This window comes from Arthrobacter sp. ZBG10 (genome assembly GCF_001238605.1).
Classification (GTDB): domain Bacteria; phylum Actinomycetota; class Actinomycetes; order Actinomycetales; family Micrococcaceae; genus Arthrobacter.
Window position 1 is genome coordinate 1 of record NZ_LFQH01000033.1, and the last position, 54854, is coordinate 54854.

The following is a 54854-nucleotide window of genomic DNA, read 5'->3' on the forward strand; positions in this document are numbered from 1 at the left end:
TGTTCCTGCGTGTACTTTCTTTTCCCCGACGCTTTCCTGATTAAAGACGGCACGGTCGTTGCAACTCCCAAAATCTAGGGGTGTTGCAACGACCGCTAGAACCCAAGGAGGTGCCGGCGTCGTCCGCTTCAGTTGCGTGGCAACCGGGTCCGTTGTGGCTGCTTAGACGGAGGCGAGGACCTTGGCGTCGTGGCGGAGGCTCAGCGTGAAGGTGTTGGGGCCGCTGCAGGTCACGGCGATGCCGCAGGTGGTGGTGTTGTGCAGGGCGGACATGTCGCTGACCGCGGAATCAATGGTGTGGTGCAGGGCAGCCTTGTCCCAGATTTTCAGGGTCACGGAGTTAGTGGCATCGAACGTCATTATTCAACTTCCATTTCTTGCTGGTGGACGGCTCGGCGCAGGGCCGGGGCCGTGTCCTCGACGGTGAGGACAAAAGTGTGGGAAAGCGCGTTCCCGATACTTCAATGGTGCCTGCCCAACTTGCCGATGGCAACCGTTTTGGGGCCGATGTGACCAAACACACCGGCAGTCCCGGGTTGCCGCGGACAGGCTGGAGCGTTACGCACTGTTCTTCAATAGTGCATAACCGGGAATTGACGGCTCAACCTAAAAGGGGTTTGTTGCGGGTGAGACTGATCACGTTGGGCGGCCCCGAGATCAGCCGACGGTGTGGTGCCCGGTGCCAAGGCATATGCTTCAGGCATGGGAATTATCATCACACTGCTTATTATCTGGCTGGTTCTTTCAGTCCTCGGGTTCGTCGTCAAGGGCTTGCTGTGGCTGGCCATCATCGGCCTGGTCCTCTTTGTCGCCACTGGCGTCTGGGGCTGGCTGAAGCGTAAAACCCGGGCTTAGTACCCGCACCATCAACAGGACGCAGCAGCCGGTTTCGTCTTCGAAGCCGGCTGCTTCTCCATGTGTGGCCGCAGTTCCGCGTGCCGCGGTTGCCGGGACGCGCCCACTCGTCGAAGTGGGTGTTGAATTCAGGATGAGCACCTCTTCTGCATCCCCGTTGAGGTCCAGCGGGGCGGCCAGGATGGAAGGGGGGGCCCCGGTGGCGGCTGCGGCCAGGAAATAAGGTTCCCAGCGGCGCTCCCCGGAGGTCAGGCACCAGCTCTGTGGACCGGGTGCGCAGGGCCTGCCCGGGTTGGGGATACGGGCCGGTCCCGTGACGCCAACCAGGGCACCAGGTCCGCTGCCCTGGTTCCGCCGTCCTGTGGGCGGGGCGACAGTAGGATGGCTCTATGTCGAGTTCCATTGATAGCCAGACCGCAGCGCAATTGCAGGAGATCCTGGTGGGTGCCGACGATGCTGTCGAATTCCTCTCCGGCCTGGCCGGCATGGCTGCGGCGGCTGTCTCGGAGGCGGCCGGGGACACCATCGAGTGCGCCATCACCCTGAAGTTGCACCGCCGTCCCGTCACGGCTGCCGGCAGCAGCGCCCGCGCCATCGAGCTGGACCATGTGGAGCAGGCCTTGGGCGATGGCCCCTGCATCATGGCGCTGCGGGAAATGTCCACCGTCCTGGTGGCTGACGTGTCCCTGGATGCCCGCTGGCCCTTGTATATGCAGAAACTCCTGGACGTCAACATCCATAGCACCCTTGGTGTCCCGCTGGAGATCAGTGGGGGTGCCGGTGCAGCGCTGAACTTCTTCGCCACAAGGCCAGACGCCTTCAGTCCCGACGTGTACGAAAAAGCAGAGGCCTTCGCGGCTGCAGCCAGCAACACCCTGCAGCTGTCGGTGCGGCTCCGGACAGTGCAGGGCAGGGCCGATGACCTGGAGGCCGCCCTGGAAAGCAGGACCGCCATCAACCTGGCCTGCGGCGTGATCATGGCGCAGAACCGGTGTTCCCAGGAGGAAGCCATGGCCATCCTCACCAAAGTGTCCGGCAACCGCAACCGGAAGCTCCGCGATGTTGCCAAGGAACTGATCGAGCAGCTTTCCGGCAGTCCCGTCCGGACCCACTTCGACACTTAGTCGTCAGTAGATCCCGGCAGCACTGGGTTGTGCTGGGATCATATTTCGGTATCGGCGGCTACTGCTGTCAGGTATCTTGCCGGCCATGTGGAGGCTGACGACGGCGGCCGCGCCCCGTGCTGCTGTTAGGTGCCGTGCCCGGCCACGCGGAGGCTGACGACGGCGGCCGCCCCCGGTGCGGGCAGCCCGCCCGCCACGTCCTCCCGCCGGAAGTCCCAGCACCGTCCGGTGCCGAGTACCTCGTAATCCGCGTTTTCGGTTGTTGCCAGCACCAGTGCCGTACCCTCGTCGATGGCCACCATCCGGTCCACCAGTCCGGCGGCAACGGCGCCGGCCGCCCGGCTCACGGTACCTGCCTGGGCGGCGTGCACGTCCACAGTGAACGGTGCCAGTCCCAAGCCGGCGCGGACTTCGACGTTGTCCAGGCCCTCGGAACATCCCGCATCGCAGACCTCGACGCCGTCGATGCGGTAGCCGCCGATGAGCGCGGCACCCGGCGCCACCATCGCCCCCGCGGAAAAGCCCAGATAGGACGCACCGCCGGCCACCAATCGCGAAATTTCTGCACCGGACCCGCTGAGCCCGGCCAGATAGGCGGGTGTCTGTCCGCCGCCCACCATCACGGCGTCCACGTTGTGGAAGGAAGTGGGGCTGGCTGGGCGAACGGCCCCGGCCGTCCCGTCCTGCCGCAGCAGGACGGGAACCACCTCGCAGGCAATCCGCGCCTCCAGCGGGTCAACATAGGCGGGTAGGGCTCCGGCCGGATCCCTGCCCGCTGCGTGGAGCACCAAAGCGATCCGGGCTGGCCGGTGGTGCGGAAGTGCGCGGACAAAGTGGTCAAACACGGCGGGAAAGCTGCCCGGATCCGGAGTGGATCCCGCTAGGTAGATGCCCATGGCCCTCAACGTACCGGACGCCGGCACGCCTTGGTGGAAAAAACCATTGACATGGGGTGGGAGAAGGAATATCGTACAACCAAATGGTTGTAGATCAGCTCCGAGAAACCGAATTGGACCGCCTCTTCCAGGCGTTCGCCGATTCCACCCGCCGCGACATTGTGCGGCGGGTAACCGTCACCGAATATTCGGTTTCCGGCCTGGCTGCCCTCTACGCCATGAGTTTCGCCGCAGTCCAGAAGCATGTGGCGGTGCTGGAGCGGGCTTCCCTGGTGACCAAGGAGAAGCGCGGAAGGGAGCAGATTGTGCGGGGCAACCATGAAGGCCTGCAGAAAGCCCGGTGGCTGCTCGATGAATATGAACAGGTCTGGCGGCAACGGGCCGCCCGGATCGCGGACATCCTCGCAGAAGAGTAGGAAGGCAATGCCATGTCAGTCATCAGTTCCACCAGAAATCCGGAAGCCCTAAGCTTCACGCTGGTAGCCGAGTTTGAGGCCGGTGTGGAGCGCGTCTGGGAGCTTTGGGCCGACCCCCGCCAGCTGGAGCGCTGGTGGGGACCGCCCACCTGGCCCGCCACCTTCGAAAAGCTTGATCTGGTTCCCGGCGGCAAGGCTAACTACTATATGACCGGGCCGGACGGCACCAAGGCTCACGGCTGGTGGGAGTTCACACACGTCGAGTCGCCCGCCCGGCTCGCCTTTGACGACGGCTTCGCGGATGAAGACGGAAACCCCACCGGTGACATGGGTATCACCCGGGCAACCGTGACCCTGGAACCGCTGGGGGACCGGACCCGGATGACCGTCCAGTCCACCTTCGAATCGGAAGAGCAGATGGAACAGATGGTCCAGATGGGCATGCAGGAAGGCATGACCGAGGCCATGGGGCAGATCGACGCCATCCTTGCCGAACACGCAAACGCCTGACCGCTGAGCGCTGGCATGGCAACGCGCAGCTAATGGCCGGCACCCGCTACGCGGCGCTACTGGCCGGCACCCGCTACGCGGCGCTACTGGCCGGCACCCGCTTCCAGCCAGCGGTGCCAGTGGACCAGGCGGACTGAGTCCAGGGCCGCGAGGTCACCGTCGGTGGCCTCGCGGCGGACCCGGGCCTCGACCGGCAAGCCCACCTGCGCCTCCGCATGAAGCGGAAGGATCTGCAGGGTTACGGCAGAACCCGGAGTGATGCCTGCGTCAGCAAGGTCCAGGACCCAGGGCGAACCGTCCCAGAACCTGTCCGCCACGGGCACCCCATCCACCAGGAGCTGGGCAACATCACCCGCCCACTCCATTTCGAGCTCGGTGTGATGCCCGTCCACCCCCTCCACCGGGAAGGACAGTGAGTACTCCGCGGCCAGTTCGGCGATCGTCTCCGGCGACGGTGCCGCCGCGCGGTTGGCTGCCGAACCAAACGACGCCGGTACCGGCGCTGCAACCCGGGTCAAGACCGCTGGCACGACCCTTGGAACTGCGTCGTTGCCGGCCTGGAATCCGGGAACCTCTGCCTCCGCCGGCAGAGGCACCGCGACATCCACTCCGGCGAATCCGCGCCGGTCGGGGCTGTACCGCTGCAGCGACGGCCGGCCCTGTGAACGCCCGGCCAAGCCGCCGGGCACCGTCCACACCGGCTCGTCGGACAGCACCAGCTCCCCGGCCAGCACCCATGCCTGGTCCGCGGTCTCCGCGGGGAGCACCAGGATGTCCAGCGTGCGGCTCCCGTCCACGGCGGTGAGAAGCTGCGGTTCCGCCGGGGACACCCGCCAGACCCCGTCAGCACCGGGACGAAGACCGGCCTCGGGAAGAAGACCGGCATCGGAAGCGAGACCGGCGCCCGAAGCCAGGCCGCCTGCCTGGTGCTTCCCGGCCGGGCCGCCAGGGACGCTGTTATGGAGATCGATGCTGCTGACAGTCGTTCCCGGCGCGAACTTCAGGTCCACCGGGATGCCGTGCCCGGCGGCCAGCACCAGGGTGGGCACTGTGGAACCGGGATCCAAGATGGTCAGGGGAGTAGCTGTGGCCCAGTCGATCCGCACGCCGGCCACCGTGAGGTTCACCGGCCAGCAGGCGATGGTGCCGGCGGGAATGTCCACTGGCGCCGCCGGAAAGGTGACGGTCCCGGCGTCGAGCGTTACCTCAAACTGCGCGCCCCGGCAGGTGTCCAGCGGGACGTGCGGCTGGTGCCAGGTAACAAAAACAAAGCCGGCGGAGCCGTCGCTGCGGAGGGCCCAGCGGAGGGTGGCGGAGTCGTCCACCCCGGCGGGCATAACGGCGGGAAGGGACGACGGCATCAGTGCCAACCGGTCGCCGAACGCAGCCAGGAACGCGTGCTGCCTGCGCAGCGCGGCAAAACTGCCGGCCAGCCTGCCGGTGGCACCGATCGGGGCGTGGAAATCGTAGTCGAAACGCGGCAGGTCGTTGGGGTAACCGGTGGCCTGGGACTCCTGCAGCCCGTCACCGGGGTTCCGGCCGCCGGCAAACATGTAGTAGCCCTGCCAGGCGGAGCCGTTGCCGATCTTGTTGGCCGCCACAGCCGCCACATCCGCGCCCTGCGGCCGGGGCCGGCGCTGGTAGGCGGTGGCCATTCCGCCTGCCAGTTCGCAGGTGGCGGGCGGGAAAAGCGCCGACGCAGCCCTGGGAGCGGCGGCCGGACCACCGGCGCCCAGGTGTTCGCGCAGGTCGGCGCCGATGCCGGGGTCGTCCCAGGAATGGCTGAAGAAGAAGTGCTCGCGGAACGTGGGATCCCACGGAGCATCCGCATCCACCCAGAAACCGTCGCCGTACCCGCCGAAGAGCGGCAGCACCTCGCCTTCGGGCAGCTCCGCGCCACCCCAGGCCGTGGCGGTCCAGATGGGGGCCGACAAGCCAGCTGCCCGGGCCAGCCGTTTCAGGGTGATGAGGTGACCGGGCTGGTCGTAGAGTTCATTTTCCAGCTGGATGCCGATCACGTTGCTGCCGGCACCCACCAGGGGGCTCAATTCCCGGCCCAGCAGCCCGAACCAGGCTTCCACCAGGGCAAGGTAGGCGGGATCGTCGGTGCGGTGCTGCACGTCCGCCGCCTGTACCCAGTCCGGGAAGCCACCGTTGCGGACCTCACCGTGGCACCACGGGCCGATCCGCAGCACCACGTCCAGGCCCACCTCCGCGCATAGGGCTACAAACGCCGCCACGTCCAGGTTGTCCGCGAAGCCAGCCCGGCCCGCGTCGGGTTCGTGATGGATCCAGAACACGTATGTGGCCACTACAGTGATTCCGCCGGCCTTTATCAGGCGCAACCGCTCCTCCCAATGCCGGCGGGGGACCCGGCTGAAGTGCAGCTCACCGGACACGGGAATGGCCGGTGCGCCATCAACTTCGACGTGCCGGTTGGTGAGCCGGTACCGCTTATGCCGGTCCTCGGTGTTGCTCATGTCGGGCTCGGTCAGCGGGGTTTCCCAGGGCTGGTGGACGACGCGCAGGGCAGCCGGGCTGCTGGTGTGGTTGGGCATGGCACCGAGTATTCCACAGGAAAAGCGGTGCCGGGAAGCGCTTTCCCGGCCGGTCTGCGGCAAGCCGTTGAACCTTGCGGCCTGCTTCGAAATACTGGAGGGCAGGAAACCGGATCGAGGCAGGGGGTGCAGGTATGGGCAACGGGTCAGCGGAATTCCGGAAGCGCCTTGAACGGGCGGCGGAAGCGCGCTCCTACCGCGGCGCCGGCATCACCCCTGCGGAGGAGACCGCCCTGGCGGCCCGCGAAGAGTCCGAACGCCAGAAGCGCAGCAAGGTGGGCGATGCGGCCCGGGCTGACTATCTGGTCCGGGATGCGATGGCGCAGGGCAAGTTCGACAACCTGAAGTACGCGGGCAAACCCATCCCGGGGCTGGGTGAGCAGTACGACCCCGACTGGTGGGTCAAAGGGCTCCTGGAGCGCGAAAACATCAGCGGCATGGGGCCGGCGGCCATTGTGCTGCGCAGCGAGGACGCCGGCTTGGACACCAAACTGGATGCCCAGTATTCGGAGCAGCAGGTCCGTGACCTGGTCCTGGACTTCAACCGGCGGGTGGTGGACGCGCGCCGGCAGTTGCAGGGCGGCCCGCCCGTGGTCACCATGACCCGCGACGTGGAGACGGAAGTGGAGCGTTGGCGGCAGCGCCGTACCGCCCGGACCGCGGACCAGCCACCGGAACCGCAACCATCCCGGTCCTGGTGGCAGCGGCTGCGGCGGGGTTCCACGTAAGTGGGCGGACGACGGCGGGTGGCGGCGGCCCTGAAACCATCCCGGTCCTGGTGGCAGCGGCTGCGGCGGGGTTCCACGTAGGTGGGCGGACGACGGCGGATGGCGGCGCCGTCGTCGGACCCGCGGCAAAGTGCCGCTGCTGTGAGCCGGCGGCTACGCGGTCAGGGCCGTTCGGCGCCGGATGCCTGCAGCCCGAACAGTTCGCAGGTGGCGTTGTAATACCTGTCGGTCCGGCCTTGATGCGCCAGCCCGATGCGGGCGCAGACCCGTTGCGACGCGGCGTTGGCCGGGTTGGTGACCGCCACAACGGCCGGCAGCCCGTGCCCGAAGGCGTACGCCAGGACAGCTGCGGCCGCCTCCGTGGCGTAGCCCCGGCCCCAGGAACCAGGATGGAAGTGCCAGCCGATCTCGGTATCTCCGGACGGCTGCAGGGGGACCGGTCCGGACGCCGGAATGGACTTCAGCAGCAGCGTGCCCGCCAGGGTCCCGGCCTCCTTCACTTCAACAGCCCAGACCCCATGGACGGGGTGGTCCATGGTGCGCCACGCGTTGATCCGTTCGGTGGCCTCGGCTGGATCGACCATCACCCGCGGCGTGCTGCCGATGAACCGCTGCACATCCCAGCGCGAATACAGGTCCAGGACAAAACCGGCGTCGCCAGGTTCCCACGGGCGCAGCCGCAGCCGGGCGGTCTCAAGGGTTTGCATCGTCCCATCCTGCCAGCAGGAGCAGCTGGCGCGTCCGGCTGCCGGGCCCGGCGGCACTGCTAGCGGCGGGGGCTGGGCGTGGGCGTGGCCGGCGGCGGTGGGGGAGGTGGGGGTGCCGGGAACGCCCCGGTGGGGAACAGCGGTGCCACCGCCAGCATGTAGTTGGCCCACTGCGGGCCCGCGATCATGTAACCGTCCAGCCTGGGGTAGAAGGTTCCGTTGATGGTGACGTTTTGGCCCGGCCGGCTCTGGCCTTCCAGCGCATCGCCGAAGAAGGACGCCGTGGCCAGGCCGGTGGTGTACCCCACCACCCAGGTGGAGCCGTTGTTGTTGGACGTCCCGGTTTTGGCAGCCACCGGGAAACGGGTGTGGACCTTGGGCTGGATCCACACCCCCGAGCCCATCTTCATCACATCCTGGAGGACGGCATTAACGCCGCGCGCCACGGCCGGCTTCACCGCGTCCCGGCACTCCGTGGGCTGCACGGGCAACTGGCCACCCGCCGCGTCCCGGACCTCCAGGAGGGCCACCGGGGTGCAGTACCGGCCGTCATTGGCGAACGTGGCGAAGGCGTTGGCCAGATGCAGCGGCGCGACCCCGATGGCACCCAGCAGGTTGCCCAGCTGGTGCATGTTGATCTGGGCGCCGTCCAGCCCGCTGTGCAGGCCCACCGTGTCCACCATTTTCTGGATGCCGCAGAAATCCAGTTGCGCAGCGGTGGCGAACGTGGCGGTGTTGATCGAGTTGTACAGGCCGTAATTGATGGGCATGGGCCGGTAGAAGCCGGGTTCGGAGTTCTGCAGATCGTCCGCGGCCCCAAATTCAGGGTTGTTCTGCGCCGTGCTGTAGGCCCCCAGCACCCGACCGCAGGTGGACCGCCAAGGGAAGCCAAGGGGGTAGACCCGCCGGGAGGCATCGACCACGGCGGTGCCGGACTTGCCCTCGTTGAGCCACTCGGCAAACGTGAACGGTTTCATGGTGGATCCCGGCTGGAACCCGCCGGCCCCGTTGAGGTCGTTCCCGTCCGGATCCCTGGCGTCGACGTTGAAGTTCAGCTGCGTGTCGAACCTGCCGGGCTCCGGCAGGAACACCGTGTTCTGGGCCATGGCCAGGATCTTTCCGGTCCCGGGCTGGATGGACACCAGCGCTGCGCCCCACCGGTCCGGATTTTCCCCTGCCGAGCTGTCCACCTGGACCTGCGCCGCCGCCTGCAGCCTGCTGTCCAGGGTGGTGACGATGGTCAGGCCGCCGCGGTACAGCGTCCGCTGGCGTTCAATCAGGCTGGCCCCGTACGCCGGATTGTTCAGGATGAGGTGCGAGATGTAGTCGCAGAAGTACGGCGCCTGGACTGCGTTGGCGCAGCCCTGCCGCTGGGGATTGAGGACCAGTTCAATGGGGGTGGCTACGGCGGTGTCGTGCTGTTCCTGCGTGATCTTGCCCAGCAGCAGCATCTCCGCCAGTACCTGGTTGCGCCGCACAATGGACTTCTCCGGGTTGACCGCAGGGTTGTAGTACGACGGGCTGTTGACCAGCCCGGCAAGCAGCGCCGCCTGGGGCAGGGTGAGGTCCTTGGCGGTGGTGCTGAAGAAATACCGCGACGCCGCCTCGATCCCGTAGGCATCGCTGTTGAAAAACACGATGTTGAGGTAGCCCTCCAGGATCTGGTCCTTGGAGAACTGCTTCTCCAGGGCGATGGCAAGCTTCATTTCGCGAAGTTTGTCGCCCATGTTTTTCTGGCCGCTGAGGATCACCTCGTCCGGGCGGTCCTGCGACAGCCTGGATTCGTTGATGACGTTCGTGACGTACTGCTGGGTGATGGTGGAGGCGCCCTGCTGGCCGCCCTTGGTCAGGTTGGACATCACTGCCCGGACCACGCTTTGGACGTCAACGCCGGCGTGTTGGTAGAACCTGCTGTCCTCGATGGACACGATGGCGTCCCGGACGAACGGGGACATCTGGTCCAGGGGGACGCGGACCCGGTTTTCGGCGAAGAAGACGGCGATCGGCTGGCCGTCTGAGGTGAGGACCTTGGTGGATTGCGACGGCGGTGCCACCGTCAGCTCCGCGGGCAGGCTGTCGAAGAAACCGATGGAGTTGCTGACGCCCATGCCCGCAGCCGCAACGGCCGGTACCACGAGGCTGGCGGCCAGCACCCCGCAAATGCAGCTGACGGTGAGGAATCCCACGAAGGCGGCCAGGATGGCGGCAACCCTGCGCGTCAACGTCCGCTTCTTTGTCATCGGCCAGCCCTCGAGCTTGATGGTGGGATCAGACTACGCCGCAGGGGGCAGCCGATCCAGCGTCCGGCCGGCGCAGGTGCTGATTCGGCAGACCTCTTGACTTGGCGATAGTTAACGATCTATCGTTAACTATCGCTGAAGAAATCAGCGTTAGTTATCTTGAAGGGACATGCCACCATGAACGGCAATTCTGAAAACACCTTTGCAGGCCCCGAGTTCGGTAGGGGCAAATTCGAGCGCGGCCGTGGCCGCCGGGGGCCGCATGGCCACCGCGGCGGCGGCTTCGGACCCGGCTTCGGCCCGGGTGCTGGCGGCGGCTTCGGGCCCGGGTTTGGTCCCGGCTTCGGCCCGGGCTTTGGCCGCGGACCCCGGCGGGCCAGCCGCGGCGACGTCCGGGCCGCTATTCTTTCGCTCCTGGCCGAGGCATCCTCCAACGGGTACGGCCTGATCAAGACCATCGCCGAAAAGACCGACGGTGCCTGGCGGCCCAGCCCCGGCTCCATCTACCCCACCCTGCAGCAACTGGTGGATGAAGGCCTGATCGCGGCCCTCAGCGAAGGCCGCGGAACCGAGTTCACCCTCACGGAGGCCGGCCGCGCCTACGTGGCCGAGCATGCGGAGGAGATGGAGAACGCCTGGAACTCCGGGGCGGAGAATCCGGACCGGGACTTCCACCAGAGCATCGGCAAGCTGATGGCCGTCGTCCACCAGTTCCGCAGCGGCGTCACGGCTGAACAGCGTGCAGCGGCCCAGGAAAAAATGGATGAGACCCGCCGCGCGCTTTACAAGATCCTGGCGGACTGAGTGCGGGTGCAGGTTGTCGGTCGCGTCGTTGCCGGAGCAGGCGTTGTTCCGCCAGCGCCGGCCGGTAAGCCTGGGCTTGTCCGCAGATCGGAGCCTTCAGGCCTAGGTCTGCCGGACAAGCTCCGGATTGCTGCCCTGAGCCGGGCTGCCCTGAGCCGGGGTGTCGTGCGCGGGCGTGCCGGCTGAAGCACTGGCTGATTCGGCTGCCGGAGTGCCGGACAGCATGGCCCGCAGCGGGCTGAAAGCGGCCCCCATCTCGCCGAAGGCGTAGGCGGTCTCTGCGTGCTCCGACAGGTCCACGCCCGCGGTTTCCGCCTCGTGGCTGACACGGAAGCCCACAGTCCTGTTGATGACGCGGCCGATCACCAGTGTGCCCAGGCCGGACAGCAGCAGCGTGATCACCACGGCCGCGGACTGCGCTATGAGCTGCTGGAAGCCGCCGCCGTAGAAAAGGCCGCCGCCCTGGCCGTCCACCGGAAGGGCGATGAATCCCAGTGAGAGCGTGCCCACCAGGCCGGCCCCCAGGTGGACGCCCACAACATCCAGCGAGTCGTCCAGGCCAAACCTGTACTTCAGGTCCACAAACACCGCGCACGCAGCCCCGGCCACCAGGCCCAGGCCGATGGCGGCCACCGGGCTGATGTTGGCGCAGGACGGGGTGATGGCCACAAGCCCGGCCACAACGCCGGAGGCCGCACCCAGCGACGTGGGGTGTCCGTGGCGGACCTTTTCCACCACCAGCCAGCTGAGCATGGCGGCCGCGGGGGTGACCAGGGTGTTGATCCAGATCAGTCCTGCCTGCTCCACCGTGGTGGCGGCGCCGCCGTTGAAGCCGAACCAGCCAAACCACAGGATGGCGGCACCCAGCATGATGAAGGGCACGTTGTGCGGCCGGTGGTTGGGATCCTTGGCGAAGCCGTGGCGCTGGCCAACAATGAGCGCCAGGACCAGGGCCGCGGTGCCGGAGCTGATCTCCACCACTGCGCCACCGGCAAAGTCGATGACCTGGCCGAACTCCGCCGTCACGGCGCCGTCGGGGCCCATCAGGCCGCCGCCCCAAATCATAAAGGCCAGTGGGCAGTAGACCAGGGTGATCCATACCGGGACAAACAGTGCCCAGGCGCTGAACTTGGCGCGGTCGGCGATGGCGCCGCTGATCAGTGCCACGGTGATGATGGCGAAGGTTGCGCTGTAACCGGCCTTCATCAGGTCCGGAGAGCCCATCAGGTTCTGCAGTCCGAAGCTGGTGAACGGATTGCCGAAGAGACCCAGGATGCCCTCGCCGGTGGTCATTGAATAGCCCCAGAGGATCCACACCACGCCAACAATGCCGGCCGAGATGAAACTCATCATGATCATGTTCAGGGCAGCCTTGGCGCGGGTCATGCCGCCGTAGAAGAGGCCAAGACCGGGAGTCATCAGCAAAACCATCGCGGCCGAAATCATCAGCCAGACGTGTTGGGCAGTGATCTCCACCGGCAGGTCCCTTCGAACGATTGAGGCGGGGCGCTGCGTGGCCCCGTGCATTTCCCCCGTCGTCCATTTTTGGCGCTGCGTGTTTCGAACAGTGCCCCGCAAAGTTGCGCCTGTGTTACACAAAGCGCCCCGTTGTGAAGTTCGCATGTCGGGAATGTTTCGTGCGCGTTAACGCGCCCCGACCAAGCGGTCCCCGAATCCTGGCCGGGGCGGGCGAAGGCCCCGGGATCAGGGGTGGGCCTGGCCGCAGCAGGTGAGGCGCCGGCGTCGGCCGCCAGAATGCCCAACGTTTCCCCGGCATGAACGGCGCCTCACGTCCTACGCCTGGTCGTGGAGGGTGATCCGGTAGCCGTCGGGGTCGGCGAAAGTGAACGTGCGCCCGAAGGGGCCGTCAATGGGCGCCGAGGTGATGGGATGGCCGTCGGCGGCGAGGGCGTCATGGATGGCCTGGACGTCCGTGGCGTGCAGCCAGATTGCCGCGCCGATGCCGGGGTGGGGGACGGACGCCAGGTCGGTGCCGGGAACGAGGTCCCGGAGTGCGAAAGCGATTGGGGCCGTTTGGAAAACGACGGCGTGGGGAGGGCCCGCCGGTGACCGGACGAGGCCCAGGTACTTCTCATAGAACGCCTGGGACGCGTCAAGATTGCGGGCTTGGAGGGAGATGAAATCTGGGCCGGTGACGGGCATGGATTGCTGCTTTCTCGTGTGTCAGTTATCTGACATCGATTAACATATGTCAGAATACTGACATGAGTCAAGATGGGATCGAGCTGGAAACATCGTTGGGATTCCTGCTGAAGGAGGCGTCCAGTGCCCTTCGTTTTGCCATGGAGGCGGAGCTGCGCCCGCTCGGCATGACGGTGACGCACTATTCGTGCCTGGAACTGCTGGCGCAGCGGCCCGGCCTGTCCAACTCGGAACTGGCCCGCGGGGCGTTTGTGACGCGGCAGTCGATGAACGTGCTGCTGCAGGCCCTGGAGCGGGACGGTCAGGTGGCCCGGCCGGCGGCGGCCCGGGTGGGGAAGGTCCTGCCCACCCAGCTCACTCCGCTTGGCAGGAAGCGCCGTGAGCAGGCTAGCCAGGCTGTCAGGGCGGTCGAGGTCAGGATGCTGGCCGGCGTAACGCCGGAAGACCAGGCGGGTGCTGCCAGGATCCTGCGGAGCATGATCCGGTCGCTGGTCGGCGATGGTGCCGATGGCAACGACGGCGCTGAGGCTGGAGACAGCGGGCTGGGGCAGTAACAGAGGCGGGGAACGCCCGACGGCGGCCGCGCACCAGGGTGCGCAGCCGCCGTCGTGAATCCAAAAGTGGAGTCAGAACGTCCGGGCGTTGGCGAGGACGGGGAGCTTTTCCCGCACGCCGGCCACGGTTGCGGGATCGATGTCCACCACGGCGAGGCCCGGCTCCCCGCCGAGTGTTGCGAGTGCGGAGCCCAGGGGGCTGATGACGGCACTGTGGCCGATGCCCGTGGGCGCGGAACCGGCGGGACCGGCGCCGGTGGTCTCGGGATCGCCCTGGCCGCACGCCACCACAAACGTGGTGCTGTCCAGCGCACGGGCCCGCACCAGCAGGTCCCACTGTTCGGCCTTGCCCTCGCCGGCTCCCCAGGACGCGCACACGATGTTGACCTGCGCGCCTGCCTTGGCGTTGGCTGTGAACAGGGCGGGGAAGCGGACGTCGTAGCAGGTGGCCAGGCCGAACGTGGTGCCGTTGAGCTCGAAGGTCACAGGGGTTTCGCCGGCGTCCACCGTGTTGGATTCCGCAAACCCGAAGGCGTCGAAAAGGTGCACCTTGTCGTAGGCGGCGGCCAGGCCCGGCCCGGCCACCAGGAGCGTGTTGCGGACCTTGCCGTCCTTTCCGGGGGTGAACATTCCGGCGACAATGGCGATGTCCAGTTCCTGCGCCAGGTTCCGCACGCTTTGTGCCCAGGGTCCGTCCACGGGTTCGGCGATGTCTGTCAGGGAGTGCCCGAAAGCCCGCATGGCTGCTTCCGGGAAAACCACCAGTTCCGCGCCGGCCGCCTTGGCTTGGGTGGCGTAGTCCCGGATCAGGTCGAGGTTGGCGGCGGTGCTCTTACCGGTGATGATCTGTGCGACTGCAAGGCGCATGGATGGCTCCAATCTGTTGTATACATAATGTATGGGAAAAGTGTCGGGTTTGGCCGCGTCGGGGCGGGAAAAGGCCTACGCGCATCTGCGCGAATACGTGCTGACCGACCCCGAGCTCCAGGGCCGCTTCCTCAATGAGCAGGAGCTCGCTGCCGAGATCGGCGTCTCCCGCACCCCCGTCCGCGAAGCGCTGCTGCTCCTGGTCTCCGACGGCCTGGTGGAACTCATCCCGCAGCGGGGCGCCTATGTTCCGCCCGTCACCGGCCGGGAGATTTCCGAGCTGATGGAACTGCGCGGCGTCCTGGAGAGCCACGCGGCCCGCCTGGTGATCGCCGAGCAGTGCGTTCCGCAGCAGCTGATGCAGGAAACCCTTGACCTGCAGGCCCGGGTCCCCGAAAACGGCCAGGCGGCCGACGCCCGCGAATTCATCCGGCTGGACACGCTCTTCCATCAGCAGCTGATCGACGCCGCGGGCAACGAACTCATTTCCCGGACCTACAGCAAACTCCATGTGCGCCAGATCCTGGTGGGCGTGGCCGCCTTGTTCCGCACGGGCGGCCGCCGCCAGGCGGTGTGCGCCGAACACCAGGACATCCTTGATGCCCTGGTGGCCGGCGACGCCGGGCTGGCGCAGGAGTCGATCGACCATCACCTTGCGGTGACGCGGGACCTCCTGCTCCGCTCCTGACGGTTGGATCGGACTCAGCGGGATTCGCCGACGCCGGCCGCCCGGTCCGCGGTTCCGGTGCCTTCGAGCAGCAACCGGTAGTCCTCATCCTCCACGGTGTTTGAGTCCCGGCCCAGCGCCAGTCCCACCACGGTGACGGCGCCCGCGACGGCGACATAGATTGCGACGGGGATCCAGCTGCCGAACTGGGACAGCAGCAGCGTGAACATCAGCGGGGCGATGGCGCCGCCGATCACACCGGCGAACGTGTACGCCAGCGAGCTGCCGGTGGACCGGAGGCGGGGCGAGAACTGCTCCACGATGAACGCCGCCTGCGGGCCGTACATAAAGGAGTGGGCCATCAAGCCCAGGACGATGCCGACAATAAGCATCGGCTGGTTGTCGCCGCCCAGGATGCCGAAGAAGACAAACGTCCACACCGCTCCGAGGATCGCGGCCACACCGTAGACGGCGCGGCGGTTGAACCTGTCAGACACGGCGCCCGCCAAGGGAATCATGAACAGCTGGAAGGCCGAACCGATAAGGACGGCGGTGAGTACCTGGTTGCGCTCGTAGCCGAGCGTTTGGATGCCGTAGGTCAGGGTGAACACGGTGAAGAGTGCGTAGAGGACGTCCGGACCCACGCGGCTCAGGATGGCGGCGATCAGCGGGCGGAGTTCCTTGCTGAACACTTCGCGGACCGGGGCGCTGGGCTGTTCGCCGTGCGCCTCGATGGCTTTGAAAATGGGAGTGTCTTCCAGCTTGAGCCGGATCCAGAGGCCGAAGCCCACCAGGACGGCGGAGACCAGGAAGGCGATGCGCCAGCCGAAGCTGATGAACTGCTCCTCGGTGAGGGCCAGGGTCAGGATGGCCAGGGCGCCGTTGGCCAGCAGGTTGCCGGCGGGCGGGCCCACCTGTGCTGCCGAGGCCCAAAAGCCGCGGCGGTGCGGGTCGCCGTATTCGCTGGAGAGCAGGACGGCGCCGCCCCATTCGCCGCCCACACCCACACCCTGGGCGAAGCGCAGCAGGACCAGGATGATGGGCGCCGTGATGCCGATGCTGTCATAACCGGGCAGGACGCCGATCAGGACGGTGGCCACCCCGATGATCATCAGCGTGGTGACCAGGACCTTCTTGCGCCCGATCCGGTCCCCGAGCCGGCCAAAGATGATGCCGCCCACGGGCCGGGAAACATAGCCCACCGCATAGGTGGAGAAAGCCAGGATGGTTCCGGTAAGGGGGTCCGAGGAGGGGAAGAAAACGAGGGGGAAAACAACTGCTGCAGCTGCCGAGTAAACGGCGAAGTCGTACCATTCGAGCGCGGTGCCGGTCAGGCTGGCGGCGAAGGCCTTGTACAGGCCTTTGGGGTGGACGGGCTTGGGGTGCGGCATGGTGCCCGGAGCGGGGTAGTTGGTCAAGGAGTGCCTCCACAGTGATTTTTGGAAGTGACGCCTGTCACGCTGGCGTTAAATGTATACATTACGCATACTGGATGTACATTGGCGACTGTTTACGGTTTCCGATGTGTTAATTTTCCGCCCGCAGCACCGAAAAGGACTGATCAACCATGACGCTTCTCAGCTTCGAACTTCCCGATGGCAGCACCACGGACGTCCAGGTCACGAACCTCCTAAACGCGGGCTACGCGGGCAGGGAGCAGGACGAGGTCCAGGCGCACATCGCCGAACTGGCGGAACTTGGGGTCCCGGGTCCCAGCACCACGCCGGCGCTCTACCCGGTTTCGCCGTACCTGGCACAGCAGGTTGCCGAAGTCCAGGTCCAGCACGCCAGGACCTCGGGCGAAGCGGAATGGGCGCTGGTCATTACGGCGGACGGCGTGCTGCTGACAGTGGCGTGCGACCACACCGACAGGGCGCTGGAAGTCCACGGCGTTGCCTGGAGCAAAAACGCCAGCCCTGATGTCCTGGGCCGGAAGGCGTGGTGGCTGGACGACGTCCGGCCGCACCTGGACCAGATCACGCTCAAGGGCTGGGTGGGGGCAGGGGATACCCCGGACACGCTGATCCAGGACAGTTCACTGGCGGCGCTCCTGACACCTGACTACTGGCTCGAAGTCCTTGCGGAGCGTGGCCTGAACAAGCCGGGCACCGTGCTGATCTCAGGCACGGTGGCCATGACCGCGGGGGTGGACCAGTTTGCCCGCAGCTGGAAGGTGGAGCTGGCGGACCCGGTCACCGGGCTGGCAGTCGACGCCCAGTACGTGGTGGCGGAAATGGCGGAACCGATCGGCTGACCCGGCCCGGGGTTCCGGTGGGATGCGGCGAAGGCTACTGCTTGTAGCCCTCAACTTCGCTCACGGGCCGGGTCTCGGCGTCGTTCGGGTTCTCGCCCGACTCCGCCTTGGCCCGGCGCTGCCGCAGCAGGTCCCAGCACTGGTCCAGGCTTTCGGCAACCTGGCGGAGCCGCGCCTTGTCCGGGGTGTGGCCGGTGCCGGTGTCGTCCCGGAGGGCATGCTCCTCCTCCACCAGCGCCTGGATTTTCGCCAAAAGATCCTGGTCGTTCACGGTTTCCCCTATCGTTTGGCCGGTCCTGCCCAGCGTACGGAGTCCGGGCGCCACCCGCCAGCCCCTGTACCATCAACAGCATGCCCACTGTGCTTGATATGGCAGGTCCAATCCTGGAAATGCTGACCTGGTTGTGCCTGCCCGTGGGGCTGGGCCTGCTCTTCTATACCGGGATCCTGCGCCGCTTTGTGCATCCCTGGGTGGTGGCCGAGGCTGTGGTGTATTCGGACAGCACCGGCGTGGGTTTCCGCTGGTTCGACCGGAAGTACCAGGTCCACCATGCGCCCATGTCCCCGCATGACATCAAGGACCTGGCCATCGGCGACACCCTGCCCATCTACTACCACCCCAAACGGCCCACGCAGTGGCAGGTCACCGTGCCGGAGGAACCGGCGCGGACCGCCCTGGTCCTGGGGCGCTGCCTGACCGCCATCGGTGCGGTGGCCCTGCTGGCGGGCTTTGTCCTGCCCATGTTTTAGCAGTAACCAGCCAGCAGTCCAGAACCAGGAGTACGACGGCGGCCCGGCAGTTATCTCCGCAGGCTAACCGGCCAGCACCACGCCGACGCCCAGGCCGCCCAGCGCCACGCCGGCAGCTGCCGTCCACAGCACCGCTGCGGCGTCAGCGTCCACCCGCTCCCGGACCAGGCCGCGGGAAAAGGCGCCGTACCGGCGCCGCTGGGTGAGATAAATGGCCGCCGCCGCGGCGGCGGACACGGCAAACATCAGCAGGATGGGCAACCCGTGCTGCGGCAGCCAGCGCAGGAAAATGGCGCTGACGCTCACCAGGGCAAGCACGGTCCGGCCCCAGGCAAGGGTGGTCCGCTCAGGTTGCAGGCCGGGGTCGCCGTGGCCTGAACTGTTAGGGCCTGACCCGTTATGGCTTGAACCATTGTGGCCTGAAGTGCTGTGGCCTGACCCGTTATGGCCGGGTGCTGTGCCTCCCAACGATGACATGGCGTCAGCGCCAGAGGACAAAGGCCAGGACAACGGCGGCTGCCAGGGCGCCTGCCCCCGCCAGCAGCGGCACCACCAGGGGCAAAGGCAGGGGTGCTTTGTTCCGCATGCTCCGCTCCACCCGGAGCCACCGCACTGCTGACCCGGCGCTGAGCAGGATTCCCATCAGCAGCAGGATCATGGCCAGGCCTTTGCGGACCGGAACCACAAAAAGATCCTCGGTGAAGGCCTCGATTGCGATGCCGCCGGCCAGGAGCGCCAGGGAGGTCCGGATCCAGGCCAGGAACGTCCGTTCGTTGGCCAGGGTGAACCGGGGGTCCGGCTCCTCGCCGCCGGGAAGCAGCCGTTCCGCCATCCTGCCGCGCGGTGGATGTGCTGTCGGCGCGGGTTGTGCCCCCGGCCGCCCGCCGGGATCCGGCGCCGCGGACGTGTCCCTGTTGTCCATCACGCTGCCAGCACCGCCTTGCCGGCCAGGTGGGCACCGATGGGAAGGGCGGCAGTGGCCGCAGGCGAGGGCGCGTTCAGCACGTGGATCATCCGCTCCGTTTCAGCAAGAAGGAAATCATGGATCAGGGTGCCGTCCCGGCGGACAGCCTGTGCCCTGATGCCGGCCTCAAACGGCAGCAGGTCGGCTGCGCGCAACCCGGGAGCGTACTTCCGGCATTCCTGGAGGTAACTGGCTTTGAACAAGGAGTTGCGGACCTCACGGACGGCGGTCCCCGCGTGGTTCCGGGCCACCTTCCAGAACCCCGGGAACCGCGCGTAGCGGGCAACGTCCCGGACGTTCACCGAGAACTTGGGGTAGCCCTCCCGCGCCATGCCCAGCACCGCGTTGGGCCCCACCGTTATGGTGCCGGCCACCGTGGGCGTCAGGTGGACCCCCAGGAACGGCAGGGCAGGGTCCGGCACCGGATAGATCAGGTGCCGGACATACCCGGACATGGCAGCCGGAAGCGCAAAGTACTCGCCCCGGAACGGGATGATCTGGACATCGATGTCCATCCCCGCCAGCTCCGCCATCCGGTCGGACTGCAGCCCGGCGCAGGCCACCAGCCGGCGGCAGGTGTAGTCCGCCGTCGCCGTGCCTACATGCACCAGATCCGGATCTTCCCGGATGGAGGTCACTGGTGCGCCGGTGACCACCTGCCCGCCGGCCGCTACCACCAGCTCCGCGAGTTTTTGGGCTACGGCGCGGTAGTCCACAATTCCGGTGTCCGGGAGGAACAGCGCCCCCAGCCCGGTGATGTTCGGCTCCCGGCGGGCCAGTTCCGAGGCGTCGATGCGCTCGCAGGGCAGGCCGTGGATGGCGGCGCGGTCCTCCAGCTGGCCCAGTCGGGCCAGTTCCAGTTCCGAGGTTGCCACCAGCAGTTTGCCCGGTTCCGCGTAGTCGATGCCGTGCTCCCGGCAGAACTCCTTGGTCTGCTGCGCGCCGGCCATGCTGAACCGGGCCTTGAGGCTGTCCGGGGCGTAATAGATGCCGGAATGGATCACCCCGCTGTTGTGGCCGGTCTGGTGGGAGGCCAGTTCCGGTGCCGCTTCGAGCAGCACCAGCGAGGCATCCGGCTGCAGGCGAAGGAGCTGGTACGCGGTGGCCAGGCCCACGATGCCGCCGCCAATGATGCAGTAGTCCGTCCGGGTCACTGGGCCGCCTCTCCGTTTCAGGTTTGAGCCTAGCGCTCCTGTGGTTGACTCAGGCCCCGCTGCGCGGGGCAAACATGATTACCGCGACACCCACTAGGCAAATAATGGACCCGATGATGTCCCACCGGTCCGGACGGAAGCCGTCAAAGGCCATGCCCCAGGCCAGCGACCCGGCCACAAATACCCCGCCGTAAGCTGCAAGGATCCGGCCGAAGTTGGCATCCGGCTGAAGGGTGGCCACAAAGCCGTAAATGCCCAGCGCGATAACGCCCAGCCCGGCCCACCACCAGTCCCTGCCTTCGCGCACCGCCTGCCACACCAGCCAGGCCCCGCCGATTTCCGCGACCGCAGCCAGCAGGAACAGCAACGCCGTTTTTGCCATGGCAGCGGCGTCATTTGTTGTGTCCACCCGGCCATCATGCCAGCTCCGTCCTGGCGGGACGGGGGTGCCCGAACCAGCGGCGCCGGGAATGCGGGGAGGGTGTTCCCGGTTGCTGCAGATATGCAACGAATCGGATTCCTTTCCTTCGGCCATTGGGGCCCCGGCCAGGGCAGCCAGACCCGGAGTGCCGGCGACATGCTGCTGCAGGGCATCGACCTGGCCGTGGCCGCGGAGGAACTGGGCGTGGACGGCGCCTTCTTCCGGGTCCACCACTTCGCCCGGCAGCAGTCCTCGCCGTTTCCCCTGCTGGCCGCCATCGCCGCCCGCACCAGCCGGATCGCCATCGGCACCGGCGTGATTGACATGCGCTACGAGAATCCGCTGTACATGGCGGAGGAAGCTGCCGCCACGGACCTCATCAGCAGGAACCGGCTGCAGCTGGGCATCAGCCGTGGTTCACCTGAGCCGGCCCTCAACGGCGCTGCGGCCTTTGGCTACCGCCCGCAGGCGGGGGAGACCGATGAAGACATGGCCCACCAGCACACCGACCTCTTCCGATCGGCCATCAGCGGGGCAGGCGTGGCCAACGCCGATCCCAGATTTGCCGCCACCACCGGGCTGCTCCCCGTCCAACCGCAGTCGCCCGGACTCGGCGAGCGGATCTGGTGGGGCGCAGGCTCCCGCAAGTCAGCCGTGCGCGCTGCCGAGCAGGGCATGAACCTGATGAGCTCCACCCTGCTCACCGAGGACACCGGCGTGCCCTTCCACGAGTTGCAGGCTGAACAGATCCGGTTGTTCCGGGACGCCTGGGCCGCCGCCGGGCATTCCTTCACGCCCCAGGTGTCGGTGAGCCGCAGCATCCTGCCCATTGTGGACGCCGAAGACGCCCGCTACTTTGCCGGCAGCGCGCTGCGTGAAGGCCGGGACCAGGTGGGCGTCATTGACGGGCTGACGGCGCGGTTCGGTAAAAGCTATGTGGGTGAACCGGACGCCTTGGCACGCGAACTCGCCGCCGACTCCGCCGTCCAGGCCGCTGACCTGCTCCTGTTGACGGTCCCCAACCAGCTGGGTGTGGACTTCAACGCAAAACTTCTGGGAAACATCGCCCGGCATATCGCCCCGTCCCTGGGATGGCAGCCCGGGCGCGCCTGAGATGCTGTCCCGGCGCCCGCCGATGCAAGTCGATCCATAACCAGTTTGTAACAGCAGTTACACTTTCCTATGTGACTAATGATCCTGACTGGCTGCTGTTGATGGTGCAGATTCCGGCGCAGCCGTCCAAGCACCGGGTGTCTGTGTGGCGGCAGCTGCGCAAAACGGGAGCGGTGCCTGTATCGCCCGGACTGTGGACGTTGCCTGCGGTCCCGGTGTTTGAAGCCGGTATCGAGCGGGCCAGGGACCTCTGCGGCCAGGGCAACGGCACGTTCGCCGTCGTGACGGTCTCGCCCAGGGATCTTTCGTCGGCTGACCTGTTCAGAACCCTGTTCCGCGCCGCCCGCGCCGAGGAGTGGGCTGAATTCATCGGCGACTGCTTTAAGTTCGGGCAGGAGATCGCCAAAGAGATCGAGAAGGAAAAATTCACCTTCGCCGAGCTCGAAGAGGAAGAGCAAAGCCTGGACCGTTTGCGCCGCTGGTACCGCGAACTCAAGAAGCGGGACGTGTTGGAGCTCTCCGAAGCCCAGGACGCCGAGCAAAAGTTGCGGGCATGCAGCAACCTCCTCGACGGCTTCGCTGACCGGGTCTATAAAACGGTCCACGCCACCGCTGAGGACCAGGACGTGGCCGGGACCTCAGAAAAAGAGGCAGCGGGATGAGCCGGCGGCGAAACGCGGCGGCGGACACCCAGCCCGGCGCCGGGCAGGAACACCCGTCGTTGCGGGTCCTCGCGCCCCTTTATGGAGCCGGGTTCACCACCGCGTTCGGGGCCCACAGCATAGCCGCGGGATTGGGCGTGGAGGGGGGAAACATCGGCCTGAGCCTGCTGACCTTCGGTATTCTTCTGGCCCTCTATGACGTCGCAGAGGTCTTTTTGAAACCAGTCTTCGGCTCGCTGAGCGACAGGATCGGCGTCAAACCGGTGATCGTGGGCGGCCTCATCGCCTTCAGCGCCGCGTCACTCATCGGCGCTTTTGCCACCGGTCCCGCACTGCTGGCCCTCGCCCGCCTTGGCCAGGGCGCGGCAGCGTCCGCATTCTCGCCCGCGTCCTCCGCCGCCGTCGCCAGGCTTGCAGGTCCCGCTGCGGCCGGACGCTACTTTGGCCGCTACGGTTCCTGGAAGGGAATGGGATACGTCCTTGGCCCGCTCCTTGGCGCAGGGCTGATCTGGGCCGGCGGCTTCCCCGCACTGTTCATCACACTCGCCGTGTGCTCGGCAGCGACAGCCATCTGGACCCTTGCCGCCCTGCCCGGACTTCCGCCGCTGCCGCGTCCGCGCTACACCCTGGCTGATCTCCTTCGCCAGAGCACGGACCGCGGATTCCTGGTACCCACAATGGTCCTGGCGGGAGCCACGGGCGCTTTGGGGGTCGCCGTCGGCTTCCTGCCCCTGCTTGGCAACTCCATGGACCTGCCCGTCCCCGTCAGCATGGGTGCCGTTGCCGTCCTGGCGCTCTCATCGACGCTCACCCAACCCGTCATCGGCCGTTTCCGTGATGAAGGGCGGATTGTTCCCCGGACCGGCATGGCGGCTGCGCTGGCTTTGATCGCCATGGGAATCATCATCCTCGCCCTTGCACCACAGCCTTTCACGCTGTACCCCGCCGCAGCGCTCATCGGACTGGGCATCGGCGTCGCCACGCCCCTGGGCTTCGCCCATCTTGCAGCGAACACTCCGCACGAACGGATGGGCCGGACCATGGGCACGGCCGAACTGGGCCGGGAACTGGGCGACGCAGCAGGCCCGCTGATCGTCGGCGGCATCGCGACCATCGCCGGTATCGCGGCCGGACTCGGCTTCCTGGCGGCACTGCTTGCCGCGGCCGCTGCCACCTGCTTCGTTGCGTTGCGCCTCACCGGTACAGCCAGGATGGCGGCCGAAACGACTAAAGCTGACTCCTCTTCAGTTACCCTCCGGAATTCGCGGAAACGCACCTGAACTGCAGTGACGCAGGCCCCGGACGGATCAGCAAAAAGTAAAACCCGGCAGGACCGGCCGTTCCTGCCGCCAGAAACTCCCCCCGCGGAACCATTGGGCTGCCCCAGCCGTTACTCTTAAAGTGCGGCTTGGGGGCTTAGCGCCCCAACAGCGTGACTGCGGAACGGTCATATGACGGAATGAGAGAAATATGGCTCGCGCCGCTCTAGGATTTAACGCATGATCCGGCTACGACAACTCGCGCAGGCGGCCTCGGTGATCACCACACCGCTGGCCCCCGAGGACATCCTTGCCCTCTTCAACCCTGTCTTCTCTGCCCGGCAACTCCGTGGCGTTGTGACAAGGGTGGTCCAGGAGACCGCCCAGTCCGCCACCATCTTCTTCCGCCCCGGCCGCGGCTGGCAGTCGCACCTGGCAGGCCAGTGGGCCCGCATCGGAGTGGAACTCGACGGCGTCCGCCACTGGCGCTCCTATTCCCTCAGCGCCGCAGCCGGCAAAGATCCTGCCATCACCGTCACGGACGTCGGAGCAGTATCGGGCACCCTGGTGCGCACCACCCGGCCCGGCGACGTCCTCTTCCTGGCGCCGCCGCAGGGCGACTTCGTCCTCCCCGAGCACCCGCGTCCCCTCCTGATGGTCACCGCGGGAAGCGGCATCACTCCGGTGATGTCCATGATCCGGACCCTTGTGCCGCGGCGTCCGGATGCCGACGTTGTGCTGGTTCATTCAGCGCGTACGCCGGGAGACAGCCTGTTCCGCGAGGAACTCGCCGAACTTGCGGACCAGTTCCCCAACTTCCGGCTGGCGCACTGGTTCACCGGCGAGCAGGGCCGCATGGACCTGACCAGCACCTCCCAGCTGGACGAGATCTGCCCGGACTGGAAGGAACGCGCAGCGTATGCCTGCGGCCCGGACAGCTTCCTGGACGACGCCGAGGACCTCTGGAAGCGCGCGCTGCTGACCACCGCGGCGCCCGGCACGGACGTGGCAGTGGCCGGCAGCGCCGGCAACCTCATGATCGAACGCTTCAACACCACCTTCGCCGGCGGCGTGGGATTCGACGGCGGCCTGGTCACCTTCGAAGCCTCGGACCGGGAAGTGGAAGCTGACGGCGATACCCCCATCCTGGACATCGGCGAGGACGCAGGGGTGCTGATGCCCAGCGGCTGCCGGATGGGCATCTGCCACAGCTGCCTGACCCCCCTCCTGGCCGGACAGGTCCGGGACCTCCGCACCGGCGAGGTCCATGGCGAGCCCGGCCAACTTATCCAAACGTGTGTCTCGGCAGCCGCCGGACCCGTCAACCTCGAACTCTGAGGAGCATCAAGGTATGTCTGTAATTTCACCCACCAAAGCCACTCCCACCGAGAGCCCGCGAACGCGCCCCGGGAAGTTGGCGGAATCCGGCAGCCCCACCGTCCGGCCACCCGCCGCTGCCCACCTCAGCGACGAGCAGGTGGCCGAGCTGGGCCGCGAGCTGGACGCCATCCGCGACGAGATCCTGGGCAAGCGGGGCGCCGCCGACGCCGCCTACATCCGCCGCATGATCAAAATCCAGCGTGGCCTGGAGATTTCCGGCCGCGCCGCGCTCCTGGTCAGCAAAAACAAGGCAGCGTGGGTCACCGGAACCACGCTGCTGAGCCTGGCCAAGATCCTGGAAAACATGGAACTGGGCCACAACATCCTGCACGGCCAGTGGGACTGGATGCGGGACCCGGACATCCACTCCACCACCTGGGAGTGGGACTTCGTTACCCCCTCACGCTCGTGGCAGCACACCCACAACGACCTCCACCACCGCTGGACCAACGTGGTGGGCAAGGACAACGACGTCGGATACAACCTCCTGCGTATGGATGAGAACCAGCCGTGGAAGCCGATCAACCTGGCCAACCCGTTGTTCAACGCCATCCTGGCCCCCATCTTCGAATGGGGCATCGCCGTCTATGACCTTGAGCTGACCGAGTACAAGGCGGGGCTCAAGTCCAAGGAAGCGCTGAACAAGGACCTCAAGGCCCTGGGCAAAAAGGTCATCACGCAGTTCACCAAGGACTACGCCGCCACCCCGGCAGTGGCCATGCTCACCGGCTCCGCCAAGCAGGCACTGTTGGGCACCATCACTGCCAATGCGGTCCGCAACGTCTGGGCGCATGCGGTCATCTTCTGCGGCCACTTCCCCGAAGGCACCGACACCTTCACCGAGGAAATGGTGGAAGGCGAAACCCGGGGTGACTGGTACGTCCGCCAGATGATCGGCTCCGCCAACATCTCAGGTTCAAAGTTCATGCACCTGATGACCGGCAACCTGTCCCACCAGATCGAGCACCACCTCTTCCCGGACCTGCCCTCCAACAGGTACGCCGAAGTGGCTCCCCGGGTCCGCGAGATCTGCCAGCGCTACGGCCTGAAGTACACCACCGGCCCGCTGCTGAAGCAGGTTGGCTCCTCCTGGGCCAAGGTCTTCAAGCTGGCCCTTCCGGGCAAGCCGGCCACTGCCCAGGCGTAACCCCTTTTCGAAAGCACCCCCGGCGGATCACGCCGGGGGTGCTTTTGTTTCTGCCGGTTCAGTGAAACCGGCCGCGCAACCGTCCTAGAGTGGAAACTGCGGGTACCGGAGGACCGGTGACCGCCGTCCCTCCCGAAAGGACTGCCCATGGCACTTATCAAAGTTGGCACCGAGAACAGCACCGACATCGAGTTGTACTACGAGGACCACGGCGCGGGACAGCCCGTGGTCCTGATCCACGGCTACCCGCTGGACGGCTCCTCGTGGGAGAAGCAGACGGCTGCCCTGCTGGCCGCAGGCTACCGCGTCATCACCTACGACCGCCGCGGCTTCGGCAAGTCCAGCAAACCCACCGAAGGCTACGACTATGACACCTTCGCCGCGGACCTCAACACCCTCCTGACCAGCCTGGACCTCAGTGATGTTGTCCTGGTGGGCTTCTCCATGGGCACCGGGGAGGTGGGCCGCTACCTGGGCACCTACGGCTCGGCCCGCGTGGCCAAGGCGGCGTTCCTGGGTTCCCTGGAACCGTACCTGCTGCAAACCGATGACAACCCCGGCGGTGTTCCGCAGGAAGTCTTCGATGGTCTCAAGGAAGCCGTCACCGTAGACAGGTACGCCTTCTTCACGGAATTCTTCAAGAACTTCTACAACGCCGACACGTTCCTGGGCACGCCCCGGCTCAGCCAGGAAGTCATCGACGCCGGCTGGAACCTTGCTGCCGGCGCCAGCGCCACCGCGTCCGTGGCGGCCCAGCCCACGTGGCTGACCGACTTCCGGGCCGACATTCCCAAAATCGACGTCCCGGCCCTGATTGTGCACGGCACCGCAGACAACATCCTGCCCATCGACTCCACCGGACGCCTGTTCGCGAAGGCCCTGCCCAGCGCCGACTACGTGGAAATCGAAGGTGCCCCGCACGGCCTGCTGTGGACGCACGCGGCAGAGGTGAACGAGGCCCTGCTCGGGTTCCTGGCCAAGTAGGCCCTTAACGCACTGAAACGGGTGGCAGCGGAAGTCCGCTGCCACCCGTTCCATGTGGTGGCCAGTTACATCCGGCCGCCACCCATCCCGCCCATGCCGCCCGGGCCCTGCGCCGCCGTGTATTCGCCGGCGGTCACGGTGCCGGCGCTGGAGGCGCCGTCCAGGGTCCCTTCGCCGAGGCCCGCGCTGACGGTGGCAGTTCCGCCGGTGTACACGGTGTACTCCGCCCCCGCCGTGATGGCCGCCGACGAGAACACCAGCGACTGCGTTGCCTTGGTGGTGACGAAGGCCGCCACCACGGTGCCGGAGGAGTCGGCGAGCTGGATCACGGTGCCCGCTGACACCGTGGAATCCAGGGCAACCTGGACTCCCGACTGGGTGGAGGTGTTGCCCGGGGTTACCACCATCCCGGCGCTGCCGGCGGCGGCAACGGTACCCCCGGTCACGGCCAGTTCGCCGTTGACGTCCAGCGCGCCGTTGCCGCTGTTTGTGGGGCCGTTGACGATCACGGTGCCGCCGGAGATGGACGCGTTGCCGTTGGAATCCAGGCCGTCACCCTGGGCGTTGATTGTCAGCAGGCCGCCGGTCACCTCCACGGTGTAGTCGCCCACCGTCTCGCCGCCGCCCATTCCGCCGCCCATGCCGCCTTGCGCCGTGCCCGTGGTGGAGCTGCCGCCCGAGGCGTTCACGCCGTCGTCGTTCGAGGTGACGGTGGCCGTGCCGCCCGCTATCACGATGTGCTGTGCCTCGAGGCCTTCCTCCGACTCCGTCACGGTGGTGGTACCGGCCGCGATGGTGAGGGTGTTGAAGGCCTTGACGCCGTCGTCGGCCGCTGAAACGGTCAGGGTGCCGCCGTTGATGAGGACCCAGCCGCGGCCTTCGTCTGTGTCGTTGTCGCTTTTGAAGCCGTCGTCGCCCGCGGTGACCTGGTAGGCGCCGTCGAGGAGGACGGCGTAGTCCTTGCCCACAATCCCGTCATCCGCTGCCTTAATCGTGACGTTGCCGGCCGCCAGGACCAGGCCGTCCTTGCTGGCGATCCCGTCGTTGTAGTTACCGTCCACCGTCAGCGCTCCGGTGCCGGCGATGGTTAGATCGGCCATGGAGTACAGCGCCGCGTTGGGGGCGTCCGTGCCCTGGTCCGTGTAGCTGGTGGCGTCGCTGAGCGCGTTGTTGGTGCCGTCCTCGAGGAACACGATGGCCTCGTCGGCGCTCTGGACCACAAACGGGGAACCGGTGGAGCTGGTGATGTCCGCGCCGGCCAGGATGATCCGGACGGTGTCCTCCTCGCCGGCAGCGACCACCACCTGGCCGTCGGAAAGGGAACCGCTGAGGCGGTAGGTGCCGGCGGCGGTGATGGTCACCGTATCGCCATCCACTGTGACCGCGTCCGACGTTGTGCCGCCGGCCACGGCACTGGCACCGTCCGCCAGCGTGACGGCTACTTCGCTGGCTGCGTCCCAGGTGAGGTCGTCGGCGTCGTAGTGGGTGTCCTCAGCCAGGGTGTCCAGCGAAACGGCCTGCGCCGTCCCTGTAGTGGCCGTGGAACTGCTGCCGGTGGTGGCGCCGCTGACGGACGACACCCCGGTGGGGGTGGTCGCGGCCACTGAGCAGCCTGCCAGGCCGATCGCGGCGGCGAGGGCTGCAACGGAGAGGTATGAACGGAAGCTTTTCATGGTGAAGGTCCTTAGGGGAAGAAAGAGAGTGGGAGGGTCAGGCTGCGGGCTGGAGGTTCAGCGAGCGGCGAAGCGTCCGGTGCCAGCGGTTGGCCGGCAGGTCCGCCTGCAGGGCAGCCATGCCGGTGGCGAACTTTGAAATGCGGGACGGCCGGATGCCGTGGGCCCAGAGGTGCCGGTCCAGCGGGCCGGCAGTGGAACCGGATTTTGTCTCAAGGATGATCGCGTCGGTAAGGACCCAGGACCGGCGGGCCGGCCGCTGCCAGGTCACCCCGGTATCGATCGTGGCCCGGCTGCCGGAGCCCGGCAGGAACAACGTGGTGCGGTGGTATCTGGTTTCCAGGACAGGCGCAAGGGTGCCGGCAGGAACGGTGCCGACGGCGGCGGACAGGGTTTCGCGGACGTAGTCCAGGCCTTCCTCGGTGAGGCGGTCCCGGTCCGCCAGGCGGTACGGGATGCGTTCCTTGACGGTGGCTTCCCGGGCGCCCTCGGTTTTGACTTCCAGGAAGCTGATGCCGCTGTCCACGTAGGTGCGGGTGCGGATCTTGTAGCGCCGGCGGCGGCCGTGGGCCGCCAGCAGGTAGCTGTCCAGGGCTGCGGTGTCGAAGTAGACCGAGTCGTAGGCGAAGCTGCGGGCGCCGTCCATTTCCAGGACGCGGACCTCGTGGCTGAAGGTGGCCAGCAGGTGGCGGGCCACGGCTGTGGGGACCACGTATTTCCGGTCCACCCGGGTCTGGAGGGCGGCTTCGGCGTTGAGCTCTTCGAGTCCCACCGCGGGCAGGAGGTGCAGGTTGTCCATGAGGACGGCAGCCAGGGTGCTCATGCCGCACCGGTCCCGGCGTGTGCCGCGGCGGGGACGGCCTCGCTGGCGGCGGCCTGCTGGGAGGAAACGGCCTGCCGGGCGGGGTAGATGGGCTCGACGACGGACGCCGGCACCGCAGGCCAGGTTGCCGGCACGTAAGCGTAGCGGACGTCCACAATGGTTTTGTCGTTCACCAGGTCCAGTTCCTGGACAGTGGCGGAGTGGACCTTGCCGTGCAGGACTGCTTCCAGCCGGGCGAAGAGCTCGCTGTCCTCGGCGATGGCGCGGTCCAGGATCACGCTCTGGTGCCGGTGGGCGGGGAGCACGCGGGGGTGGTCGCCCACAAACATCACCAGCAGGATCAGGGCCATCAGCGAGACGGTCAGCCACAGGGGTTCGATGCCGAGTCCGGCGATCAGGCCCAGGGCCAGGGCCGAGAAGTAGTAGGCCACCTCATGCTGGGCCAGTTCGGTGGACCGGAGCCGGATGATGGAGAGGACCCCGAAGAGTCCCAGCCCCAGGCCCAGGCTCGCTGCCGAGCCGGAGAGGGCGGTGGCAACGGCCAGGACGCCGACGTTCATGCCCAGGTACGACACCACCAGGTCCCGGCGGCGGTGCCGGCGGAGGTAGAGGGCGAAGGTCAGGAGGCTGATGGCGGCAAGGTCTGCCAGGATAAAAATCAGGGGGTTCATGGGATTCTCCGGGTGGGTTCTCGGTGGGCTGGTAACTACGATGCCGGGCAATACTGTGCCGCTGCTGTGACGGAACCTAGCCGGATATATGAGTGCAGGCTGGTGCTGCGCTGGACGTCCGGTCAACGGGGGCTGCGGCGCTTTTGCCGGCGAACAGGTAGCGCTGCTGCACCGTGAAACTGATGGCGAGCAGGGCGATCTCGGCCAGGATCTTGGCGGGAAGCGGGTGGATCCCGCCGGCCTCCAGTGCCCAGATCAGGCCGACATTGGCGGCGAGCAGCACAGTTACCAGGCCGAAGTAGCGCAGGCCGGTGGACCCGGCAGGCTTCTCCCCGCCGTGCCTGAACACCAGGCGCCGGTTGACCATGAAGTTCACTGCCGAACTGACCGCGCGGGCACCCAGCACCGCCAGGAGCAGCGAGTCGACCAGCACGGTCAGGACCAGGAACACCACGGTGTCCACCAGGAACGCGGCGAAGGACGATGCCAGGAACTTGAGAATCGGGGCGTAAATCCGGACCGAATCGGCAAGCGGCCTGAAATGCGAGCCGGAATTGTGGTCCAGGTACACCGTGGCGATCTCCACCGATTGCAGGGCGTAACCTGCGTGCCGGGCCTCCAGCAGCAGGTTCAGCTCGTATTCATACCTGTCACCGCGGACGGTCAGCAGCCACGGAAGCATCGCTGCGGGGTAGCCGCGGAGCCCGGTCTGGGTATCCGGGATGCGCTCGCCGGTGGCCAGGGTAAAGAGGGCCTTGGTGGCTTCGTTGCCGAACCGGCTGCGGGCGGGCACCTCGCCGGTGAAGTTCCGGCTGCCCAGCACCATGGTGGCCTGGCCCCATGGCGCGGACCTGTTCTGCTGCAGCGTGTTGGCTACTTTCAGGATGTCGTTGGCCCGGTGCTGGCCGTCGCTGTCGGCGCAGACCACGTCGTGGCCGGGAAGGTTTTCCGCCACAAAACCGAAGCCGGTACGCAACGCGAACCCCTTCCCCCGGTTGCGGCCGTAACCGATGACGTGGCACCCGAGTGCCCTGACGGCGTCGAACACGTCCTTGTACGCCGGGCCGCTGCCGTCATCCACCACCACCACGGGGGCGAACGGCTCGGCGTCGCGGAGGGTGCGGATCAGGTCAGGCAGCTGGCCGTCCGGCTCGTAGGCGGGAATGAGGATGATCATGGCCCGGCCCTAGCCTGCGATGTAGAGGATGTCGGAGGTGCCGCGCTCTTTGTTTTCGCCCAGCGGATTGTTGACCAGGGAGCCGTTGAAATACATGGTGGACGACCCGCCGCCGTCGATGTTGTACGCGGTGGTGGCGCCGAGGCCCTGCATGATTTCAGCTAGACCGGTCATGGTGACGCCGGCGCTGTAGCCTGGGCTGCGGCCGTCCACCACCACAAACACCAGATGGTTCCCGTCAATGACGCCGACGGCGGTGCGGGGCTGTTCGCCCTGGATGGAGTGGTTGCCGAAGTTGGTGTCCACCTCCACGTCCTCGATGCCCGCGGCCACTTCGCCGTTGTCCAGGAGAGACGGGCCGAAGGAGAGGGTGTTCCAGACGCCGTCGGCAATCAGCTGGTCGGCGGTGGTGGTGGTCTCGTCGTAGACCTTGACGGTGCCGTCGCGGTAGAACGCCAGTCCTTGCCGGGCGCCTTCGTCGCGGAACACCACGCCGTTGCGGATCACGATGCCGGTGTCCCGGAAGCCGTAATAGTCGCCGTTGATAGCGAAGACGGCATTGTTGTCCGCGGCGATGGCGGAGGTGGTTTCGGTGATGTTTTCACCGAAGCTGTTGTTGGCGAAGGCGGATTGGAGGGTGGTGGCGTCATCGAGGACGACGTCGGCCACGTAGTAGGTGACGGTGCTGTCGCCGGTTCCGGTGGTCACCGTGGAGATGCTGATGTTGGTGTCGCCGGCGGAGTAGGACGTGTCAGTGGTGACGGCGGTGGCCGCAGCATCGGCGGCGGTGTCCGCGGTGGTGGTGCCGGCGGCGCTGTTCTGGCTTGCCTCGTACGCGGAGACGTCTGCGATGGCCACGTGCTGGACCACAAAGCGGTCCAGGGCCCAGGCGGTGGCGCCGCCGGCCGAAAGCGTGAGGGCTACAGACCCTGCAATGACGGCCCGCCTGAGGCGGCCCGGCCTACGTGTTGGTTTGTGCTGAGGAGTCATTCCTCATTTTTAGGCGGCCAAGTTAGGAAGCTGATTTGCCGGATATGTGCGGGGCCTGTGAAACCGGATCGGGGCACAGCTGCAGTGCCATGATCTGGAGCTCCGCGGGCCGGAACGGTTTGGTCAGGTATGCGTCAGCGCCGGATGCCATGCCTGCAAGGATGTCGTCACTTTCGGACCTGGCGGTGAGGAACAGCAGCGGCGCTTTGCTCAGGGCCCTGATCGCCCGGGCCACCACGTGCCCGTCCATGTCCGGCAGGCCCATGTCCAGGGTGATCAGGGCGACGGCGGGATCCGCTGCCGCGGCGATGCCGGCGGCGCCGGTGGCCACGGCCCGGACCTCGAACCCGGCGCGGCCCAGGACCAGGGTGATAAGTCCCCTGATGTCGTCATTGTCCTCGATGACGAGGCAGATGCGTTGCTGTTTCATGAGGCCCCCCGGCAAGATTTTGCACCAGTCTACCGGTGGAAGGTGCCCGTATGGTGTTACGTCCCGCGTCTTGACGTGGTGCTGGCCGGAGCTCCCTGCGGGCGCCGGCCAGCACTGCGTGCCGGTGGTTAGCTGGCGGCGCCGGCGAAGGCTGTGCGTTTGGCTTCCTCGCGGGCTTCGATGGCTTCCGCCTGGGCGAGGACCTGCTCCGCATCGTCCCGGCGGACCACCACCACGCCGTCGGCGTCGGCGATGACCAGGTCGCCGGGTGCCACCACGACGCCGTCGATCGCCACCGGGATCTGCAGCCGGCCCGGGCCGAACTTGTAGGGTCCGGCAGGGGTAACGGAGCGGGCGAAGACCGGCAGCCCGCATTCGGCCAGGGCATCGGCATCGCGGACGGCGCCGTCGATCACGAAGCCGGCCACGCCTTGGTTCCGGGCGCGGATGCCGATCATGTCGCCGATGAGGGCGCGGGACTGGTCGCCGCCACCGTTGACCACAATCACATCGCCCGGCTGCACTTCTTCGAGCGCCTTGTGGATGTAGAGGTTGTCCCCGGGCCTGGTCCACACCGTGTAGGCGGGCCCGGCCAGCCTGGCGCCGGGCCAGGAGGGTGAGAGGGCCGAGGCCACGCCGATCCGTTCCTGGGCGTCGCTGATGTTGGCGGCGGGAATGGCCGCCAGTCGCTGCACCAGTTCAGCGGTGGACAGGGGAGAGCTGAGGTCTGCCTGCATGGTATCGCCGGCCTTTCTGGAGGAGTCCACGGTTACTGCTGCTTCAGGAGTTCATCGATGACGGGCTTGATGGTGGATTCGCGCTCTTCCCAGAGCTTGGCTACGTCGCTGCTGGACTTCCAGGCGGGCTGGGTGGCCGCACCCTTGAGCTTTTCCTGCACGGCCGGAGTTTCCGTGGCTTTCTTCAGCGCGGACTCGAGCTTTGCCACAACGTCCTTGGGCGTTTTGGACGGAACGGAGAGGGCGAAGTTGCTGGCCATCGGCTTGACGTCGTAGCCGGAGCCCTTCAGCGTGGGAACCTCCGGGGCGAACGGGCTTGCAGCGTCCTCGACGACGGTCAGGAGATTGATGTCGCCGGATTTGTACTGGCCGTAAAAGCTCGAGACGCCGCCCAGGGCGAAATCGGTCTCACCGGAGACGATGGCTGCGACCTTGTCCGCGCCACTGTTGTAATGCACGATGTTGAAGTCCAGGCCAAGCTGGTCCTCGAGGAGACGCAGGTTGATGTGGTCATCTCCTGCGCGGGAGTCGGTGCCCACGGTGATCTTGCCCGGTTCGGCCTTGACGGCGTCGAACAGTTCCTTGATGGTTTTGTACTTGCTGTCCTTGTTGACGCCGATCACCACGGAGTTGGTGGCGAACGAGCCGATGGGGGTGAAGCTGCCGCGGTCGAAGGCGGCTTTTTTGGACGGGTCAAGGTAGCGGCCAAGGATGGAGGGGATGTTGGTGTTGCCGAAGGTGAGGCCGTCCGGCTTGGCCTGGGCCACATAGTTCAGGCCCACTACCTGGCTGCCGCCTTCCTTGTTGACCACCTTGATGTTGGCGCCCAGGTCCTCCTGCATCACAGGAGCAATGATGCGGGCCAGGATGTCGTTGCCGGCGCCGGCTGCGGACGGGACGATCCACTCGATGGTGGAGCCGGCTTTGGGGAAGTCGGCGGCAGCGGTGCTGGATGCCGGCTGTCCGCCGCAGCCTGTGAGGGCCAGGGCAACGGACGCGGCCAGTGCGGCGGTGGCGGTCAGTGCGGGGATTTTTTTCATTTCGCAAGCTCCTTTGATGCGACAGGGGTGATGGTCTTTTTCTTCAGCATGGAAGCGATGAGGGGGCGGACGGCGCCGAACAGGATGGCCAGGACGATGACGCCGATCAGGGTGAGGCTGATGGGGCCCTGCAGGAACACGTTGTAGTCGCCGCGGGACAGGGCCAGGGACCGCTGGAAGTTCTCTTCCAGCAACGGGCCCAGGATGAGTCCCAGGACCAGCGGCGTGAGCGGGACCTTGACCAGCTGGAAGACGTAGCCCAGCAGGCCGGCGCCCAGCATGATCAGGATGTCGAAGGCGCTGCCGTTGATGGAGTAGGTGCCCAGGAACATAAAGGCCAGGATGGCGGCCATGAGGTAGTGGAACGGAACCTTCAGCACGGCGATCCAGACCCGGGCCAGCGGCACGTTAAGGACCAGCAGGATCAGGTTGCCCACGATGAGGCTGGCGATGATGGCCCAGGCCACGTCCGGGTTGTCCCGGAACAGCAGCGGCCCGGGGATAAGCCCGTTCATGGTGAACGCGCCGGCCATGATGGCCACCGTGGCGGAGGTGGGGATGCCCAGGGTGAACAGCGGGATCATCGAGGACACTGCCAGGGCGTTGTTTGCCGATTCCGGTCCGGCGATGCCTTCCACCGCGCCCCGGCCGAACTCCTTGGAGCGCTTGGAGAGTTTTTTCTCCGCGGCGTAGGAGGCCAGTGAGGTGGCGGCGCCCGGAGAGCCCGGGAGCAGGCCCATAAAGAAGCCGATAACCGATCCGCGCAGGGACGGCAGTGCGGAGCGCCGCAGGTCGGTGCGGGTGGGCAGCAGCCTTGCGACCTTGAGCGGGCTCGGCACTCCCAGGGGGCCCTTCTGGGCCTGGCCCAGGACTTCGCTGAGGCCAAAGACGCCCATCACGATGGCCACGAGGCCCAGCCCGTCGAACAGTTCTGGCATGTCAAACGTGAAGCGGGCGATTCCGACACCGGAGTCCACCCCGACGGTGGCGATGGCCAGGCCGGCCGCGGCGCTGAGCAGGGCCTTGGCGGGGTTCGAGCCGGCGAAGCTGGTGATCAGGGCGAAGCCCAGGAGGGAGACGAGGAACAGTTCCGGGGCGCCGAATTCCAGGGCGAGGCGGCTGAACGGGGCCACCACCACAAACCCGACGACGCCGATCAGTCCGCCCACAAAGGAGGCGAGGGCCGCGATCACCAGGGCCGGTCCGCCCCGTCCCTGCTTGGCCATCTGGTAGCCGTCAAGGGTGGTGGCGATGGAGGATGCTTCGCCCGGGATCCGCAGCAGGACCGCCGTCGTGGTTCCGCCATAGGCCGCGCCGTACAGGATGGCGGCCAGCATGATGATCGCCGACGTGGCGTCCAAGCCGAAGGTCACCGGGATGAGCAGGGACACCGCCGCAGCCGGGCCGAAGCCCGGAAGTACGCCCACCAGCATGCCGAGCACGCAGCCGATCAGGGCAAACAGGAGGTGTTCGGGAGTGAAGACGGTGGCCAGGCCACCCAGAAGCTGGTCAAAACCCATGGCTACAGCCCCAGTCCGGCGAGGAAGTCGATGCTGGCGGTAGGCAGCGCCGTACCCAGCCACACTTCAAAAACAAGGCGGGACGCCAGCGCGGCGCCGACAGCCACCAGGACCGCCAGCCACAGTTTCCGCTTGCTGACGAGGAAGAGGATGGAGCCCAGCATCAGGGTCATCACGATGGTGTAGCCCAGGTAGGGCAGCAGCAGCGCGGCCAGCAGGATCGCGGCGGCGATGATCCCCACGCGGGCAATGCCCTGCCGGTCCGGGAAGTCCGCTTCCGGTTCCTCGCTGTTGTCGTCATCAAGCAGCGACACCAGTGCCGAACCGGAATCGTGGTGCGGCGGTACGGACTCCAGTATGTCGCCGATGGCGGGTGCTGCGGCAGCCGTTTTGCGAGCCGCTGCGAGCTGGAGGAGCCAGAGCACACCGGCCAGGGCCATCAGGGTGCCGGCCACTGTTGGGAAGAATCCGGCGCCCACGCCGGACGTGTTGGTGAGGCCATAACCGGCACCCACCACTGCTATGGCCAGGCCCCCGGCGACGGCCGCGGAGGCAACCGTCCATTCAAGCGCAACAGGTGCGTTGAGGGTTTGCATCTTTGTTGTCCGCCTCTCTGCGGCAAAGTGGAGAAAATAGGTGAAGCAGGATTGGTCCTTAACCGTTCTTGCAATCTTGCACAGGATTGCATGTCCGTGGCATAGTGTCAAGCATCACATCGAATGGAACGCGGATCTCAAAGGGGAGCCAGAGTGAGTTTCAAAGCAGTAGTTGCCAGCAGTACGGTCAGGCTGAGCGCTTCCGAGGAGCGCGCCATGAACGTGCTGATGTCCGGGGATATGGCGGGCATCCCGGCCGCTGAAGTGGCCGAACGGGCCCGGACCCATGAATCCACGGTGGTTCGCCTGGCAAAGAAGCTGGGCTACCGGGGCTACCCGGAGTTGCGGGCAGACCTGCGCAGGGACGAAGAGGAGACGGTTCCCAGCGCTACCGTGATGCGCGGGGAATCGGGCCATGACCTGACAGCCTTTATCGCCGACGAGATCAGGGCGCTGAAGCGGCTGCCGCATTTTGTGCCGCAGGAGGACCTGGACGCTGCCGCCAAGGCGCTGCACGTCTCCAGCGTGGTGTACCTGTACTCAAAAAACGATGAACGGCCCACGCTTGAACTGCTTGCCCGCCGGCTTCGGCGGCTGGGCCTGGCAACCGTCCTGCTGGGCGCCACCCCGAAGGACCTCGCGGAAGGCTTCGTCAGCTTCGACGAAAACAGCGCCCTCATAGCGCTGGCGCTGCGGGAAGCGCCGCTGCACCTTCCCACCCTCATCTCCGAGGCGGCGCGGCGCGGCGGCCGGAGCATTGTGCTTTCCGACGTTCCGGGTTACCGTTTCCGGCCCAGCCCGGACCACCTGCTTGCCGCCCGGCGCGGGGACGACACCGAATACCGGACCCAGCTGATTCCCATGGCGCTTGCCTACGCCCTGCAGCTGGCCATCTTCCACCTCGATCCGGACCGCTACCAGGCCACCCGCGACAGCATCGATGACCTGACCAGGCTGTTGGGGGGAGCGGACGAAATACCGCTGCGCCCGTGAGCCATGCAGGCTGGCGGACGGCCCTGAGCGGCCAAGCCATCCTGGCCCAGGCCTCGTGGGTGGGCATCCGGCTCATCATCGGCTACCGCGCGCTCGCCGCCGGGGCAGACCCGGTCTTCCTGGGCGCCCTCGCGTCAAGCTTCGCCCTTCCTGCGCTGCTTGCCGCCTTCCCCGTGGGGAGGCTGGCGGACAAAGTGGGCGGGATTGTGCTGGCTTTTACCGGGTTGCTGCTTGCGGCGGGCGGGACGGGCCTGATGCTGCTGGTGCCGGGGCTGCCCGTGTTGTTGCTGGCCAGTGCCGTGATTGGCCTGGGCCACCTGATGGTCATGGTGGGGCAGCAGGCCTTTGTGGCGCACGTCAGCCACGGCGCCTCCAGGGACAGCGCGTTCGGAACGCTCACTGCCGCGGCCTCGATCGGACAACTGGTGGGACCGCCCGCTGTCACCTTCGCGGCCGCGGCCACTGTGCCCGGCGGCAATCCTCCGGACACCAGCCTTGGCCTGTTGGTGTGCCTGGCATTCAGCACGCTGGCCCTGCCGGCCTACTTTTTCCTCCGCCGCACCGATGCGGGGCTGCGGAAGAACCGGCGGCAGGCGGGGGCGCCCCGGGCCAGTGCGGCCACGGTGCTGAAGACCCCCGGGCTGTGGCGGTCCCTGGTGGTCAGCGGAGCAGTGCTGGTGACCGTTGACCTGATGTATGCGTTCGTCCCCGTGTGGGCGTCGGAGCAAAATGTCAGTGCGCCGGTAGTGGGAATGCTCCTTGCCCTGCGCGCGGCCGTGTCAGTCGCCAGCAGGCTCGGGCTGACGCGCCTGATCGATAAATTCGGCCGCAAGGCAATGCTGATGGTTTCCATCGGTGCGGCAGTGCTCTCGCTCGCCGCGCTGCCCCTGGTGGGTGCCCCCGGCGCCATTGCGGTGATGGTGGGCCTTGGCCTTGGCCTGGGTATTCCGCAGCCTCTGACCATGGCCTGGGTGGTGGCGCTGACCGCCTCGTCGAGCCACGGCGCAGTCCTGGGGCTGCGGATGAGCGTCAACCGCCTGGCGCAGGTGACTTTGCCCGTCGCGGTCGGAGCTTTTGCGGCGCCGCTGGGCGTCCTGGGAATCTTCTGGGCCAACGCCGCGCTCCTGGTCGGAGCAGTCGTGGTGGTGGGCGGTTCCAACGTCGGCTCCCTGCCGCCCCGGGAGGCGGACGGTGGCGGGTCCTAGCCGTCGTAATGGGTTTTGGCCGGGCCCTGGCCCAGGGAATTGACCACCGCGGTCGCCACGTCATGCAGCTTCGAATTCCGGGTGCTGGAAGCCGTCCGCAGGATTTCGAAGGCCTCCTGCTGGCTGCACCGGTTCTGCGCCATGATGATGCCCACGGCCATGTCGATCTGGGTCCGTGATTCCAGTGTGGCCCGCAGGTTGGCTGCGGCTTCGCTGTAATGCGCAAAACGGACAGCCAGCCGCAGGGCCAACGACGTCTGCTTAACAAACTCTTCGGCAAATTTCAGCACCCGGCCCGCAAAGCGGTTGGGCCGGCTGGAATACAGCAAGAGGGCGGCCTTGGTTTCGCCCTCCAGTTCGAAAGGCAGGGCCAGGACCGACCGGACGCCTTCCGCCAGGACCGCCGCCGAGTAGTCCTGCCAGTGGACGTCGATGCTGGCGTCGCGGACATGGACCGTTTCGCGGCCGAGGGAGGCGGACATGCTGGGTGTGTGCGAAAACTCGTGTTCCAGCTGGCCCAGGCCATCGGCCCCCGGGCTGCTGGCAACAGTGGTGGCGGCCTTGCGCGGCCGCAGCAACGTGATGGCGCACAGGATCTCGTCGCCCGGCTCGGAGAGGTTGCGGGCAGAAACCTGCGCAAGTTCGCTCAGGAAGTCCTCCACGTCGGAACTGCTGAGGACCAGTTCATGGAGGTGCTCTGTGATGGATGTATCGGGTTTTGCAGTTGACTCGCCGGCCACGATTTTCTGGTGCCAATCGCTCAGGTCAAAACGAGCCAGCAACCCACAGCGGTTCCGCGTGCAACGGGGAACGGGTGACGGTCGCTGGATCGACGAACTTTCCAACGGCCTTCTGCTAAGCCGGTATCCAAAATTATATACACGCGCCAGCCGCTGAAACTGCACCGTCACGGATTGGGCGGCGCCGCGGCAAAAACTGAGTACCAGGTGGTGAAACCAAGAGGTCGCCGGCAGGAGCTGTGCCAAAAGACCAGTACCGCTACGCGTTGTTCACGTTCCCATCGCCCGGAAGTATGAGCGTCATCGAGCAGCCAAACGCCAGGATCCCACAGCGGGCCCGGTCGCTGTGAGTCTCATCATCACTCTTACTTTCAGACAAAGGAGTCCTACTCATGCGCACAATGACGAAGAAGAACAAGGTCCTCGCAACTGCTGGAGCGCTCGCACTGGTGGCCGGCGGCGGCGGCGCAGCCTACGCCTACTGGACCACGACGGGCTCGGGCAGTGGCACTGCCACCAATTCGGCCGGTCAAGGCACCATTACCCTGCACGCAAACTTCGCTGCTGGCCTTGCCCCGGGTAACAGCGTTCCGGTGTCCTATACGGCTGACAACGGAACATCCAGCAGCACCAAGGTGGGTGCGCTCACAGCCTCTGTGACGACGAATGTCACCGGATGCCTTCCGGGCTGGTTTGTCGTCACCGCAGACACGACTAACACCACCGTCTCTGCTAACACTCCAGGCATCGAAGTGGGCTCCGGAACCCTGACGTTCAACGACAACGCAGACGTCAACCAGGACGCGTGCAAGGGCGCCGTCGTAACCATCACGGTGGGCAGCGTCTAACAGGCTTCGCCGGCGGGGGAGGACCTGATCCTTCCCCGCCGGCGATTTCCAACCCGCCTGCAACTCCCAGACCAAACCAGAAGGGCAAGACGTGCAGAACGAATCCGGGTACTTCCGCACTGCCATGCGAAGAACCACTACAGCAGTCAAAGTGCTGCTGGTGGGGCTTCTGGTGATGCTCGTTTCGGCCGGCACCATCTTCGCTGCCAGCCAGGGCGGGAGCCAGAGCAGCACCAAAAAGGGCGTCACCATCCAGACCACTCCCGCCAGCCGGACGGTTGACCAGGGCGATACTGTCACCTATTCCGTGGCACTGACCTCGGCCAACGGCTTCAGCGGCACCGTCACTCCCACTGTTTCGGGACTTCCGGCCAGCACGACGGCGGTCTTCGCGCCGGCGTCGGTCACGCTGGGTTCCGGAAAGGCCGCCACGGTTGTGCTCACCGTGGCAACGTCAGCCACTACCCCGAACGGCAAAGCGGACCTCACCCTTTCCACCACCGCCGGCGACAGCCAGGCCGCCGCCGTTGTGGTCCAACTGTTCGTCCAGGCCGCCAAGAAGACGTTCAGCATCTCAGGCAACCTCGGCCAGCTGCTCACCCCCGGATCCACGCTCCCGCTCAATCCATCCTTCGCCAACCCGAACAACAAAACCCTGGCGCTGTCCAACCTGTCGGTGACGATCGCCGGCATCACCAGGACCCAGGCAGCCGTCGCGGCGGGGCTTCCCTGCACCATGGCGGACTACGTGGTGACCAACTACAGCGGAGGTTATCCACTGACCCTTCCGGTCGGGCCCAGCACCCTCAGCAACCTCAAATCGTCTTCGGCAGTGTGGCCGAAAATCACCATGCTGGACACGGCGCTGAACCAGGATGGCTGCAAGGGCGCCACGCTTCAGCTCGCCTACTCCGCCGTAGGGGAAGGGAACTGAGATGACATCCGGACGACACAGGGCAGCCACCGGGCGCTTCACAGCCACCACCATAAAGTCTGCGTCGCGGCCTGCGCCCCGAAAGCTGGCTGCCAGGACTGCGGCGGCAACCCTCACGCTGTGCCTGGCGACGGGCGCGGGCGGTGCCTACGCCTACTGGGCACTGCTGGGTTCGGGTACCGGTTCCGCCACCAACGGCACCATGGCAGCTGTCACGGCGCAGGCGCTCGTGGCAGGTGACAGCCCGCAAACCACCCTCGTCCCGGGCGGCACCGCCGATGTTGCCGTCCGGGCGTTCAACCCCAACAGCTACGCCGTGCAGGTTTACGCCATCACGGGCAGCGGCGCGGCCACGGCAGACGCCGCCCACGCGACCTGCCTCACCACCGGGGTGACATTCGTTGCTCCTGCGGCGCCGCTGGCCCCGCCGGTCACTATTGCAGCCAACTCGACGGCGCTGATCACCCTGCCCGGCGCCGCAGCCATGTCCACAGCATCAGCCTCAGTGTGCCAAGGCGCCACATTCAGCCTGCCCGTCACCCTGGAGGCCCGCAAATGAACCGTACAGCCAGGACCCGGATCGCTTGCGTGGTCACGGCGGCGCTCGCCGTTACGTGGGGTGGGCCGGCGGCCAACGCCTACTGGCAGGCCCTGGGCAGCAACGCCGGAGCAGCCCGCGCCGATTCATTACAGGCTGTGGCAGCACCCATAGCATCGGCATCTGCCGGTGCCGCTTCGGTCAGCTGGCAGCAGGGCACGACGGCGGCGGGCCGCCCGGTTGCCCGCTACACCGTTGCGCGTTACCCGTCAGCTGCCGGTGGCACCAAGGTTGCCGCCGGGGGAGCGTGCGCCGGAAACATCGATGCGCTCACCTGCACCGAGGCCGCCCTGCCGGCCGGCACCTGGTACTACACCGTCACGCCCGTCCTCGGCGCCTGGGCCGGGGCGGAATCGGCACGCAGCTTAGGTGTCGCTGCTGCAGACACCACACCACCACCGACGCCAACAATCAGCGCACCGGCGCTGATCACCAGCAGCACTGTCGGGGGTGTCCAGGTCAGCGGCAACGCCGAGCCGTTGTCATCGGTGACGATTACCGCCAAGGACGCTGGCGCAGTGCACTCGGTTCCGAAAACAGTCTCTGCCGACAGCTTGGGCCAGTGGAGTGCCGTGATGGACCTGACCACGCTCAACGACCCGACGGTCACTTATTCGGTGGTCGCCACGGATGCAGCGGGCAACGTCAGTGTTGTTGCCGGGACGGCTACCTCGAGCAAGGACACCACGGCGCCCACGGCCAAAGTCACCCTCGTCAATAACGGAACACAAGGGACGGCTGAAAAGGGCGACGCGGTTACCATCCAGTTCTCGAAGCCCATGAATCTCTCGTCCATTTGCAGCACATGGGTGACTGGCCAACAGCCTCCCGACGCATCAGCGAGTGGCGACGTAGTCGTAACGATTACCGGCACGAACCTGACCGTCAGCAGGACACTGGCCGGCTGCACCTTCAACATCGGGACCGTTTCGCTAGGGGCAACTTACGCAAATTCGGGCACTCTCACTTTCGAGGGAAGTGGTGGCAACGCTTCGAAGATCGCCTGGAACAACAACAACCAAACCCTAACCATCACGCTGGGACAGCGAGGCGGCAGTGCCAAGACCGGCGTCGCCACCTCTTCCCCCACTGTGACGCCGCCTCAAGGAGTAACGGACGCGAACGGGAACCAGGCAGTGGGCGCCGCCGCCTCCGCACCGTCCCGGTTCTGACTCCCCGCCAGCACCATGCCAGCCTCCGGTCCCCTCCCGGCGGCTGGCATTGTGCTGACCCTTATGGGCAGAATGAAGGACGCACCGGCGTTGCCGGAGGCTGCCCCAACACAGTGGCGATGACGCCGCGGAGGGACAAGGAATATGACCAGACTGCTCATCATCGGTCCGCCCGGCTCCGGAAAAGGCACCCAGGCCGAGCACGTGGCGCGGCATTTCGGGATCCCCGCCGTTTCCACCGGCGACATCTTCCGCAGCAACGTCAGCGAAGAGACCCCGCTGGGCAAGGAAGCAGCCAAATACCTGGATGACGGCCTTTTTGTGCCCGACCACCTGACGAACGCACTGGTCAAGGACAGGCTTTTGGACGCCGATGTCGAGGCCGGGTTCCTGCTGGACGGCTTTCCCCGCACGGCACCGCAGGTCACCGAACTGGACAACATGCTGCGCTCGCAGGGCAAGCGGGTGGACGCTGTCATCGAACTGCGGGCACCCGACGCCGAATTGGAACAACGCATGCTGCAGCGGGCCAAGGACCAGGGCCGCAAGGACGACACAGTGGATGTCTTCCGCCGCCGCCTCGACCTCTACCACCGCGAAACCCACGAAGTGGTCTCCGTGTACGCTGGCCGGGGTCTGGTGGTGTCCGTGGACGGCAGCGGGGACCCCGGCGAAATCACGGAGGCGGCCATTGCCGCCGTCGAACACTTCCTAAGCGGGCAAGGCGGGCACCCATGAGAATTGCAGTGACAGGCGGCAGTGGAAAACTGGGGCGGCACGTGGTGCGGAGGCTCACCGCTGACGGGCACCAGGTCCTGAACCTGGACCGGGCGGGGGACCGCAGCCCCGGCCTGGCCATCGTGGACCTCCGCAACTACGGCCAGGTCCTGGATGTGCTGCTGGGACTGGACGACAGGCACTCAGGCTTTGACGCCGTCGTCCACCTTGGGGCGATCCCCGCCCCGGGCATCCTCCCGGACGCGGCCACCTTCGAAAACAACATGCTCTCCACCTACAACGTCTTCCAGGCCGCCCGCCGCGCCGGGATCAAAAAGGTGGTTTACGCGTCCAGCGAGACGGTGCTGGGGCTGCCGTTCGACGTGGACCCGCCATACATCCCCGTGGACGAGGAATATCCCGCCCGGCCGGGAAGCACCTACTCGCTGGTCAAGCACCTCGAAGAGCAGATGGCGATCGAACTGACGCGCTGGGACCCGGAACTGGGCATCGTGGCGTTGCGGTTCTCCAACGTGATGGATGCGCAGGACTACGAGAACTTCCCGTCCTTTGATGCCGACGCCACACTGCGGAAGTGGAACCTGTGGGGCTACATTGACGGCCGCGACGGCGCCCAGGCCGTGGTCCGGGCGCTCGAGTACGGGGAGCCGGGGTTCGAAGCGTTCATCGTGGCCAACGCGGACACCGTGATGAGCCGTTCCAGCGCCAGCCTGGCCGCGGAGGTCTTCCCGGACGTCCGGGTCACCAAGGAGCTGGGGGAGCACGAAACCATGCTCTCCATTGACAAGGCGCGGCGGCTGCTGGGGTTCGAACCGGAGCACAGCTGGCGGACCTACCACCCCAACAGGACCACACCCACGGAGGACTGACGGAGCCGGCATCGCGGCCGTCAGGTGCGGACGTTGAACTCCGCGCGGCCGTGCCGTAGGCCATTGACCTGGAGCTCCAGGGCGTGCAGACCAGGATGATGGACCCGGGTGGTCATCGGTTTGAAGGCGTGCCGCTTCCCCAGCGTCCTGGTCTCGCCCGGGGCAAGGGTCAGTGCCGTGAGCTTGAAGATCTTCACGGACTGGCTGCCGTTGGCCTTGCGGTAGTGGACCGCGTAGTCCACCGCCAGCCGCGCCCGCTCACTGCCGCTGTTTGAGATCTCGAATTCGAAGCCCAGGTCCCCTGGCATGGCGACCTCGATCCGGTCCAGACGGAGCTCCGAGACAGCCACCGACGCCGGTTCGAAGCCCTGGAGCGCCAGCGCCTCCGGATGGCCCTTCTTAACCAGAGTCCGCAGTCCGTGCCGGACCACCCACGCCGTATTGGCGTCCGGCGCGGCCAGCCAGCCTGCCGCCGTCGACACCACTACGGCGGGTGCGTGGCGCGCCAGGTCGTTGAGGTGGTTGGCCACGGAGCGGCGCACGTACTCCGACGGGTCGCGGTACAGGGCGTCGAGGATGGGAAGGGTGGCTTCAGGGCGCTGAACCAGGGCCGGAACACGGACAGCCCAGGGCAGGTAGGCCCGGGTGCCCTCACTGGCGAGGCGGCGGACGTGTTCGTCGGGGTGGCCCGTCCAGGTCCGGATGGCCTGCAGGGCCGCGTCCGGATCCCGGGCCAGCAGCCGCCGGATGGCAAACTCCCCGGTCAGCCGGGGCGTCAGCTCAGCGAGAAAGGCCAGGCAGTCGCCAAAATCGCGGGCATCATCCGACTCGAGGGCCAGTGTGACGGCGGCCTCGGAGACCGGCCAGAGGATCCATCCGGTCAACCCGGGGTCAGCCAGCGCCTTCCGGAGCACATGGGCCGCCGTCGCGTAGCCAGGGTCCGGCAGGTGAGCCAGGTCCGCCACCAGCGCGGCGCTGACCTGGTCAGTGCGTTGGCGCAGGCTGAGTTCGGCCAGGCCCGTGCCGGCCCCGGCGAGCGCCGGCCACCGGGCGGCGGGCGCTGCGGTGACGAGGATCCCGGCCAGCACCCCCACCGACTGCCTGTTGATCAGCTCATTCATCGCACCCATGCCGTCAGGCTATCCCGCGGCGTCAATCACCACCCAACGGTGGCCAACGGGGATAATCTTCACCGTAGGTCTCATCATCGGCGCAAGGGCGGAACACACACGTGGCACAGGAACCAGGACAGCGAACATCCGGCAGGGGCCCCAACTGGTGGCGCCGCTTCCACGACAAGTTCGTTGTGGAAGAGCGCTACATGGACCCCGCGGCGCGAACAGCCCTGTACCGCTGGGCCGTGATCCTGATGGCAGTCGGGGCTGTCCTGTTTGTGGCAACCCTGCTTGGGGTTCTGCAACGGGATGGGCTGGCGTCGGCCGATGAATCAGCCCGGAACTGGCTCCTGTCAACCCGGTCGGAGGTACTCACAGCGGTGATGATCTTCCTGGCCGTGGTTTTTGGACCCATAGCCCTGCCGATTATCGTCCTGGTGATCATCCTGGTGTGGGGGTTCGCGGCCAAGCATGCCTGGCGGCCCATGCTCCTGGCGGGCGGCATGCTCACGGGGGTGGTGATTTCACAGATCATCCTGCAGATCGTCCGGCGGTCCCGGCCGCCTGTGGAACTGATGCTGTTCGGTGCCGACCACACGTTCTCATTCCCTTCCGGCCATGTCCTGGGTGCCTGCGACTTCCTGCTGGTGGGCGTTTTCCTGATCGTCTCGCGGCGCACCAACACCCGGGCCGCCGTGCTCGGCTTTATAGGTGCCGGCGTCGGGATTGTGCTGGCAGCGCTCAGCCGGCTGTACCTGGGTTACCACTGGTTCACCGACGCCCTGGCGTCGCTGTCGCTGTCGCTGCTTATCCTGGGTGCGGTCATCGCGCTCGACACGTGGCGCACGGCCCGGATCCCGGGCGAACGGATCACCGGCGAGCTCTCCAAAGCGGATGCGCCGGGCGACTAGGTTCCGGCTGGTTCCCCACCGCTGCCCAGCAGGCTGCGGGTGAGGGATTCGGCGTCGGCCATCAGGTCCTCCACCGCGGCGGCGAGGTGGGCGTCGGACACCGCTGCGCCCTCCAACGCGGCCGCCACCACCGCGCGGCGGACCAGTTCGCGGGCGAGGGACGCGGTGGTGCCCTCCGTCCGTTCGGCGGCAGCCGCCAGCGCAGCCCGCGAGAAGCCAACGTGGCGGGCGTAGAGCTCCAACAACCGGATCCGCTCCGCACGCCCCGGCAACGGGACCTCCACGGCCAGGTCCACCCGGCCAGGGCGCTGGGCCAGGGCCCGTTCCAGCATGTCCGGCCTGTTTGTGGTGAGCACAAACGCCACATCAGCGTCGTTGTCCAGCCCGTCCATGGCATCCAGCACCTCAAAAAGCAGCGGCTGCGGGCCGTGCCCAAAGCTCCTGTCCTCGGCAATCAGGTCGCAGTCCTCCATCACCACAATGGACGGCTGCAACGCCCGGGCCATCCGCGCCGCATCGGAAATCCTGGCGAGGGACCCGCCGGACAGGAGGATCGCCGTCGAGCCTGCACTCTGGCTCAGCAGGTGCCTGACGGTGTGCGTTTTTCCGGTCCCGGGCTTCCCGTACAACAGGATGCCGCGCTTGAGGTGCTGGCCGTGGTCCCTGAGCGAAGCGCGGTGCGTGGCGATGCCCACTGTATGGTCCGCCACCTTCTGCAGGAGTCCTGCAGGCAGGATGACGTCCGACGCCGGGAGGCTTGGCCGGTGATGGAACGTCACGCCCGCGGCGCTGGGGCCGTATTCGTTCATCACCAGGGAAATCACTTGCCCCTTAAGGACGCTGTTGCCATCCATCCGGCGCCGGAACTCTGCGAGGAACCCCGTGGCGGCATCCCGGTCCGCGGCGAGGACTTCAAGCGTCGCCTGCGGGCGGCCGGATTGCGGGCTGCTGTCGCGCTGCAGGACGGCCAGTGGCTTGCCGTCAAAGCTGAACAGCCAGAGGCCCAGGGCCACGGCCTGGCGGTGGCTGTCCGGGCCCACCGCGAGGTTCGCGAAGTCCGGCTTGGCGAGCGGGAACTGCGGGTAGAGCTGTGATTCCTGGACCATGTCGCTCAGGGACTGGTGATGCCGCTGGCCCCCACCGCCGATGCCAACCAGCCGGCCAGCGGGGTCCTTTTCCACCAGGCCTGCCATCACAATGTCGGCATCCACAAACCGGTGCGGCGGGATCTGTTCCACCACCACCGAAAGCTCCCCGGCAGCCACGCCGAGATGCCCGGTCAGGGCTTCAACCAGCTGTGTTCCGGCCTGCGGTTTATGGCTTGCGGACTGCGCCAGATTAACCAGCGCAGCAAAATCGTCGATGAACTTCCCCAGTTTTCCATCCATGCCCAGACCCTAGCAGGAAGGCCCGGATTGCCACTCGTCAGCATCCCCGCGGTGTGAGATTCTGGGGGGTACAGTTTCCGCCCCCAGCCTAGGAAGTTGCAGCCCCGCATGCACATCACCGCCAAGGATCTTGCCGCCCTCCTTCCCTCCGGATTCACCCTTGGAGTGGCTACCGCTGCGTTCCAGATCGAGGGGGCACTGGAGGAGGACGGCCGCGGCCCCGCAGGGTGGGACCGGTTCGCCGCCAGGCCCGGAACCATCGTGGGGGACCACAGCCCCGTGGTGGCCACCGACCACTACCACCGGATGCCCCAGGATGTGGCCCTGATGAAGCAGCTGGGCGTGGATTCGTACCGGTTCTCCTTTGGCTGGCCGCGGATCCAGCCCACGGGCAAGGGCCCGGCAAACCGCGCCGGCCTGGACTTCTACGACCGGCTCCTGGACGAACTGCTGGCCAACGGGATCTCGCCGATGGCCACCGTGTACCACTGGGACACCCCGCTGGCCCTGGACGACGACGGCGGCTGGATGAACCGGGACACGGCCTACCGCCTGGGTGAATACGCAGCCATCCTTGGCGAGGCGTTCGGGGACCGGGTGGACCGCTGGGTCACCATCAACGAGCCCGCCACCGTCACCACCAACGGCTACACGCTGGGGCTGCATTCCCCTGGGAAGGATCTGCTTCTGGGCGCCTTCCCCACCGTCCACCACCAGCTGCTGGGCCACGGCCTGGCACTGCAGGCGCTGCGGGCTGCAGCGGTACGCGGGGAAATCGGCATGACCAACGTTTACTCGCCCATGGTGCCCAACTCGATCAACCCCCTGGACAAGGTTGCGGCCGGGCTGATGGACCTGGCACAAAACACCCTTTACGCGGATCCCGTCCTGAAGGGCAAATACCCTGACCTGGTCCGGGCCGCAAAATTCTTCAGCTCCTTCGAGCACCCGGACGAAGACCTGGAACTCATCTCCGCGCCCCTGGACTTCTACGGCCTGAACTACTACATGCCCACCAAGGTCGCAGTGGGTCCAGGCAGCGGTGCGGTGCCTGCCAGCATGGCCGAAGCCATGGGCAGCGACATCAGCGCCACCGGCGGTACGGCCCCGTTCCACGTTGAAGCCTGGCCGGAGGCTGACATTACTGCCTACGGCTGGCCGGTCAAGCCGGAGTACATGGGGGTGGCGCTGAAGGAAATGGCAGCCCGGTACCCCAACCTGCCGCCCGTGTACATCACCGAGGGCGGGGCCAGCTTCGAGGACATCCTGGTCCGGGACAAAGCCACCAACACCGTGTCCATTCCCGATGAGCGCCGCCTCAAGTACCTGTCCGACCATATCGAGGCGGCGGTGAAGGCAACTGCGCCGGGAGGCATCGCGGAGAGCATCGAGCTGCGTGGCTACTACGTGTGGTCGCTGCTGGACAACTTTGAGTGGTCAGCCGGGTACAAACAGCCGTTCGGGCTGCTCCACGTGGACTTCGAAAGCCTGGAGCGGACGCCCAAGGCCTCCTATTACTGGCTCCAGGAGCTGATCGAGGAACGCAACCTCCTGCAGGCCGCAGGGATGGCGGTGGCACAGGCCGCGGTCCCGGAAGGCGCTGCAATTCCGGACGACGGCGCCACGCCCGTGGGTGCCATGGCCTAGCTAGAGCAGGTCCAGGGTGGCCAGCTGCTTCGCCATGCCGGCGCCGTCCGGGGAGTAGATCCACGGCACCCGGGACGCTGAGTGGTCGCCGTCCTCCGAGTGGCCGCCGGCGAACACCGACTCACTGACGGACAGTTGCCGGATTGCGATGGCCGCAACGCGGTCCGGGTTGTCCGCGGCGAAGCTGTTGTAGATGGCCTCATCGTGCTGGCCGTTGTCGCCGATCAGGAGCCACTGGATGTCCGGGAACTCCTTGCTGAGCCGCTCCAGGTTCCGGCGCTTGTGTTCCTGGCCGCTGCGGAACCAGCGGTCCTGCGTCAGGCCCCAGTCCGTCAGCAGCAGGGCGCCGGCCGGGTACATGTTGCGGACCAGGAACCGGGCCAGGGTGGGCGCCGCGTTCCAGGGGCCCGTGGATAGGTAGATCACCGGGGCCTCCGGATGCTGGATCCTGAGCCGGTCCAGGAGTACCGCCATGCCGGGGGTGGCCATGCGGGCACGTTCGCTCAGCACAAACGTGTTCCAGAGTGCCAGGAAAGGCCGGGGCAGGGCGGTGACCATCACAGTGTCGTCTATGTCCGAGACGATCCCGAAGCGTACCTCCGGAGCCACCACCTGGATCAGCGCCTCGTACGGTTCGGTGCCTTCGGCCTGCAGTACTGCGGTATGCCAGCCCGGTGAAAGCCGGACGTCCACTTCCGTGTCAACCAGGCCGCCCCGGTCCGCTTTGACGCGGGCCACCACATCGCCGATGGTGATTTCGACGTCCGGAAACTGCAGCGGCACGCTGGTGAACGCACGCCAGCCCCGGACGTTCTGCATGCCGCTGCCGGCCTCCCGCTCGGCCCGGCTGCCCGGCAGCGGCCGCTGCGTCAGCAGCACCCGGCCCAGCACCCGCACCCGGCTGGTGGAGCCGTAGCCCTGGTAGGCGATGGTCTGGGGCACAAAGTCCCAGCGTTTGGCGAGCTTGATCCTGACCCCGTTGACGGCGTCCGAGATGCGGTGGGCCAGCCGGAAAAACCCGTTACCGGCCAACCCATTCCCGTCCGGCAAATGGTGGGGCTGCGGAGCTGCGTTCGGGGGCACGTCGTGCGGGGCCTGGTCCATCCCTCCACTCTGCCACAGGGCGATGCCTCATACGGTGCCGCGTGGGTGGCGAAGGTGCAGGCAGCCACCCCGGCGTCACACGCCGAGGAACCCCCGCAACGTGGCGGCGTTGCGCACGGCGTGGCCGCCGCCGTCGTTATTGAAATATGCGTACACGTCCAGTCCCGCGGCGTCCCATTCACGGATCCGGTCCGCCCACCAGTGCAGGTCCGGATCCTGGTAGGAACCTCCATACAGATGGTGCTGGTCAGGGCCGTGCAGCCGGACGTAGGCGAACGGCGCGGTGGCGCGCAGGACGCAAGGCAGGTTGGCCCCGCTCATGACGCAGTACGCGGCCTGGTGCCGCGCCAGCAGGGCGTACACCCCGGGGCAGTCCCAGCTGGGATGGCGGAACTCGACTGCCACCCGGATCCACGGCGGGACGGCGGACAGGAAGTAGTCCAGCCGCGCTTCGTCGCGTTCCAGTTGTGGCGGCAGCTGGACCAGCAGGACAGCCCGTTTGTCGCCCAGTTCGTGCCAGCAGCGGGCAATGCGTTCCAGCCAGACCTCCGGGCCGTAAAGCTTCCTGCCGTGCGTCAGTCCCCGCGGCGCCTTGACGGACATGGCAAAGCCGGCGGGCAGGCGGCGGTTCCAGCCAGCGAATGCGGTGTCCCGCGGCCAGCGGTAGAAGCTGGCGTTCAACTCAACCGTGCTGAACCGGGACACGTATTGCTGCAGCCGATCGCGGGCAGGCAACCCGGAAGGGTAGAGGACATGCTCCCAGTGGTCGTAGCTCCAGCCGGACGTGCCGATGTGGATTGCCATGGTACCTGCCGTTAGTGGTGGGCCCGCCGCGGGCGGGCCGGACTGGAAGGCTGTTGCATCACCAACTGTCAGGCTACACGCCGGAACCGGCCCTGGCCGCAGGTGCATATGGCAGGGTGGGACCATGGCACGTATCGAGGATTATGCGGTAGTGGGCGACCTGCACACGGGGGCGCTGGTCAGCAAGGAAGGCTCCATCGACTGGCTCTGCCTTCCGCGGTTCGATTCGCCGGCGTGCTTCAACGCGTTGCTGGACACTCCCGACGCTGGGCGCTGGCTCCTCGCGCCCGAAGGCGGCGGCAGCTGCACGCGGCGCAGCTATCGGGACGGCAGCCTCATCCTCGACACGGAGTGGGAGACGCCGGAAGGCACGGTGCGCGTCATCGACTTTATGCCGCCACGCGACTCCGTGGCCGATATAGTCCGCATCGTTGAAGGCGTCAGCGGCACCGTCAAAATGCACGGCGAGCTGACCCTCCGCTTCGATTACGGGCACATCATTCCCTGGGTGCGCCGGGACAAGCACGGGCTCCACGCGATCGCCGGCCCGGACGCGGTTTACCTGGTTACCCCTGCCCCGCTGCACGGCGAGAACATGCACACCGTCAGCGACTTCACGGTCAGCGCAGGGGAGCGGATCCCGTTCGTCCTGACGTGGGCGCCGAGCCATGTGGGCCGGCCCCACATGATGGATGCGGAAGAGGTCCTGGGCACCACGTTCGCGTTCTGGCGCGGCTGGACATCGCAGTGCGCGGTCAAGGGCGAGTACCAGGACGCCGTGGTCCGCTCCCTGGTGACACTCAAGGCGCTGACCTATGCGCCCACCGGCGGCATCGTTGCTGCCGTCACCACCTCCCTGCCGGAACAGCTGGGCGGCCCCCGCAACTGGGACTACCGGTACTGCTGGCTCCGCGACGCCGCCATGACGCTCCAGGCGCTCCTCGCCGCCGGCTACACGGCCGAGGCCGCAGCGTGGCGCGACTGGCTCCTGCGCGCCGTGGCCGGCGACCCGGCAGACCTGCAGATCATGTACGGCATCCACGGCGAACGCCGGCTCCCCGAGATGGAGCTGCCCTGGTTGAAAGGCTACGAAAACTCCGCTCCGGTGCGGATCGGCAATGGCGCCGCTGATCAGTTCCAGCTGGATGTGTGGGGTGAGGTCCTGGACTGCCTGGCGCTGACCCGGAATTCACTGCTGAAGCACTCGGACGAGGCCTGGGCGGTGCAGCTGGCCCTGATGGCCCACCTGGAAACCATCTGGGACCAGCCGGACAACGGGCTGTGGGAAATGCGCGGTCCCCGCCGGCACTTCACGCACTCCAAAGTGATGGCCTGGGTTGCCGCGGACCGGATGGTCAAGGGCGTCCGGGATTACGGGCTGCCCGGTCCGGTGGAACGGTGGGAGGAGCTCCGGGACACCATCCACGCGGAAGTGATGGCCAACGGGTTCGACGCCGAACGGAACACCTTTGTCCAGTCCTACGGCCGGCCGGAGCTGGACGCCAGCCTGCTGCTGATTCCCCGGGTGGGGTTCCTGCCGCCGAATGATCCCCGCGTGATCGGGACCATCGAGGCCATCCAGCGGGACCTGACGGAGGACGGCTTCGTGCTGCGCTACCGCCCTGACGAGAGCGACGACGGCCTGCCGGGCGACGAGGGGGTGTTCCTGGCCTGCTCGTTCTGGCTGGTGGAGGCCCTGCTGGGCGCCGGCCGGCACGTGGAATCCAGGCAGCTGTTTGAGCGCCTGCTGGAACTGCGCAATGACGTGGGACTGCTCAGTGAGGAGTGGGGCGTCAAAGCCGGCCGCCAGCTCGGCAACACCCCGCAGGCCTTCAGCCACTTCGCCCTGGTGACCAGCGCGCTGGAGCTGCACCAGGACACCATGCGCCGCAGCGACAGGCCCATCCCGCCCGAAACGGTTCCCGCCGGCTGAACCGCCGCTTTTCCATCAGCCAACCGGTAAGTATACTTACTAGTACTTCATGGAGTGCTTCCAGATGCACAGTGCCGTGATTAACGGAGGAGTGATACGAATGGCCGGATATTTTGAACTCGTGGATGCGCCCGACGGCGGCTATCGGGTCCGGATGATGGATGGGGCGGGGAACCTGATGGCCATCTCCGTAACCTTCCCCACCAAGCGGGCGGCCGCCGCCGGCATTGCCATGGCCCGCGAGGTGGCCGGCACCGGCCTGATCCGGGACAAGAGCCATGGCGGTGCAGGAACTGTGCTCCGCGAACGGGTCCGGCCCGTCAGTTCCGCCAAGGAGGAAGCGGCCCTGCGCCGTAAAGCGCCGGACGTCCGGCGGGCGGCAGTGTGAGTAAGGCGGCAGACCAGGCGCCCTCCGGCCTGCGCCGGGGGGTGCTTTTTGATGTGGACGGGACGCTGATTGACTCCTCGTATCTGCATACCGTGGCGTGGTGGGGTGCGTTCCGCCAATACGGCCAGGACATCCCCATGGCCGCGATCCACCAGCATGTGGGCATGGGCGGCGCGCGCCTGGTGAACGCTCTGCTTCCGGCTGGACCCCACCGCCCGGCCACTGCGGACGTCCTGGCCGCCCACGGTGCCCTGTACGCCGCCAACTGGCCCGCACTAAGGGCCTTTGACGGCACTGCCGACCTGTTGACCGGCTGTCACGCCGCGGGCCTCGCCGTCGCACTGGCGTCGTCCGCGCGCACCGAGGACCTGGCGGTCATGCGGGACGTCCTGGGCGCCGGCGATGCGATTGACGCTGCTACCAGCGCCAATGATGCCAGCCGCAGCAAACCTGCCCCGGACATCCTGGTGGCCGCCCTGGCCGCCATCGGGGTGGAAGCTGCAGACGCGGTCTACGTGGGGGACGCGGTGTGGGACATGAAGGCTGCGGCGGCGCTGGGCATACCGTCGATCGGGGTCACCAGCGGCGGCATCCCCGCCGAAGCGCTCCGGGAAGCCGGGGCCGTGGAGGTCT

General features: G+C 66.7%; 58 protein-coding genes (1 of these 58 running past the window's edge). 29 read left to right on the forward strand and 29 right to left on the reverse strand.

Annotated elements, in window-relative coordinates; translation table 11 throughout:
- Nucleotides 1–162: 162 nt before the first annotated feature.
- A complete protein-coding gene (locus tag ACU18_RS08285; protein WP_050685073.1) occupies nucleotides 163–360 on the reverse strand; it encodes a hypothetical protein in 198 nt (65 codons plus the stop codon).
- Nucleotides 361–702: 342 nt separating this feature from the next.
- Here ACU18_RS08285 and ACU18_RS19900 point away from each other — a divergent pair, with 342 nt between their 5' ends.
- Nucleotides 703–855 (forward strand): hypothetical protein, encoded by a 153-nt coding sequence (locus tag ACU18_RS19900; protein WP_164468857.1) that lies wholly within the window; start codon nucleotides 703–705, stop codon nucleotides 853–855.
- Between the two features lie 389 nt (nucleotides 856–1244).
- Nucleotides 1245–1979, forward strand: a complete 735-nt coding sequence (locus tag ACU18_RS08290; protein ID WP_050685074.1) for a GAF and ANTAR domain-containing protein — start codon at nucleotides 1245–1247, stop codon at nucleotides 1977–1979.
- Nucleotides 1980–2104: 125 nt separating this feature from the next.
- Here the strand turns inward: ACU18_RS08290 and ACU18_RS08295 are convergent, their stop codons facing one another.
- Nucleotides 2105–2875 (reverse strand): Type 1 glutamine amidotransferase-like domain-containing protein, encoded by a 771-nt coding sequence (locus tag ACU18_RS08295; protein ID WP_050685075.1) that lies wholly within the window; start codon nucleotides 2873–2875, stop codon nucleotides 2105–2107.
- Between the two features lie 83 nt (nucleotides 2876–2958).
- On the opposite strand from ACU18_RS08295, the gene ACU18_RS08300 reads away from it, so the two are divergent.
- Nucleotides 2959–3291, forward strand: a complete 333-nt coding sequence (locus tag ACU18_RS08300) for an ArsR/SmtB family transcription factor (protein WP_050685076.1) — start codon at nucleotides 2959–2961, stop codon at nucleotides 3289–3291.
- Between the two features lie 12 nt (nucleotides 3292–3303).
- Nucleotides 3304–3801 (forward strand): SRPBCC family protein, encoded by a 498-nt coding sequence (locus tag ACU18_RS08305; protein WP_050685077.1) that lies wholly within the window; start codon nucleotides 3304–3306, stop codon nucleotides 3799–3801.
- Between the two features lie 83 nt (nucleotides 3802–3884).
- Here ACU18_RS08305 and ACU18_RS08310 read toward each other — a convergent pair whose 3' ends face one another.
- Nucleotides 3885–6359, reverse strand: a complete 2475-nt coding sequence (locus ACU18_RS08310) for a beta-galactosidase (RefSeq protein ID WP_050685078.1) — start codon at nucleotides 6357–6359, stop codon at nucleotides 3885–3887.
- A 134-nt stretch (nucleotides 6360–6493) separates the two neighbouring features.
- Between ACU18_RS08310 and ACU18_RS08315 the strand changes: the two genes are divergently transcribed.
- On the forward strand, nucleotides 6494–7087 hold the full coding sequence (locus ACU18_RS08315; RefSeq protein ID WP_050685079.1) for a J-domain-containing protein: 594 nt from the start codon (nucleotides 6494–6496) through the stop codon (nucleotides 7085–7087).
- 161 nt (nucleotides 7088–7248) lie between these two features.
- Here the strand turns inward: ACU18_RS08315 and ACU18_RS08320 are convergent, their stop codons facing one another.
- Both ACU18_RS08320 and ACU18_RS08325 read right to left on the reverse strand, forming a co-directional pair.
- Entirely contained in the window at nucleotides 7249–7794 is a 546-nt protein-coding gene (locus tag ACU18_RS08320) for a GNAT family N-acetyltransferase (protein WP_050685080.1), read from the reverse strand.
- Nucleotides 7795–7853: 59 nt separating this feature from the next.
- The gene (locus tag ACU18_RS08325; RefSeq protein WP_050685081.1) at nucleotides 7854–10034 is read right to left on the reverse strand and encodes a transglycosylase domain-containing protein; all 2181 of its coding nucleotides are present in this window, start codon (nucleotides 10032–10034) and stop codon (nucleotides 7854–7856) included.
- Between the two features lie 177 nt (nucleotides 10035–10211).
- Here ACU18_RS08325 and ACU18_RS08330 point away from each other — a divergent pair, with 177 nt between their 5' ends.
- A complete protein-coding gene (locus ACU18_RS08330) occupies nucleotides 10212–10838 on the forward strand; it encodes a PadR family transcriptional regulator (RefSeq protein WP_050685082.1) in 627 nt (208 codons plus the stop codon).
- A 102-nt stretch (nucleotides 10839–10940) separates the two neighbouring features.
- Here the strand turns inward: ACU18_RS08330 and ACU18_RS08335 are convergent, their stop codons facing one another.
- Nucleotides 10941–12314, reverse strand: a complete 1374-nt coding sequence (locus tag ACU18_RS08335; protein WP_050685146.1) for an ammonium transporter — start codon at nucleotides 12312–12314, stop codon at nucleotides 10941–10943.
- 318 nt (nucleotides 12315–12632) lie between these two features.
- A complete protein-coding gene (locus ACU18_RS08340; RefSeq protein ID WP_050685083.1) occupies nucleotides 12633–13001 on the reverse strand; it encodes a VOC family protein in 369 nt (122 codons plus the stop codon).
- A 62-nt stretch (nucleotides 13002–13063) separates the two neighbouring features.
- Between ACU18_RS08340 and ACU18_RS08345 the strand changes: the two genes are divergently transcribed.
- Nucleotides 13064–13555, forward strand: coding sequence for a MarR family winged helix-turn-helix transcriptional regulator (locus ACU18_RS08345; protein WP_050685084.1), 492 nt, complete (start codon nucleotides 13064–13066; stop codon nucleotides 13553–13555).
- Between the two features lie 72 nt (nucleotides 13556–13627).
- On the opposite strand, the gene ACU18_RS08350 is transcribed toward ACU18_RS08345, so the two are convergent.
- Nucleotides 13628–14422 (reverse strand): carbon-nitrogen hydrolase family protein, encoded by a 795-nt coding sequence (locus tag ACU18_RS08350; RefSeq protein WP_050685085.1) that lies wholly within the window; start codon nucleotides 14420–14422, stop codon nucleotides 13628–13630.
- A 31-nt stretch (nucleotides 14423–14453) separates the two neighbouring features.
- Between ACU18_RS08350 and ACU18_RS08355 the strand changes: the two genes are divergently transcribed.
- A complete protein-coding gene (locus ACU18_RS08355) occupies nucleotides 14454–15110 on the forward strand; it encodes a GntR family transcriptional regulator (RefSeq protein ID WP_050685086.1) in 657 nt (218 codons plus the stop codon).
- 14 nt (nucleotides 15111–15124) lie between these two features.
- Here ACU18_RS08355 and ACU18_RS08360 read toward each other — a convergent pair whose 3' ends face one another.
- Nucleotides 15125–16480 carry an MFS transporter gene (locus tag ACU18_RS08360; protein WP_050685147.1) on the reverse strand — a complete coding sequence of 452 codons (1356 nt, stop codon included), beginning with the start codon at nucleotides 16478–16480 and terminating at the stop codon, nucleotides 15125–15127.
- A 176-nt stretch (nucleotides 16481–16656) separates the two neighbouring features.
- Here ACU18_RS08360 and ACU18_RS08365 point away from each other — a divergent pair, with 176 nt between their 5' ends.
- Nucleotides 16657–17343, forward strand: coding sequence for a DUF2848 domain-containing protein (locus tag ACU18_RS08365; RefSeq protein ID WP_050685087.1), 687 nt, complete (start codon nucleotides 16657–16659; stop codon nucleotides 17341–17343).
- A 34-nt stretch (nucleotides 17344–17377) separates the two neighbouring features.
- Here ACU18_RS08365 and ACU18_RS08370 read toward each other — a convergent pair whose 3' ends face one another.
- A complete protein-coding gene (locus tag ACU18_RS08370) occupies nucleotides 17378–17614 on the reverse strand; it encodes a DUF2630 family protein (protein WP_050685088.1) in 237 nt (78 codons plus the stop codon).
- A gap of 80 nt (nucleotides 17615–17694) precedes the next feature.
- On the opposite strand from ACU18_RS08370, the gene ACU18_RS08375 reads away from it, so the two are divergent.
- A complete protein-coding gene (locus ACU18_RS08375) occupies nucleotides 17695–18093 on the forward strand; it encodes a DUF3592 domain-containing protein (RefSeq protein WP_050685089.1) in 399 nt (132 codons plus the stop codon).
- Nucleotides 18094–18156: 63 nt separating this feature from the next.
- On the opposite strand, the gene ACU18_RS08380 is transcribed toward ACU18_RS08375, so the two are convergent.
- From ACU18_RS08380 to ACU18_RS08395, 4 genes are all read right to left on the reverse strand, one after another.
- A complete protein-coding gene (locus ACU18_RS08380; protein ID WP_050685148.1) occupies nucleotides 18157–18450 on the reverse strand; it encodes a DUF202 domain-containing protein in 294 nt (97 codons plus the stop codon).
- A 124-nt stretch (nucleotides 18451–18574) separates the two neighbouring features.
- Nucleotides 18575–19015 carry a YidH family protein gene (locus ACU18_RS08385; protein ID WP_050685090.1) on the reverse strand — a complete coding sequence of 147 codons (441 nt, stop codon included), beginning with the start codon at nucleotides 19013–19015 and terminating at the stop codon, nucleotides 18575–18577.
- Nucleotides 19015–20211, reverse strand: a complete 1197-nt coding sequence (lhgO, locus tag ACU18_RS08390; RefSeq protein WP_050685091.1) for an L-2-hydroxyglutarate oxidase — start codon at nucleotides 20209–20211, stop codon at nucleotides 19015–19017. The genes ACU18_RS08385 and lhgO overlap by 1 nt, the downstream gene beginning before the upstream one ends.
- A 49-nt stretch (nucleotides 20212–20260) precedes the next feature.
- Entirely contained in the window at nucleotides 20261–20593 is a 333-nt protein-coding gene (locus ACU18_RS08395) for a YnfA family protein (protein WP_050685149.1), read from the reverse strand.
- 120 nt (nucleotides 20594–20713) lie between these two features.
- Here ACU18_RS08395 and ACU18_RS08400 point away from each other — a divergent pair, with 120 nt between their 5' ends.
- From ACU18_RS08400 to ACU18_RS08425, 6 genes are all read left to right on the forward strand, one after another.
- Nucleotides 20714–21745, forward strand: a complete 1032-nt coding sequence (locus ACU18_RS08400; protein WP_050685150.1) for an LLM class flavin-dependent oxidoreductase — start codon at nucleotides 20714–20716, stop codon at nucleotides 21743–21745.
- A 71-nt stretch (nucleotides 21746–21816) separates the two neighbouring features.
- Nucleotides 21817–22407 carry a Chromate resistance protein ChrB gene (locus ACU18_RS08405; RefSeq protein WP_231686034.1) on the forward strand — a complete coding sequence of 197 codons (591 nt, stop codon included), beginning with the start codon at nucleotides 21817–21819 and terminating at the stop codon, nucleotides 22405–22407.
- Nucleotides 22404–23687, forward strand: coding sequence for an MFS transporter (locus tag ACU18_RS08410; RefSeq protein ID WP_082178247.1), 1284 nt, complete (start codon nucleotides 22404–22406; stop codon nucleotides 23685–23687). The genes ACU18_RS08405 and ACU18_RS08410 overlap by 4 nt, the downstream gene beginning before the upstream one ends.
- Nucleotides 23688–23906: 219 nt before the next feature.
- Nucleotides 23907–25004 (forward strand): ferredoxin reductase, encoded by a 1098-nt coding sequence (locus ACU18_RS08415; RefSeq protein ID WP_050685093.1) that lies wholly within the window; start codon nucleotides 23907–23909, stop codon nucleotides 25002–25004.
- A 13-nt stretch (nucleotides 25005–25017) separates the two neighbouring features.
- Nucleotides 25018–26193, forward strand: a complete 1176-nt coding sequence (locus ACU18_RS08420) for a fatty acid desaturase family protein (protein WP_050685094.1) — start codon at nucleotides 25018–25020, stop codon at nucleotides 26191–26193.
- 147 nt (nucleotides 26194–26340) lie between these two features.
- Nucleotides 26341–27177 (forward strand): alpha/beta fold hydrolase, encoded by an 837-nt coding sequence (locus ACU18_RS08425; protein ID WP_050685095.1) that lies wholly within the window; start codon nucleotides 26341–26343, stop codon nucleotides 27175–27177.
- A 65-nt stretch (nucleotides 27178–27242) separates the two neighbouring features.
- Here ACU18_RS08425 and ACU18_RS08430 read toward each other — a convergent pair whose 3' ends face one another.
- From ACU18_RS08430 to ACU18_RS08475, 10 genes are all read right to left on the reverse strand, one after another.
- Entirely contained in the window at nucleotides 27243–28850 is a 1608-nt protein-coding gene (locus ACU18_RS08430) for a carbohydrate-binding domain-containing protein (RefSeq protein ID WP_050685096.1), read from the reverse strand.
- Nucleotides 28851–28887: 37 nt separating this feature from the next.
- Nucleotides 28888–29673: a polyphosphate polymerase domain-containing protein gene (locus ACU18_RS08435; protein WP_050685097.1), complete on the reverse strand. Its 786-nt coding sequence runs from the start codon at nucleotides 29671–29673 to the stop codon at nucleotides 28888–28890.
- Nucleotides 29670–30344 carry a DUF4956 domain-containing protein gene (locus ACU18_RS08440; RefSeq protein WP_082178248.1) on the reverse strand — a complete coding sequence of 225 codons (675 nt, stop codon included), beginning with the start codon at nucleotides 30342–30344 and terminating at the stop codon, nucleotides 29670–29672. The genes ACU18_RS08435 and ACU18_RS08440 overlap by 4 nt, the downstream gene beginning before the upstream one ends.
- 76 nt (nucleotides 30345–30420) lie before the next feature.
- A complete protein-coding gene (locus tag ACU18_RS08445) occupies nucleotides 30421–31521 on the reverse strand; it encodes a bifunctional glycosyltransferase family 2/GtrA family protein (RefSeq protein WP_050685098.1) in 1101 nt (366 codons plus the stop codon).
- Between the two features lie 9 nt (nucleotides 31522–31530).
- The gene (locus ACU18_RS08450; protein ID WP_050685099.1) at nucleotides 31531–32511 is read right to left on the reverse strand and encodes a phosphodiester glycosidase family protein; all 981 of its coding nucleotides are present in this window, start codon (nucleotides 32509–32511) and stop codon (nucleotides 31531–31533) included.
- A gap of 22 nt (nucleotides 32512–32533) precedes the next feature.
- The gene (locus ACU18_RS08455) at nucleotides 32534–32941 is read right to left on the reverse strand and encodes a response regulator transcription factor (protein WP_050685100.1); all 408 of its coding nucleotides are present in this window, start codon (nucleotides 32939–32941) and stop codon (nucleotides 32534–32536) included.
- 128 nt (nucleotides 32942–33069) lie between these two features.
- Nucleotides 33070–33708: an RraA family protein gene (locus tag ACU18_RS08460; RefSeq protein WP_442853704.1), complete on the reverse strand. Its 639-nt coding sequence runs from the start codon at nucleotides 33706–33708 to the stop codon at nucleotides 33070–33072.
- A gap of 2 nt (nucleotides 33709–33710) precedes the next feature.
- Nucleotides 33711–34718 (reverse strand): Bug family tripartite tricarboxylate transporter substrate binding protein, encoded by a 1008-nt coding sequence (locus ACU18_RS08465; protein ID WP_050685101.1) that lies wholly within the window; start codon nucleotides 34716–34718, stop codon nucleotides 33711–33713.
- The gene (locus ACU18_RS08470; protein ID WP_050685102.1) at nucleotides 34715–36238 is read right to left on the reverse strand and encodes a tripartite tricarboxylate transporter permease; all 1524 of its coding nucleotides are present in this window, start codon (nucleotides 36236–36238) and stop codon (nucleotides 34715–34717) included. The genes ACU18_RS08465 and ACU18_RS08470 overlap by 4 nt, the downstream gene beginning before the upstream one ends.
- A gap of 2 nt (nucleotides 36239–36240) precedes the next feature.
- Nucleotides 36241–36834, reverse strand: coding sequence for a tripartite tricarboxylate transporter TctB family protein (locus tag ACU18_RS08475; RefSeq protein WP_050685103.1), 594 nt, complete (start codon nucleotides 36832–36834; stop codon nucleotides 36241–36243).
- A 153-nt stretch (nucleotides 36835–36987) separates the two neighbouring features.
- Here ACU18_RS08475 and ACU18_RS08480 point away from each other — a divergent pair, with 153 nt between their 5' ends.
- Together ACU18_RS08480 and ACU18_RS08485 are read left to right on the forward strand one after the other, a co-directional pair.
- The gene (locus ACU18_RS08480; protein ID WP_162242826.1) at nucleotides 36988–37827 is read left to right on the forward strand and encodes a MurR/RpiR family transcriptional regulator; all 840 of its coding nucleotides are present in this window, start codon (nucleotides 36988–36990) and stop codon (nucleotides 37825–37827) included.
- The gene (locus ACU18_RS08485) at nucleotides 37824–39032 is read left to right on the forward strand and encodes an MFS transporter (protein ID WP_050685105.1); all 1209 of its coding nucleotides are present in this window, start codon (nucleotides 37824–37826) and stop codon (nucleotides 39030–39032) included. The genes ACU18_RS08480 and ACU18_RS08485 overlap by 4 nt, the downstream gene beginning before the upstream one ends.
- On the opposite strand, the gene ACU18_RS08490 is transcribed toward ACU18_RS08485, so the two are convergent.
- Nucleotides 39029–39772 carry a GAF and ANTAR domain-containing protein gene (locus ACU18_RS08490; RefSeq protein ID WP_050685153.1) on the reverse strand — a complete coding sequence of 248 codons (744 nt, stop codon included), beginning with the start codon at nucleotides 39770–39772 and terminating at the stop codon, nucleotides 39029–39031. The genes ACU18_RS08485 and ACU18_RS08490 overlap by 4 nt on opposite strands.
- Before the next feature lie 392 nt (nucleotides 39773–40164).
- Between ACU18_RS08490 and ACU18_RS08495 the strand changes: the two genes are divergently transcribed.
- The 6 genes from ACU18_RS08495 (at nucleotide 40165) to ACU18_RS08520 (ending at nucleotide 44931) form a co-directional block, all read left to right on the forward strand.
- Nucleotides 40165–40620 (forward strand): hypothetical protein, encoded by a 456-nt coding sequence (locus tag ACU18_RS08495; RefSeq protein ID WP_050685106.1) that lies wholly within the window; start codon nucleotides 40165–40167, stop codon nucleotides 40618–40620.
- Nucleotides 40621–40711: 91 nt separating this feature from the next.
- Nucleotides 40712–41554, forward strand: a complete 843-nt coding sequence (locus tag ACU18_RS08500; protein ID WP_082178250.1) for a hypothetical protein — start codon at nucleotides 40712–40714, stop codon at nucleotides 41552–41554.
- A 1-nt stretch (nucleotide 41555) separates the two neighbouring features.
- Nucleotides 41556–42113 carry a hypothetical protein gene (locus ACU18_RS08505; RefSeq protein ID WP_050685108.1) on the forward strand — a complete coding sequence of 186 codons (558 nt, stop codon included), beginning with the start codon at nucleotides 41556–41558 and terminating at the stop codon, nucleotides 42111–42113.
- Nucleotides 42110–43324, forward strand: coding sequence for a hypothetical protein (locus tag ACU18_RS08510; RefSeq protein ID WP_050685109.1), 1215 nt, complete (start codon nucleotides 42110–42112; stop codon nucleotides 43322–43324). The genes ACU18_RS08505 and ACU18_RS08510 overlap by 4 nt, the downstream gene beginning before the upstream one ends.
- A gap of 144 nt (nucleotides 43325–43468) precedes the next feature.
- On the forward strand, nucleotides 43469–44062 hold the full coding sequence (locus tag ACU18_RS08515) for an adenylate kinase (RefSeq protein WP_050685110.1): 594 nt from the start codon (nucleotides 43469–43471) through the stop codon (nucleotides 44060–44062).
- Nucleotides 44059–44931 (forward strand): NAD-dependent epimerase/dehydratase family protein, encoded by an 873-nt coding sequence (locus tag ACU18_RS08520; protein WP_050685111.1) that lies wholly within the window; start codon nucleotides 44059–44061, stop codon nucleotides 44929–44931. The genes ACU18_RS08515 and ACU18_RS08520 overlap by 4 nt, the downstream gene beginning before the upstream one ends.
- A gap of 20 nt (nucleotides 44932–44951) precedes the next feature.
- Here ACU18_RS08520 and ACU18_RS08525 read toward each other — a convergent pair whose 3' ends face one another.
- Nucleotides 44952–46061: a DNA alkylation repair protein gene (locus ACU18_RS08525; protein WP_050685112.1), complete on the reverse strand. Its 1110-nt coding sequence runs from the start codon at nucleotides 46059–46061 to the stop codon at nucleotides 44952–44954.
- A gap of 191 nt (nucleotides 46062–46252) precedes the next feature.
- On the opposite strand from ACU18_RS08525, the gene ACU18_RS08530 reads away from it, so the two are divergent.
- The gene (locus tag ACU18_RS08530) at nucleotides 46253–46957 is read left to right on the forward strand and encodes a phosphatase PAP2 family protein (protein ID WP_082178255.1); all 705 of its coding nucleotides are present in this window, start codon (nucleotides 46253–46255) and stop codon (nucleotides 46955–46957) included.
- Here the strand turns inward: ACU18_RS08530 and ACU18_RS08535 are convergent.
- A complete protein-coding gene (locus ACU18_RS08535) occupies nucleotides 46954–48345 on the reverse strand; it encodes an AAA family ATPase (protein ID WP_050685114.1) in 1392 nt (463 codons plus the stop codon). The genes ACU18_RS08530 and ACU18_RS08535 overlap by 4 nt on opposite strands.
- A 108-nt stretch (nucleotides 48346–48453) precedes the next feature.
- On the opposite strand from ACU18_RS08535, the gene ACU18_RS08540 reads away from it, so the two are divergent.
- The gene (locus ACU18_RS08540; protein ID WP_050685115.1) at nucleotides 48454–49992 is read left to right on the forward strand and encodes a glycoside hydrolase family 1 protein; all 1539 of its coding nucleotides are present in this window, start codon (nucleotides 48454–48456) and stop codon (nucleotides 49990–49992) included.
- On the opposite strand, the gene ACU18_RS08545 is transcribed toward ACU18_RS08540, so the two are convergent.
- Together ACU18_RS08545 and ACU18_RS08550 are read right to left on the reverse strand one after the other, a co-directional pair.
- Nucleotides 49993–51096: an App1 family protein gene (locus ACU18_RS08545; RefSeq protein ID WP_082178251.1), complete on the reverse strand. Its 1104-nt coding sequence runs from the start codon at nucleotides 51094–51096 to the stop codon at nucleotides 49993–49995.
- Nucleotides 51097–51171: 75 nt separating this feature from the next.
- Nucleotides 51172–51900, reverse strand: a complete 729-nt coding sequence (locus ACU18_RS08550) for a DUF72 domain-containing protein (protein WP_050685116.1) — start codon at nucleotides 51898–51900, stop codon at nucleotides 51172–51174.
- A 124-nt stretch (nucleotides 51901–52024) separates the two neighbouring features.
- Between ACU18_RS08550 and ACU18_RS08555 the strand changes: the two genes are divergently transcribed.
- The 3 genes from ACU18_RS08555 to ACU18_RS08565 all read left to right on the forward strand — a co-directional run.
- A complete protein-coding gene (locus ACU18_RS08555; RefSeq protein WP_050685117.1) occupies nucleotides 52025–53833 on the forward strand; it encodes a glycoside hydrolase family 15 protein in 1809 nt (602 codons plus the stop codon).
- 100 nt (nucleotides 53834–53933) lie between these two features.
- Entirely contained in the window at nucleotides 53934–54221 is a 288-nt protein-coding gene (locus ACU18_RS08560; RefSeq protein WP_050685118.1) for a DUF1508 domain-containing protein, read from the forward strand.
- Nucleotides 54218–54854: the 5' portion of an HAD family hydrolase gene (locus tag ACU18_RS08565; protein WP_082178252.1), read on the forward strand. Its footprint extends 80 nt past the window's final position; only the first 637 of its 717 coding nucleotides appear in the window; the start codon lies at nucleotides 54218–54220; its stop codon lies beyond the right edge, outside the window. The genes ACU18_RS08560 and ACU18_RS08565 overlap by 4 nt, the downstream gene beginning before the upstream one ends.

Bases quoted from the DNA above. Each gene is read 5' to 3' on its own strand.
- ACU18_RS08285 (WP_050685073.1), bottom strand. From the start codon at position 360: ATGACGTTCGATGCCACTAACTCCGTGACCCTGAAAATCTGGGACAAG.
- ACU18_RS19900 (WP_164468857.1), top strand. From the start codon at position 703: ATGGGAATTATCATCACACTGCTTATTATCTGGCTGGTTCTTTCAGTC.
- ACU18_RS08290 (WP_050685074.1), top strand. From the start codon at position 1,245: ATGTCGAGTTCCATTGATAGCCAGACCGCAGCGCAATTGCAGGAGATC.
- ACU18_RS08295 (WP_050685075.1), bottom strand. From the start codon at position 2,875: ATGGGCATCTACCTAGCGGGATCCACTCCGGATCCGGGCAGCTTTCCC.
- ACU18_RS08300 (WP_050685076.1), top strand. From the start codon at position 2,959: ATGGTTGTAGATCAGCTCCGAGAAACCGAATTGGACCGCCTCTTCCAG.
- ACU18_RS08305 (WP_050685077.1), top strand. From the start codon at position 3,304: ATGTCAGTCATCAGTTCCACCAGAAATCCGGAAGCCCTAAGCTTCACG.
- ACU18_RS08310 (WP_050685078.1), bottom strand. From the start codon at position 6,359: ATGCCCAACCACACCAGCAGCCCGGCTGCCCTGCGCGTCGTCCACCAG.
- ACU18_RS08315 (WP_050685079.1), top strand. From the start codon at position 6,494: ATGGGCAACGGGTCAGCGGAATTCCGGAAGCGCCTTGAACGGGCGGCG.
- ACU18_RS08320 (WP_050685080.1), bottom strand. From the start codon at position 7,794: ATGCAAACCCTTGAGACCGCCCGGCTGCGGCTGCGCCCGTGGGAACCT.
- ACU18_RS08325 (WP_050685081.1), bottom strand. From the start codon at position 10,034: ATGACAAAGAAGCGGACGTTGACGCGCAGGGTTGCCGCCATCCTGGCC.
- ACU18_RS08330 (WP_050685082.1), top strand. From the start codon at position 10,212: ATGAACGGCAATTCTGAAAACACCTTTGCAGGCCCCGAGTTCGGTAGG.
- ACU18_RS08340 (WP_050685083.1), bottom strand. From the start codon at position 13,001: ATGCCCGTCACCGGCCCAGATTTCATCTCCCTCCAAGCCCGCAATCTT.
- ACU18_RS08345 (WP_050685084.1), top strand. From the start codon at position 13,064: ATGAGTCAAGATGGGATCGAGCTGGAAACATCGTTGGGATTCCTGCTG.
- ACU18_RS08350 (WP_050685085.1), bottom strand. From the start codon at position 14,422: ATGCGCCTTGCAGTCGCACAGATCATCACCGGTAAGAGCACCGCCGCC.
- ACU18_RS08355 (WP_050685086.1), top strand. From the start codon at position 14,454: ATGGGAAAAGTGTCGGGTTTGGCCGCGTCGGGGCGGGAAAAGGCCTAC.
- ACU18_RS08360 (WP_050685147.1), bottom strand. From the start codon at position 16,480: ATGCCGCACCCCAAGCCCGTCCACCCCAAAGGCCTGTACAAGGCCTTC.
- ACU18_RS08365 (WP_050685087.1), top strand. From the start codon at position 16,657: ATGACGCTTCTCAGCTTCGAACTTCCCGATGGCAGCACCACGGACGTC.
- ACU18_RS08375 (WP_050685089.1), top strand. From the start codon at position 17,695: ATGCCCACTGTGCTTGATATGGCAGGTCCAATCCTGGAAATGCTGACC.
- ACU18_RS08385 (WP_050685090.1), bottom strand. From the start codon at position 19,015: ATGGACAACAGGGACACGTCCGCGGCGCCGGATCCCGGCGGGCGGCCG.
- ACU18_RS08395 (WP_050685149.1), bottom strand. From the start codon at position 20,593: ATGGCAAAAACGGCGTTGCTGTTCCTGCTGGCTGCGGTCGCGGAAATC.
- ACU18_RS08400 (WP_050685150.1), top strand. From the start codon at position 20,714: ATGCAACGAATCGGATTCCTTTCCTTCGGCCATTGGGGCCCCGGCCAG.
- ACU18_RS08410 (WP_082178247.1), top strand. From the start codon at position 22,404: ATGAGCCGGCGGCGAAACGCGGCGGCGGACACCCAGCCCGGCGCCGGG.
- ACU18_RS08415 (WP_050685093.1), top strand. From the start codon at position 23,907: ATGATCCGGCTACGACAACTCGCGCAGGCGGCCTCGGTGATCACCACA.
- ACU18_RS08420 (WP_050685094.1), top strand. From the start codon at position 25,018: ATGTCTGTAATTTCACCCACCAAAGCCACTCCCACCGAGAGCCCGCGA.
- ACU18_RS08425 (WP_050685095.1), top strand. From the start codon at position 26,341: ATGGCACTTATCAAAGTTGGCACCGAGAACAGCACCGACATCGAGTTG.
- ACU18_RS08430 (WP_050685096.1), bottom strand. From the start codon at position 28,850: ATGAAAAGCTTCCGTTCATACCTCTCCGTTGCAGCCCTCGCCGCCGCG.
- ACU18_RS08435 (WP_050685097.1), bottom strand. From the start codon at position 29,673: ATGAGCACCCTGGCTGCCGTCCTCATGGACAACCTGCACCTCCTGCCC.
- ACU18_RS08440 (WP_082178248.1), bottom strand. From the start codon at position 30,344: ATGAACCCCCTGATTTTTATCCTGGCAGACCTTGCCGCCATCAGCCTC.
- ACU18_RS08445 (WP_050685098.1), bottom strand. From the start codon at position 31,521: ATGATCATCCTCATTCCCGCCTACGAGCCGGACGGCCAGCTGCCTGAC.
- ACU18_RS08450 (WP_050685099.1), bottom strand. From the start codon at position 32,511: ATGACTCCTCAGCACAAACCAACACGTAGGCCGGGCCGCCTCAGGCGG.
- ACU18_RS08455 (WP_050685100.1), bottom strand. From the start codon at position 32,941: ATGAAACAGCAACGCATCTGCCTCGTCATCGAGGACAATGACGACATC.
- ACU18_RS08465 (WP_050685101.1), bottom strand. From the start codon at position 34,718: ATGAAAAAAATCCCCGCACTGACCGCCACCGCCGCACTGGCCGCGTCC.
- ACU18_RS08470 (WP_050685102.1), bottom strand. From the start codon at position 36,238: ATGGGTTTTGACCAGCTTCTGGGTGGCCTGGCCACCGTCTTCACTCCC.
- ACU18_RS08475 (WP_050685103.1), bottom strand. From the start codon at position 36,834: ATGCAAACCCTCAACGCACCTGTTGCGCTTGAATGGACGGTTGCCTCC.
- ACU18_RS08495 (WP_050685106.1), top strand. From the start codon at position 40,165: ATGCGCACAATGACGAAGAAGAACAAGGTCCTCGCAACTGCTGGAGCG.
- ACU18_RS08505 (WP_050685108.1), top strand. From the start codon at position 41,556: ATGACATCCGGACGACACAGGGCAGCCACCGGGCGCTTCACAGCCACC.
- ACU18_RS08510 (WP_050685109.1), top strand. From the start codon at position 42,110: ATGAACCGTACAGCCAGGACCCGGATCGCTTGCGTGGTCACGGCGGCG.
- ACU18_RS08515 (WP_050685110.1), top strand. From the start codon at position 43,469: ATGACCAGACTGCTCATCATCGGTCCGCCCGGCTCCGGAAAAGGCACC.
- ACU18_RS08520 (WP_050685111.1), top strand. From the start codon at position 44,059: ATGAGAATTGCAGTGACAGGCGGCAGTGGAAAACTGGGGCGGCACGTG.
- ACU18_RS08525 (WP_050685112.1), bottom strand. From the start codon at position 46,061: ATGGGTGCGATGAATGAGCTGATCAACAGGCAGTCGGTGGGGGTGCTG.
- ACU18_RS08530 (WP_082178255.1), top strand. From the start codon at position 46,253: ATGGACCCCGCGGCGCGAACAGCCCTGTACCGCTGGGCCGTGATCCTG.
- ACU18_RS08535 (WP_050685114.1), bottom strand. From the start codon at position 48,345: ATGGATGGAAAACTGGGGAAGTTCATCGACGATTTTGCTGCGCTGGTT.
- ACU18_RS08540 (WP_050685115.1), top strand. From the start codon at position 48,454: ATGCACATCACCGCCAAGGATCTTGCCGCCCTCCTTCCCTCCGGATTC.
- ACU18_RS08545 (WP_082178251.1), bottom strand. From the start codon at position 51,096: ATGGACCAGGCCCCGCACGACGTGCCCCCGAACGCAGCTCCGCAGCCC.
- ACU18_RS08550 (WP_050685116.1), bottom strand. From the start codon at position 51,900: ATGGCAATCCACATCGGCACGTCCGGCTGGAGCTACGACCACTGGGAG.
- ACU18_RS08555 (WP_050685117.1), top strand. From the start codon at position 52,025: ATGGCACGTATCGAGGATTATGCGGTAGTGGGCGACCTGCACACGGGG.
- ACU18_RS08560 (WP_050685118.1), top strand. From the start codon at position 53,934: ATGGCCGGATATTTTGAACTCGTGGATGCGCCCGACGGCGGCTATCGG.